Annotated in this window: 37 protein-coding genes; 19 read left to right on the top strand and 18 right to left on the bottom strand. The window is 69.6% G+C overall.

The features are described 5' to 3' along the window. Positions 1 to 117: 117 nt before the first annotated feature. Positions 118 to 1,569 carry a 4-hydroxyphenylacetate 3-monooxygenase, oxygenase component gene (gene hpaB / locus EJC77_RS15615; RefSeq protein WP_125614621.1) on the top strand — a complete coding sequence of 484 codons (1,452 nt, stop codon included), beginning with the start codon at positions 118 to 120 and terminating at the stop codon, positions 1,567 to 1,569. Positions 1,570 to 1,788: 219 nt separating this feature from the next. Further along, complete coding sequence (locus tag EJC77_RS15610; RefSeq protein WP_125614618.1) at positions 1,789 to 2,541, top strand: DUF2306 domain-containing protein; 753 nt, start codon at positions 1,789 to 1,791, stop codon at positions 2,539 to 2,541. Positions 2,542 to 2,558: 17 nt separating this feature from the next. Here EJC77_RS15610 and EJC77_RS15605 read toward each other — a convergent pair whose 3' ends face one another. Further along, positions 2,559 to 2,927, bottom strand: a complete 369-nt coding sequence (locus EJC77_RS15605; protein ID WP_125614615.1) for a VOC family protein — start codon at positions 2,925 to 2,927, stop codon at positions 2,559 to 2,561. 32 nt (positions 2,928 to 2,959) lie between these two features. Continuing rightward, positions 2,960 to 3,568: a TetR/AcrR family transcriptional regulator gene (locus tag EJC77_RS15600; RefSeq protein ID WP_125614612.1), complete on the bottom strand. Its 609-nt coding sequence runs from the start codon at positions 3,566 to 3,568 to the stop codon at positions 2,960 to 2,962. 150 nt (positions 3,569 to 3,718) lie between these two features. On the opposite strand from EJC77_RS15600, the gene EJC77_RS15595 reads away from it, so the two are divergent. Genes EJC77_RS15595 through EJC77_RS15560 form a run of 8 tightly spaced genes read left to right on the top strand, consistent with a single transcriptional unit; the run spans position 3,719 to position 11,713 of the window. Next, positions 3,719 to 5,455: an amidohydrolase gene (locus tag EJC77_RS15595; RefSeq protein WP_240630292.1), complete on the top strand. Its 1,737-nt coding sequence runs from the start codon at positions 3,719 to 3,721 to the stop codon at positions 5,453 to 5,455. Next, positions 5,452 to 6,435, top strand: a complete 984-nt coding sequence (locus tag EJC77_RS15590; protein ID WP_125614606.1) for an ABC transporter substrate-binding protein — start codon at positions 5,452 to 5,454, stop codon at positions 6,433 to 6,435. Before EJC77_RS15595 ends, EJC77_RS15590 begins: the two co-directional genes overlap by 4 nt. A gap of 58 nt (positions 6,436 to 6,493) precedes the next feature. Then, entirely contained in the window at positions 6,494 to 7,261 is a 768-nt protein-coding gene (locus tag EJC77_RS15585) for an ABC transporter permease (RefSeq protein WP_125614604.1), read from the top strand. Positions 7,262 to 7,263: 2 nt separating this feature from the next. Next, positions 7,264 to 8,037, top strand: coding sequence for an ABC transporter permease (locus EJC77_RS15580; protein WP_125614601.1), 774 nt, complete (start codon positions 7,264 to 7,266; stop codon positions 8,035 to 8,037). Between the two features lie 59 nt (positions 8,038 to 8,096). Further along, positions 8,097 to 8,897, top strand: coding sequence for an ABC transporter ATP-binding protein (locus EJC77_RS15575; protein WP_125614598.1), 801 nt, complete (start codon positions 8,097 to 8,099; stop codon positions 8,895 to 8,897). Continuing rightward, the gene (locus EJC77_RS15570; RefSeq protein ID WP_125614595.1) at positions 8,894 to 10,498 is read left to right on the top strand and encodes a sulfatase-like hydrolase/transferase; all 1,605 of its coding nucleotides are present in this window, start codon (positions 8,894 to 8,896) and stop codon (positions 10,496 to 10,498) included. Before EJC77_RS15575 ends, EJC77_RS15570 begins: the two co-directional genes overlap by 4 nt. Positions 10,499 to 10,551: 53 nt before the next feature. After that, complete coding sequence (locus EJC77_RS15565; protein WP_125614592.1) at positions 10,552 to 11,382, top strand: molybdenum cofactor biosynthesis F family protein; 831 nt, start codon at positions 10,552 to 10,554, stop codon at positions 11,380 to 11,382. Between the two features lie 22 nt (positions 11,383 to 11,404). Beyond that, positions 11,405 to 11,713: an amidohydrolase family protein gene (locus tag EJC77_RS15560; protein ID WP_125614589.1), complete on the top strand. Its 309-nt coding sequence runs from the start codon at positions 11,405 to 11,407 to the stop codon at positions 11,711 to 11,713. Positions 11,714 to 11,767: 54 nt separating this feature from the next. Here EJC77_RS15560 and EJC77_RS15555 read toward each other — a convergent pair whose 3' ends face one another. From EJC77_RS15555 to EJC77_RS15540, 4 genes are all read right to left on the bottom strand, one after another. Beyond that, complete coding sequence (locus EJC77_RS15555) at positions 11,768 to 12,466, bottom strand: ABC transporter ATP-binding protein (protein WP_125614586.1); 699 nt, start codon at positions 12,464 to 12,466, stop codon at positions 11,768 to 11,770. Continuing rightward, positions 12,463 to 14,217, bottom strand: coding sequence for a branched-chain amino acid ABC transporter ATP-binding protein/permease (locus tag EJC77_RS15550; protein ID WP_125614583.1), 1,755 nt, complete (start codon positions 14,215 to 14,217; stop codon positions 12,463 to 12,465). Before EJC77_RS15550 ends, EJC77_RS15555 begins: the two co-directional genes overlap by 4 nt. Then, a complete protein-coding gene (locus EJC77_RS15545; protein WP_125614580.1) occupies positions 14,204 to 15,064 on the bottom strand; it encodes a branched-chain amino acid ABC transporter permease in 861 nt (286 codons plus the stop codon). The genes EJC77_RS15550 and EJC77_RS15545 overlap by 14 nt, the downstream gene beginning before the upstream one ends. A 100-nt stretch (positions 15,065 to 15,164) precedes the next feature. Further along, positions 15,165 to 16,349: an ABC transporter substrate-binding protein gene (locus tag EJC77_RS15540; RefSeq protein ID WP_125614577.1), complete on the bottom strand. Its 1,185-nt coding sequence runs from the start codon at positions 16,347 to 16,349 to the stop codon at positions 15,165 to 15,167. Between the two features lie 226 nt (positions 16,350 to 16,575). On the opposite strand from EJC77_RS15540, the gene EJC77_RS15535 reads away from it, so the two are divergent. Next, positions 16,576 to 17,391: an SDR family NAD(P)-dependent oxidoreductase gene (locus tag EJC77_RS15535; protein ID WP_125614575.1), complete on the top strand. Its 816-nt coding sequence runs from the start codon at positions 16,576 to 16,578 to the stop codon at positions 17,389 to 17,391. A 91-nt stretch (positions 17,392 to 17,482) separates the two neighbouring features. Here the strand turns inward: EJC77_RS15535 and EJC77_RS15530 are convergent, their stop codons facing one another. The 3 genes from EJC77_RS15530 to EJC77_RS15520 form a co-directional block, all read right to left on the bottom strand. Beyond that, on the bottom strand, positions 17,483 to 19,006 hold the full coding sequence (locus EJC77_RS15530) for an APC family permease (RefSeq protein ID WP_125614572.1): 1,524 nt from the start codon (positions 19,004 to 19,006) through the stop codon (positions 17,483 to 17,485). Between the two features lie 148 nt (positions 19,007 to 19,154). Continuing rightward, on the bottom strand, positions 19,155 to 20,129 hold the full coding sequence (locus EJC77_RS15525; RefSeq protein WP_125614569.1) for an AraC-like ligand-binding domain-containing protein: 975 nt from the start codon (positions 20,127 to 20,129) through the stop codon (positions 19,155 to 19,157). A 136-nt stretch (positions 20,130 to 20,265) separates the two neighbouring features. After that, entirely contained in the window at positions 20,266 to 20,874 is a 609-nt protein-coding gene (locus EJC77_RS15520) for a TetR/AcrR family transcriptional regulator (protein WP_125614565.1), read from the bottom strand. Between the two features lie 147 nt (positions 20,875 to 21,021). On the opposite strand from EJC77_RS15520, the gene EJC77_RS15515 reads away from it, so the two are divergent. Next, complete coding sequence (locus EJC77_RS15515; RefSeq protein WP_125614562.1) at positions 21,022 to 22,956, top strand: primary-amine oxidase; 1,935 nt, start codon at positions 21,022 to 21,024, stop codon at positions 22,954 to 22,956. Positions 22,957 to 22,984: 28 nt separating this feature from the next. Further along, positions 22,985 to 23,383, top strand: coding sequence for a hypothetical protein (locus EJC77_RS15510; RefSeq protein ID WP_125614559.1), 399 nt, complete (start codon positions 22,985 to 22,987; stop codon positions 23,381 to 23,383). Between the two features lie 129 nt (positions 23,384 to 23,512). On the opposite strand, the gene EJC77_RS15505 is transcribed toward EJC77_RS15510, so the two are convergent. After that, positions 23,513 to 23,929: a phage holin family protein gene (locus EJC77_RS15505; protein ID WP_125614556.1), complete on the bottom strand. Its 417-nt coding sequence runs from the start codon at positions 23,927 to 23,929 to the stop codon at positions 23,513 to 23,515. Positions 23,930 to 24,059: 130 nt separating this feature from the next. Here EJC77_RS15505 and EJC77_RS15500 point away from each other — a divergent pair, with 130 nt between their 5' ends. The 4 genes from EJC77_RS15500 to EJC77_RS15485 all read left to right on the top strand — a co-directional run bounded on the left by EJC77_RS15500 (position 24,060) and on the right by EJC77_RS15485 (position 28,947). Further along, on the top strand, positions 24,060 to 25,181 hold the full coding sequence (locus EJC77_RS15500) for a histidinol-phosphate transaminase (protein WP_125614553.1): 1,122 nt from the start codon (positions 24,060 to 24,062) through the stop codon (positions 25,179 to 25,181). 160 nt (positions 25,182 to 25,341) lie between these two features. After that, a complete protein-coding gene (gene pdhA / locus EJC77_RS15495) occupies positions 25,342 to 26,553 on the top strand; it encodes a pyruvate dehydrogenase (acetyl-transferring) E1 component subunit alpha (RefSeq protein ID WP_240630291.1) in 1,212 nt (403 codons plus the stop codon). After that, a complete protein-coding gene (locus EJC77_RS15490) occupies positions 26,550 to 27,527 on the top strand; it encodes an alpha-ketoacid dehydrogenase subunit beta (RefSeq protein ID WP_125614550.1) in 978 nt (325 codons plus the stop codon). The genes pdhA and EJC77_RS15490 overlap by 4 nt, the downstream gene beginning before the upstream one ends. Before the next feature lie 13 nt (positions 27,528 to 27,540). Next, entirely contained in the window at positions 27,541 to 28,947 is a 1,407-nt protein-coding gene (locus EJC77_RS15485; RefSeq protein WP_125614547.1) for a dihydrolipoamide acetyltransferase family protein, read from the top strand. Positions 28,948 to 29,059: 112 nt separating this feature from the next. Here the strand turns inward: EJC77_RS15485 and EJC77_RS15480 are convergent, their stop codons facing one another. The 6 genes from EJC77_RS15480 to EJC77_RS15455 all read right to left on the bottom strand — a co-directional run bounded on the left by EJC77_RS15480 (position 29,060) and on the right by EJC77_RS15455 (position 36,017). Further along, positions 29,060 to 30,592, bottom strand: coding sequence for a carboxyl transferase domain-containing protein (locus EJC77_RS15480; protein WP_240630290.1), 1,533 nt, complete (start codon positions 30,590 to 30,592; stop codon positions 29,060 to 29,062). Further along, a complete protein-coding gene (locus tag EJC77_RS15475; protein ID WP_125614544.1) occupies positions 30,589 to 31,767 on the bottom strand; it encodes a CaiB/BaiF CoA transferase family protein in 1,179 nt (392 codons plus the stop codon). Before EJC77_RS15475 ends, EJC77_RS15480 begins: the two co-directional genes overlap by 4 nt. Further along, on the bottom strand, positions 31,764 to 33,221 hold the full coding sequence (locus EJC77_RS15470; protein WP_125614540.1) for an amidase: 1,458 nt from the start codon (positions 33,219 to 33,221) through the stop codon (positions 31,764 to 31,766). Before EJC77_RS15470 ends, EJC77_RS15475 begins: the two co-directional genes overlap by 4 nt. Next, entirely contained in the window at positions 33,218 to 34,681 is a 1,464-nt protein-coding gene (locus EJC77_RS15465) for a sodium:solute symporter family protein (protein ID WP_205787402.1), read from the bottom strand. The genes EJC77_RS15470 and EJC77_RS15465 overlap by 4 nt, the downstream gene beginning before the upstream one ends. Then, complete coding sequence (locus EJC77_RS15460) at positions 34,678 to 34,929, bottom strand: hypothetical protein (protein WP_125614537.1); 252 nt, start codon at positions 34,927 to 34,929, stop codon at positions 34,678 to 34,680. The genes EJC77_RS15465 and EJC77_RS15460 overlap by 4 nt, the downstream gene beginning before the upstream one ends. Positions 34,930 to 35,045: 116 nt before the next feature. Beyond that, positions 35,046 to 36,017 (bottom strand): Lrp/AsnC family transcriptional regulator, encoded by a 972-nt coding sequence (locus tag EJC77_RS15455; protein WP_125614534.1) that lies wholly within the window; start codon positions 36,015 to 36,017, stop codon positions 35,046 to 35,048. A gap of 304 nt (positions 36,018 to 36,321) precedes the next feature. On the opposite strand from EJC77_RS15455, the gene EJC77_RS15450 reads away from it, so the two are divergent. After that, entirely contained in the window at positions 36,322 to 37,134 is an 813-nt protein-coding gene (locus EJC77_RS15450) for an SGNH/GDSL hydrolase family protein (RefSeq protein ID WP_125614531.1), read from the top strand. A gap of 2 nt (positions 37,135 to 37,136) precedes the next feature. Here EJC77_RS15450 and EJC77_RS15445 read toward each other — a convergent pair whose 3' ends face one another. Together EJC77_RS15445 and ald are read right to left on the bottom strand one after the other, a co-directional pair. After that, entirely contained in the window at positions 37,137 to 38,363 is a 1,227-nt protein-coding gene (locus EJC77_RS15445) for an aminotransferase-like domain-containing protein (protein ID WP_125614623.1), read from the bottom strand. 207 nt (positions 38,364 to 38,570) lie between these two features. Then, the gene (gene ald, locus EJC77_RS15440) at positions 38,571 to 39,683 is read right to left on the bottom strand and encodes an alanine dehydrogenase (RefSeq protein ID WP_125614527.1); all 1,113 of its coding nucleotides are present in this window, start codon (positions 39,681 to 39,683) and stop codon (positions 38,571 to 38,573) included. Positions 39,684 to 39,911: 228 nt separating this feature from the next. Between ald and EJC77_RS15435 the strand changes: the two genes are divergently transcribed. Continuing rightward, the gene (locus tag EJC77_RS15435; RefSeq protein WP_125614524.1) at positions 39,912 to 41,129 is read left to right on the top strand and encodes a PucR family transcriptional regulator; all 1,218 of its coding nucleotides are present in this window, start codon (positions 39,912 to 39,914) and stop codon (positions 41,127 to 41,129) included. Positions 41,130 to 41,257: the final 128 nt, after the last annotated feature.

The following is a 41,257-nucleotide window of genomic DNA, read 5'->3' as shown; positions in this document are numbered from 1 at the left end:
CAAGGAGAAAACGACGTCACAGGCGCGCACCCCACCATTTTCACGCCGACACCGGCGCCGCACCAGCGACACCATGACTGACCACAAAATCCCACCCGGAAGACTGGAGCAACAACCATGGGTATCCGTACCGGAGCGCAGTTCCTCGACAAACTGAACTCGATGCGCCCGCACCTGGTCATCAACGGCGAGGTCGTCTCCGAGAACCTCACCGAGCACCCCGCGTTCACGGAGCTGGCCAAGACCTACGCGCAGCTGTTCGACATGCAGCACGACCCCCAGTACCAGGATGCGCTGACGTACACGTCCCCGACCACCGGGGACCCGGTCAACGCCTCGTTCCTGGTGCCCCGCTCGGTCGAGGACCTCAAGAAGCGCCGCGCGGCCATCTCCACGTGGGCCGAGTACTCCAACGGCTTCCTGGGCCGCACGGGCGACTACATGAACTCCGCGTTGACGGCGCTCTCCACGGCGAAGAAGTTCTTCGAAAAGGCCGATCCGATCTTCGGCGAGCGCATCGAGGCGTACTACGAGATGGCCCGCGAGAACGACCTGCTGGCCACGCACACGCTGATCCCGCCGCAGGCCAACCGCTCGGTCTCCGGCTCCGAGCAGCTCGGCGGGCAGCTCTCGGCGCGCGTCGTCGAGGAGCGTGAGGACGGCATCGTCATCCGAGGCGCCCGCATGCTGGCCACGATCGCCCCGATCGCCGACGAGCTGCTCGTGTTCCCGTCCACGGTGTTGCGCGGCACGCCGGAGGACGCCCCGTACTCGTACGCGTTCGCCGTCCCCAACGACGCCCCCGGCCTGCGCTACCTGTGCCGCACCGGCCTGCACAACGGCGGCAACAAGCACGACGAGCCGCTTGCCGGCCGCTACGACGAGATCGACGCCGTCGTCGTCTTCGACGACGTGTTCATCCCCAACGAGCGCATCTTCATGCTCGGCCGCCCGGACCTGTGCAACGCCTGGTACCAGGAGACCGGCGCGGGCGCGCTGATGACCCATCAGGTCGTCACCCGCACGGTCGCCAAGAGCGAGTTCTACCTGGGCCTGGCCTCGGAGATCGCCGGCGCCATCGGCATCGACGGCTTCGCGCACATCCAGGAGGACCTGGCCGAGCTGATCCGCAACGTCGAGATCGGCAAGGCGCTCATCATCGCCGCCGAGGCGCAGGGCGAGCTGAACGAGGAAGGCGTGTTCCTGCCGCACTGGGAGACGCTGAACGCGGCCCGCAACTGGTACCCGAAGGCCAGCCAGCGCTTCCCGGAGATCATCCGCAAGTTCTGCGCGTCCGGCCTGATGGCGCTGCCCGGCCAGGCCGACCTCGAGGTTGCCGGCGAGGACATCGAAAAGTACCTGCAGGGCAAGTCACTGACCGGCCCGGAGCGCATCCGGCTGTTCAAGCTCGCCTACGACGCCTCGATCACCGGATTCTCCGGCCGCCAGGCGCTGTACGAGTACTTCTTCTTCGGCGACCCGGTCCGCATGGCCGGAGCGCTCGTGAACAGCTACGACCGCGAGCCGGTCCGTGCCCGCGTCCGCGAGTTCCTCACCCGCGAGAAGTAGACGCAAAAGCCACGACGAACGACGGCGTGCTGTCGGCTGGGTGCCGGCGGCGCGCCGTCGCGCTTTGATTGAACGGCATTGCCATTGGGCCGCGGTGCGACAACCCGGGCGGATGCTGGGGACTTGCCGTGAATTGGTCCCGTTCCCCGCCGCCGGGCGCCGCGCGGTGTACCGTGTTGGCAGTAATCTCCGGCCGACGGCCCGGCACAGGGGAGCGCAATGGAATCTTCGGAGATCTCGAGTCCCGCCGCCGATCCCGTGAACCACCCGCTGGGACGGCGGTTGAGTTGGGCGTGGATCGTGTACTCGTCCCTGTCCATTGCCGGCTTCTTCGTTGGGCAGTACCTGACCGGGCCGTTGCAACGGCTTTCCGTGGAGAAGGTGGGTCTGGCACCGCACTATGCCAGCGCGCCGGCCGCCGTGCAGGTGGCGTTCTACTGCCACATCCTGTTCGCCGGCGCGGCTCTCGCGCTCGGACCGTGGCAGTTCTCGGCGCGCATTCGACGGCGGTTCCGGCGGTTCCATCGTGCCAACGGCCGCGTCTACCTGGTGTGCGTTGGGGTCGGCGGTGTGGCCGCATTCGTCATGTCATTCTTTAACTCGGCCGGCATGGTGGGGTTCTTCGGCTTCGGCACCCTCGCGGTCCTGTGGGAATGCGCGGCGTGGCGAGCCTACCGCGCCATCCGGGCCGGCGACGTTCGCAGTCACCAGGCATGGATGATGCGGACCTTTGCGCTCACCTACGCGGCGGTGACGTTGCGGCTCTGGCTTGGCGTGCTCATCTCGGTGCAGATCCCCTTCGCCACCCGGCCCTTTGAATTCCAGCCCGTTTTCAACAACGCCTACGCGGCCCTGCCGTTCCTCGCCTGGCTGCCAAACCTCGTCGTCGTCGAAGGGATGATCCGGCGCAGGGGCCTGCCGAGCCTGCGCATGGTCCCCGAACCGGTCGTGGGCGTCAAGCCGGGGCCGTAACTTTCAAGCGGTGTCCCTCACCCGGTGAGCTCGCGCAGGAGGCAGAACTCGTTGCCTTCCGGGTCGGCCATGACGATCCAGGAGACGTCGCCCTGGCCGATGTCCATGCGCGTCGCGCCGAGGCCCTCCAGCCGCTGCGCCTCGGCGGCCTGGTCGTCGGGGCGCAGGTCCAGGTGCAGCCGGTTCTTGACCCGTTTCTCCTCCGGCACGCGCAGGAACAGCAGGTCCGGGGACACGCCCTCCCCGGGGCTCCCCGCCGACGGCTCCAGGGCGACCTCGTCGGCCGATTCCTCCGTGATGCGCCACGCGAGCGCATCGCGCCAGAACCTGGCCAGCTCGGCGGGGTTGGCACAGTCGATGACCAGGCATTGGATGCGGATGCTCATGTGCCGAGTCTGCCGTGCCGGCGGTCCCTGCGCTAGTAGGCCAGCACCGCGGCGAGACTGCGCGCCAGCAGCGTGACAAGACCCCGTGAGCGCCCCGCATCGGGGTCGGCCAGGTGTTGCATGCTGATGCCGTCGATGCCCGCGATGAACATGCGCGTCACCTGCTCCAGGTTGGCCGGCACCGGCTCGCCTGCGGCCATGGCGGCGTCGGTGAAAAGGGCCATGGTCGAGTTGATCCAGCCGTCGTACATGGACTGGTTCATTGCGAGGGCCTGCGGCTGGCCGGCGTCGTCGACCCGGAAGCGGCGCAACAGCAGCTCAATGGTGGTGACCTGCTCGTGCGGGTTCTTGACCATGCGGTCCCAGATCCGCAGGGCGTGCGCTTCCATGACATGGGCCAGCCCGGCCGTCGAGGCCGGCACCGGCGGCAGGGCTGTTGCGTAGTCTCGGCTGAGGTAGTGGTACACCTCCTGCAGCAGCTCGTCCTTGTTCCGGAAGCAGTAGTGCAGCGACGCGAGCGGCGCATTGGCCTCCTCGGCGATGCGCCGCGTGGTGGCGGCCGCCACCCCTTGGGCGGCGATGACACGAGCTGCAGAGCGGACAAACTCGGCCCGTCGGTCCTCCGCGGAAATTCGCGCCATGGTGTTTTCTCCTGTCGTCGACGGGCAGTGCGCGCCCGTCCGAACGAGCGTATCCAAAAACTTTACGCCCAAACCTAGTCAAATGACCAAGTCATCTGACATACTCTTGCCATGTTAGCCGGATCACAAGGGCGTGGAGAGGTAGGGGCAGTGGATTCACCGCAGGCGAGCGCACCGGACTTGATCCTGTACGGGGGAACCGTGCTGGACGGTTCGCTGCCCGGACCGGACGTGTCCGCCGCTTCCGCGGCCACCGCCATCGCCCTTGCCGACGGCCGCATCCTCGCCATCGGCGACGACGGGTTGCGCGGGCTGGCCGGGCCGGGCACGCGGGTCGTGGACGTGGCCGGCGGCGCCATCCTGCCGGGCATCAACGACGCCCACCTGCACCTTGTCGGCACGGCCATGTGCTCGTTCGGCCACCTGCGCATCGGCCGGGACCGGGCCGCGACCTGGGACCAGGTGGCCCGCATCCTCGCCGAGGCGCCCGTCGGCGCGGACGGCTGGGTCCGGGCACACGGCTGGGACGAGGCCGTCCTCGGCCCGGGCGGCCCGGCGGCCGTCACCGCCGCCCGCACGGACGTCCCCGTGGTGGCCTACGACCAGACCGGGCACGGGCTCATCGCCAACGCGCCCGCATTGCGCCAAGCCGGCATCGACGCCGGGACGCCCGACCCGACCGGCGGTGTCATCGAACGGACCGCCGGCAGAGCGCCCACCGGACTGCTGCAGGATGGCGCCATGGCCCTGCTCAACGCCTGCCTGCCCCCCGTGCCGGGCGACCAACTCCGCGACGCCCTGCTGCAAACCCAGGCCGTGTTGCACGCGCAGGGCATCACCTCCCTCACCGAGCCGGGCCTGGGTCCGGGCAGCCCCGGACTGCTGGACGGCAGCGGGACCACCGCGGCGCTGGACCTGCTCGGTGACATGGCGGCCGCCGGTGAGCTGACGCTGCGCGTGAGCGTGCTCATGCTGTTCGCCGGCACCGGCGGCGTCAGCGCGGATGCCGTGGCCGGCGGCCTCGGCTCCGGCCTGGCCGGGGCCTACACCCGGCGCGGGATCGACCCCCGGCGGCTGCGCGTGGCCGGCGTCAAGATCTTCGCCGACGGCATCCCGCGCAGCGGGACGGCGTGGATGCATGAGCCGTACGGCGCGGCATGCACGCACGGCCATCTGGTCGTCGCCGGCGCCAACGACGACGAACGTGTCGCCGAATTCGAACGGATCCTCACCCTGGTGCATCAAGCCGGGCTGCAGGCCGGCATCCACGCGACCGGCGACGCCGCCACCGAGACGGCCGTCCGCATCCTGGCCGGGCTCCCCGACGGGGCCGGGCCGCGGCACTACATCATCCACGGGGCCTTCAGCGACAACGCGACGTTGTCCAGCATGGCCGCGCACGGCATCGGCTACAGCACCAACCCGTTGATCCGGGCCAGTGCCGGGGACCTCATGCGGGACGTTCTCGGCGCCGAACGCTTCGAAGCCCACCAGCCCCTCAACACCGCCCTGGCCGCCGGAGTTTCGTTGAACATCGCGTCCGATTCGCCCGTGACGTCCACGGACTGGCGGCAGACCGTCATCGCGGCCGTGCGCCGCGGAACACCCGCGCACCCCGGGACCGACGCCGATCCGGAACGCATCACCTCCCTGCAGGCGCTGGCCGCGATGACCTCGCTGCCGGCCTGGCAGGACCACGCGGAGTCATTCAAGGGCGCGCTGCGTCCCGGGATGGCCGCCGACCTCTGCGTCCTCGACGGCCCGTGGCCGGACGACGCCGCCATCGAGGACCTGGCCGGCCGCGACATCGTCCTCACCCTCGTGGCCGGCCATCCGGTCCACGACCGCCTCGCCAACCCCAGCCACCAAAACCAGGAGACATCATGAAAACACGCGCACCCCTCGCCCTGGCCGGACTCCTCGTCCTGGCCATCGCCGGCTGCAGCGGCAACACCACCGGATCCGGCGCCAACGCCAGCGGTGTCACCACCCTCAAGGTCGGCACCATCGGGCTCAGTTCCGACGCCGCGCTGAAAATCGGCATCGACAAGGGCTTCTTCAAGGACGAAAAACTCAACATCGAGGTCTCGACCATCGCCAACCCGCCCGCCGGCATCGCCGCCGCCCAGAGCGGGCAGCTGGACCTGGCCTACTCGCCGTCGATCCCGTTGCTGAACGCGCTCAACCAGCATGTGCCGTTGAAGATCGTCTCGGCGGCCGACGGCTACGAGGCCTCCGCGAAGCAGCCGGCCAACCTGGCGCAGGTCGACGACACCGGGTTGTTCGTCGCCAAGGGCAGCAGCATCACCAGTCCCAAGGACCTGGCCGGCAAGACCGTGGCCATCCCCGCCCGCAAGGCGCAGCTGGAGGTCACGATCTCCAAGGTCATCAAGGACGCCGGCGGCGACCCGTCCACCGTGAAGTGGATGGTGCTGGACTTCTCCTCCGCGCTCCAGTCGCTCAACTCCGGCCGTGTGGACGCCGCCGGCCTCGTCGCCCCGTTCACGGGGAAGGCCGAGGCGGCCGGGGACGTGCGGCTGTCCTCGCCCGGCGTCGCCTTCTTCAAGGAGGGTGCGGTGGGACTGTACGTCGCCGGCGCAAGCACGACGACGAAGGAGCCGGCCGCGCTGCAGGCCTTCCAACGCGGCATCTACAAGGCCAACGCCTATTGCAATACACACCTGGCCGAATGCCAGCAGGTCGGCGCCGACCTCACCAAGGTCCCGCTGTCAATCATCCAGAACGGCGCGCACACGTACTGGCCCACGTCCGTCGACATCGTGGACATCCAGCGGGTCAACACGCAACTGGTCCAGCTGGGGTACCTCAGTGCCCCGGTGAACCTCGACGGCGTCCTGTTCAAGTAGCCGGACCGAGTCCCCTGACCACGGCCCACCCGATAATGAAAGTGTCCAGGAAAACCCCATGAAGCCAGCCCAACTAACCAGGGGCGCGATCGGCGTCCTCGGTGCCCTCGTGCTCTGGCAGCTTGTCTCCAGCGCGCACCTGGCCGGCGACGCCTTCCCCTCGCCGGTCGCCACGCTGTCGGCGTTGGCCGCCGACGCCTCCGGCGCATCCTTCTGGTCCGCGGTGGGGGAGACCGTGGGCGTCGCCCTGCTGGGACTTCTCGGATCCGCGGCCGCCGGCATCCTGGCCGGCATCGTGATCGGCAGCTCCCCGGCCGTCCGGTACGCCACGCTGGCGCTGCTGGAATTCCTCAAGCCGATCCCGCCGATCGTCATCCTGCCGCTGCTGGTGCTCATCCTGGGCCCGACGGCCCGGATGTCCTGGCTCCTCGTCTTCATCGGCTGCCTGCTGCCGATCATCACGCAGACCATCGCGGGCGTCCACGACACCGACCCTGTCGCCCGGGACACGGCCCGCTCCTACGGAATGGGCCGGACCGAGATCCTGTTCCGCGTCGTCCTGCCCAGCGCGATGCCGTTCATCGGCACGGCCATGCGCGTGGCCGCCCCCGTGGCCTTGATCGTCACCGTCGTCGCCGGCCTGCTCGGCGGCGGCCCCGGACTGGGCCAGGGCCTGTACCTGGCCCAATCGTCCGGGAACTACCCGTCGCTGTACGGCCAGGTGCTGGTGTTGGGCATCCTGGGCCTGATCTTCATCGGCCTGGCCCGGGCGGGCGAACGGCGCCTGCTGCACTGGCATCCCTCCTACCGAGAGGCGGCGGTCTGACCATGCGCAAGACACTGTACGTGCTCCTTGGCGTCGGCACGCCGGTCGTGCTCCTCGCGGCCTGGTTCGTCGCCTCCGCCGGCTCGACCAACACGTTCTTCCCGCCGCTGTCCTACATCCTGGAACGGTTCCAGGAGCTGTGGTTGTTCGCCCACTTCAGCTCCGACATCCTGGTCAGCCTGCTGAACCTGGTGATCGGCTTCGCGCTGGCCGCCGTCATCGGCGTCGGGCTCGGCTTCGTGCTGGCCATGCTGCCCAAGGTGGGCGGCTACGTCGACCCGGTCATCCACTTCTTCCGCAGCATCCCGCCGGTCGCGCTCGTGCCCATCTTCGTGTCCCTGATCGGCTTCGGGATCGAGATGCGCATCGCCAGCATCACGCTGGCGGCCGTGTTCCCCACGCTGATCGCGACCGTTGACGGGCTCCGGGGCGTGGATTCCACACTCAAGGACGTCAGCGCGGTGTACCGCCTGAGCACGGGGGAGAAGATCATCCGGGTGTTCCTGCCCGCGGCCGGGCCGCACATCGCCTCCGGCCTGCAGGTCAGCCTGCAAACGGCGTTCGTGGTCATGATCGCCAGCGAGATGCTCGGCCCCTCGCAGGGCATCGGCGCCATGACCCTGCTCGCCCAACAAAGCTTCATGATCGCCGACATGTGGTCCGGCATCATCCTGCTGGGCGTCATCGGCTTCATCGCCAACATGCTCTTTGAACTCGGCCGGCGCAGGCTGCTGGCCTGGTACATCGGCTCCCGACGACTCGCAAGGGCCCAATAATGCAATCACCAACAGTACCCACCCGCCGCACCAAACCGTCATCCGACCGAGGAACCACCATGACCAATGAAGCAGTCGCCGGCAAGGCGGCCCCGTCGCGCCTGGACGTGAGGTCGCTGGCCAAGTCGTACGGCGCCGGCGCGAAGGCCAAGGTCATCATCGAGGACCTGACCTTCACGGTCGAGACCGGCGAGGTCGTCTGCATCGTCGGCCCGTCCGGCGTCGGCAAGACCACCCTGCTCAAGTGCCTGGCCGGGCTCCAGCCGGCCAGCAGCGGCACCGCCGCCATCGACGGGCGCGTCATCGACGGGCCGCCGCCGGAGATGGCGCTTGTCTTCCAGGACTACAACCGGTCCCTCATGCCGTGGCTGACGGTCCGCAAGAACCTCATGCTGCCGCTGCGGCACCTGAGGCTGCCGGCCGCCGAGACGCGGGAGCGCTGCAACGATGCGCTTGCCGCCGTCGGCCTTGAACACGCCGAGCACCAGTACCCGTGGCAGCTCTCCGGCGGCATGCAGCAGCGTGTGGCCATCGCCCGGGCGCTGGCCTACCGGCCGGAGATCCTCGTCATGGACGAGCCGTTCGCCTCGGTCGACGCGCAAACCCGCTTCGACCTGGAAGACCTGTGCCTGAAGATCCGCAAGGACTTCAACATGACGGTCCTGGTCGTCACGCACGACATCGACGAGGCCGTATACCTCTCCGACCGCGTCGTCGTGCTGGGGTCCAAGCCGGCCCGCGTGCTGACCACCATCGACGTCGACCTGCCGTCGCCGCGCGACCAGATCACCACGCGCTCGCTGCCCGAGTTCGCCGCGCTGCGCACCGACGTGCTGTCCTTGATCAAGAGGCCGGCGTGACCGTCGCAAACCCCTCCGGAAAACGGCCCAACGTCCTGGTCATCATCGCCGACCAGCTGCGTGCCGATCACCTGGGATTCGCCGGCAACGAGGTGGTGCGAACGCCCAACCTCGACGCGCTGGCCGCCCAAAGCGTCGTGTTCACGGAGGCCACCGTCACCAACCCGACGTGCATGCCGAACCGGGCCAGCCTGATGACCGGGCGCTGGCCCTCCGCGCATGGAACACGGTGCAACGGGATCACCATGGACCCGGATGCCTCCACCATGGTGCGCAACATGGCGCTGGGCGGCTACCGGACGGCCGCCGTCGGGAAGCTGCACCACCAGAACATGGGGTGGCCGTTCGAGGCCGACCAGCTGGCCGAAATCAACGCCAGCGACCCCCTGCTGCTGCGGGCCGGCCTGCGTGACGCCGTCACCCGCGAGCGGGAACCGGGCTGGGACAAGTGGGAAGACCGGGCAGGGCATGACGCCGGGTTCATCCACCTGCCCACGGACTACTACGGGTACCAGGAGGTGGACCTGGTCGTCGGTCACGGCGACAGCCCCGGCGGGCATTACCTGCACTGGGCGGTCGAACGCGGCCACGACCCGCGCCTGCTCGGCGGCGTGGAGAACGCCACCTCCGCCTACCCGGGATGGGAGCAGGTCTACGAGACCGCCATCCCGGCGCACGCGCACCCGAGCGCCTACATCGGCGACAAGGCGGTGGAGCGGATCAACGGGTTCGCCGCGGCCGACGAGCCGTTCTTCCTGTTCGTCTCCTTCCCCGACCCGCACCACCCGTTCTCCCCGCCGGCCGGATTCGCCGACCTGTACGATCCCGCGGACATCCCGCTGCCGGCCGGCTTCGACCAGGACCATGGCCGGTCGCCCAAACACATCCAGGCACTCATCGCCGAGCGCGGCGAACCGGGGACGGACCCCACCATGACGTGGGCCGTGACCGAAGACCAGTACCGGCACGCCGCGGCCGCCCAATACGGGCTGATCACGCTCATGGACGAGCAGATCGGGCGGGTCCTGGACGCCCTGGCGCGGCAGGGGCTCGATGAGGACACGATCGTGGTGTTCACGTCCGACCACGGCGACCTGCTCGGCGACCACGGGCTCATGCTCAAGCACTTCAGCCACTACCGGGCCCTCACCAACGTTCCCCTGACCGTGAAGCTGCCCGGGGCCGGGCACGGCACCACGGACGCCCTGGTCAGCACCGCGGACCTTGCGCCGACCCTGCTCGAACTGACCGGCACGGACCCGTACCGCGGCATCCAGGGCAGGTCACTCGTCTCCGTGCTTGAGGGCCGTCAAGGCCAGGTGCGGGAGGCCCTGGTCATCGAGGAGGACCAGCCGTTCGGCATGCCGGGGCTCCCGGCGCCCGTGCGCATGCGGTCCGTGGTGACCCGCACGGGCCGGCTGACCCGCTATTTCGGCACGGACATGGTCGAACTCTACGACCACACCGTGGACCCCCAAGAGCTCCACAACGTCGCCGGCGACCCCGCGTACCGCGACATGCAGCGCGACTTCACCGAGACCATGCTGGAGGAGATGATGCGGCTTACGGTCATGGGGACGGCGCCGACGGCGTCGGCCTGATGACCGGCCGCCGTTTCGCGGACACCACGCAACACAACCACAATGGAGTACCGATGACAGAGAATGACATGACCTTGTCCGACACCTCGACCTGGCTGCCGCTGGACGGGCTCGCGCCCGGGTTCGACGCCAACAAGGCGCCACACTCGACGGACCTGTCCGGCCGCACTGTCACGGTGACGAACTCGAACGGTTCCGTGATCGAGCACGTCTTCACCGACGATCGTGTGCGGTGGGATTATGACGCCGCCGAAGGGGACCCGCACGGGGACGAGCGCGGGGATGACGCCTATGAGGCGTTTGTCGTCGACGATGGCCTCTACCTGGTGCAGTTCCACACACAGGCGCGTCCCCTGGACGCTGTCAGCCTGGTGCTTGACCTCCGGACCGGCCGGGCGCTGTCGGTGGTCACGGCGATCGGCGAACCGGATGCGCACGGCACGCGCGTCAAGCAGCACTTCGAGGCGGGCGTCATCGCGGGCAGTGAGCCGACCGGCAGCGCCCCGGCGCCGACGCGCGCGCTCATCGGCCGCCGGGTCATGTGGGTGTACAGCCCGCAGCACGCGTACGAGCACATCTACCTGAGCCCCCAGTGGTACACGTGGCAGTGCCTGGCCGGCCCCGAGAAGGGACTGGCCGACACCGACGAGAACTCCGTCTACGAGATCCGTCCCGGCATCTACGTGTTCGCCTGGCGGGAGAAGGTCATCCCGTGCGCGTCGGTGACCATCGCCGACCACCGCGACGTGCGGAGCATCCGCTCGCACGGCTCCCTGTTCGGGCTCGACGAGACCGGCACCGTGCCCACGTTCTTCACGTTCGGCGCGTACGGCCGGCTGATCTCCACGACCGTGCACCCCGAGGGGTACGATCCGGCGCTGTAGCCGGACCCTGCAAGGAGCAACCATGACCGCTACCGCCGAACTGATCATCCGCAACGCCCGCATCTACACCGTCGATCCGGCCGTGCCGTGGGCCAGCGCGCTCGCCGCCTCAGCAGGCCGCCTGCTCGCCGTCGGGAACGACGACGTGGCCGGCTTCCGCGGTCCGGCGATGGTGGAGCGCGACGCGGGCGGGTCCCTCACGCCCGGGAAATCGGCCGACTTCGTGATCCTGGACAGCGACCCGTTCGCACGCGACGAAAACACGCTGGCCCGCACCCGGGTGCTCGAGACCTGGTTCGCCGGGTCCCGCGTGTTCCTGCGCGACGCCTGACGCCGCGCCGGTTACCTCGATGCCCGGCTGCCTGGAGGCCCGGCTACCTGGAGGCTACGGCGCGCCGCCGAGATAGGCGCGGTGCAGGAGTTCCGGTGAGTTCTTCAACGTTGCGGCGTCGCCCTGGTACGTCACCCTGCCGCTGGCCGCCACGACGGCGGTATCGGCCACGCCGAGGGCGAGGTGGGTGAATTGTTCGACCAGCAGCACGCCGACGCCGTCCTTGCTGATCTGTTCGATCATCGGCAGCAACCGCATGAAGACCACGGGGGCCAGTCCGAGGGACATCTCGTCGATGAGCAGGAACCGCGGGCGGGACGCGAACGCCCGCGCCAGCACGACCATCTGCTGCTCGCCGCCGGAGAGCAGGCCCGAGGCGTTGCCCCGTCGTTTCGCCAGCTCCGGAAACCGGTCGAACGCCTCATCCACCCCGGCCTGGGTGCGTGCCGTCAACCGGATGTTCTCCTCGACCGTCAGCGACGGGAACACGGCCCGGCCCTGTTCGATGTGCACCAGCCCCCGCCTCGCGCGTTTGACCCGGGACAGCTTGCCCAGCGGCTCGTCGTCGAGCCTGATGTCTCCGGAACTGGGGTCGATGACCCCGGAGATCGATTCCAGCAGGCTCGTCTTCCCGGCGCCGTTGGGCCCCACCAGCGCCGTGATGCTGCCGGAATCCACGCGCAGGCTGACGTCGCGGATCACCGGGCCGGCACCGCGGCTGACGGTGACGTTGTCAAGTTTGAGGGTGCTCACAGCATCTCCGTTTCGCCCATGTAGGCCTTGATGACGGCGGGGTTGGCCAGGACCTCGTCCTGCGGACCCTGGTCAAGGACCTCGCCGAAGTCCAGCACCGTCAGGGTCGAGCAAACGCTGCGCACCATGTCGAGGTCGTGCTCGATCAGGAGCACCGAGACGCCGTAGCGCTCCGGGACCTGCAGCAGGCGCCGGCCGAGGTCGACGTGTTCCTCGTGCGAGAGGCCGGCGGCCGGCTCGTCGAGCAGTAGGACCCGCGGTTTGGAGAGGATGTTCGCCGCGACCTCCACGAGGCGGCGCGTGCCGACGTCGACGGCGGCCAGCCGGCTCGAGGACGGCGGGCAGCCCATGAATTGCAGCAGGTCCTCGACCTCGGACGGCGTGGTCCGTCGCCGGGCGACGAAGCGCATGTAGGCCCCGATGGTCAGGCCCGGGGGGACCCGGTCCTGCTGGAAGGTGCGGCGCAGCCCGAGACGGGCGCGGCGCGTCGGGGACAGTCCGTGGAGGGGTTTTCCGCCGAGGCTGATGGCGCCCGTGTGTTGGGGCAGGAACCCGCTGATGGCGTCGACGAGCGTGGACTTGCCCGCACCGTTCGGCCCGATCAGGCCCATGATCGAGTGTTCCGGGACGGTCAGGCTGACGTTCTTCAATGCCTTGATGTTGCCGAACGCCACCGAGAGATCCTCCACGACCAGGACGGGAGCGCCCGTCGAGACGGGGGCGGGCGGCTGCGGTGCGGCGGCCCCGGCCGCCTCCACGCCCTCGCCCAGGGTGTTCACGGTCCGGCCCGCACGCTGGAGCTGGCGCTTCCACCACACGTTGCGGATGCCCGTGCCGAGGTTGCTGCCGCTGGTCAGGGCCTGGACGCCCAGGGCGCCGAAGATCACGAATGCCCAGTCCTGCGGCACCCCCCACCGCTTGAGCAATTCGGGGACCACCACCCAGAGGATGCCGCCGAAGATGGCCATGTCAACCAGGTGTGCGCCGGACATGATGGACAGGACATAGAGGGCCAGCGACTGGATCGGGGAGAAGCTGGATGGGAAGGCCAGCCCGACCTGGCCGACCACCAAGCCGCCGCTGACCCCGCCCAACGCGGCGCTGATGGCGAAGGCGGTGAGCTTGGAGCTGCTGACGCTGGCGCCCACCGAGGCTGTACCGCGTTCTGAGAAGGCCACGGATTTCCAGCTGCTGCCCAACCGGCTGTGCTGCACGAAGTGGATGATGACGGCGCAGATGGCCATTGCGAGGACGGCGAGCAGGAAATACGACCTGTCGTCGCTGAACAGGTCCGGGCGCAGCACCGACACGCCCGCCGTCGCACCGGGAAACTGGATCTGGACAAGCGTCACGTCCGCCGCGGCGGCGAAACCCAGCGTCACGACGGCCAGGTTCACCCCGCGCAACCGCAGCGCCGGCAGCCCGACCAGGATGCCGACGACGCCCGCGGCCAGCGCGCCGAGGACCAGCCACAGGATGAAACCGCCGGGGGCGTCAATCGTGTTCAGCCAGGCGACGACCCAGGCGCCGATGGCGGCGAAGGTCAACTGGCACAACGAGATCATTCCCGCGCTCCCCGTCACCACGCCCAGGCCGAGAATGGCGATGGCGGCCACGATGGCTGTGGTGCCGAGGAAGACAAGGTAGTCGGACAGGACCACGCTGAGCCCGTAGCCGACGGCAACGGCCACGATGGCCACGATCAGCGGGACGCCGGCCGCCCGGAGGGCGGTATTCCTAGCGCGAAGCATCCCACACCTCCTTGCGTTGGAGCCAGAGCAGGAACCCGACAATGAACAGGAACGGCACGAAATTGCGGACGAAGGAGATCTGGTCGATCTGGGCGACCAGGCCCTGCAGGATTCCGAGGGCGAGGCCTCCGACGACGGCCAGGTCCAGTCGGCGGAACCCGCCCAGCAGGGCCGCCGCCGCCGCGGGGACGATCAGCATGGCCAGCGAGGTCGCGTCGTTGGATTGGGACGGGGCGACGATCGAGACGACGAGGGCGCTGATCATCCCGGTCACGGTCCAGACCCCGACACTGAGCAGCTTGGCGGGGATGCCCAGCAGTTCGGCCGTGGTCGGTCGTTCGGAAAGTGCCCGCAATTGTGTTCCGGCCGACGTCTTGGCGAGGATGATCCGGCACCCGACGGCGACCACGATGGCCAATACCACCGTCACCACGGTCACCTGGCTCACGACCACCCCGCCGACGCTGAAGGCGGGTCCGGCCAGGATCGGCCGGAACGGTTGGGGCTTGTTGCCGAACAGGATGAACGACAGCGAGATCAGCAGCAGCAGCGGCCCGACGGTGACGGCGGAACGGGTACTGGTGTCGGCCTCCGCGAGCCAGGTCGCGATGATCCAGCCGATGATCGCGCTGAGGGCGCCGCCGATGAGGATGCCGATGACGGTCGCCAACCACACCGGCATCCCGGCGTTGCTGACGAGCCACACGGCGACGAAGCCGCCGAACATGCCGGTGGCGGCTTGGGAGAAATTGACCACCCGCACGAGGCGGGCCATGAGTGTCAGGCAGACGGCGAGCACTGCGTACAGCCCTCCTGCCGCCAGCCCCGCTAGCGCACCTTGCAGCACGGTCCTGCCGCCTTTCGAGCATCCATGGCGAACGTCCTTCCTGGTGGGCGGCGGGCCGGGCGTCCTGCCGCCCGGCCCGCCGCCGTCGTATCCTGGCGGGCTACTTGGTGGGGATCCGCAGCCAGTCCGTGGCGGCGAGTTCCCACTTGTTGGTACCGCTGAGCAGCTTGACCGGCCAGCCGGCGATGTTGTCCGAGTGCGTCTTGGCGGTGCCGAAGACGTACGGGGTGCCGACCATCGGATTGGAGATGGGCGCCATGTCCTGCAGCGCCTTCGTGACGGACTCCCGCGTGATGTCACCCTTGATGCCCTTGAGGACCTGCACGAAGTAGGTGGCCGCGAGGTAGCCGCCCTGGCTGAAGGACGTCAGCGCGATCTTGTTTTTCGTCATCAGGTCCCGCCAATCCTTGGTCTGCGGGCTGGAGGCGTCGGTGAACGGGTAGAACTCCGCCGGCACGTATACGCCGGCGCCCGCGGCGCTGACCGCCTTGGCGTAGTTGTCGCTGTACACGCTCGTCAGGTTCAACCAGGTCACATCGTTCCACCCTTGCGCCTGCGCGGCCTTCATCTGGCCGATCGAGTCAGGCTCGATCGGGTTGATGGCGATCGCCTTGCACCCGGCCTGGTGGGCCTTGACGATGTACGAGGTGTAGTCGGACGCGCCCGGCGGCAGGGTGCTATCGGTGTAAATGACGTTCTTGCCGGTGATGTCCGACCATTGCTTGACGGCCGCCTGGTAGGCGGGCAGGGTGTTGCCGGCCACCTCCAACAGCACGCAGATGTTGGTCAGGTGCAGCACCTCCGACCCGTATAGCAGGGACAACGTCAGGTCGTGGAAGGGACCCACGTTCACGGGGGCGATGTTGGGGCTGTTGAAGCATGTCGCGTCGACGCCGATGCCCTCCATGGAGAGGATCTTCTGCTGCTCGTAGTACTTCTCGTTGATCTGGCAGTTGATCAGGCTCGCGCTGCCCACCAGGGCGACGGCCTTGTCGCTGCCGACGACTTCGCGCGCGGCCGCCGCCGCGGTGGCGGGGTCACCCTTGTCATCGAGGATCTTGTAGTCGATCTTGTGGCCGTTGATGCCGCCGTTGGCATTGACCTGGTCGAAGACGGCCTTCGCCGCCTGGGATGACTCCGGGAACGTCCCGGCGCCGCTGAGCGCGTTGACCGAGCCGACGACGATCGGCGAATTGGCCCCGCCGGAGCCCGACGAACTGCAGCCGCTGAGGACCATGACGCCCGCGGCGGCGGCCGCCACGACCGGCAACAGGTACTTTTTCATGCTTTTCCCGTCTTTCGGTGGCGCTGCGACCAGCCTGCGGCGCCCATTGCTCCGTTCCAGCGGAACGGGCGAATCGGTGACTCGTATCACATATTCTAAGTTGCGGACCCGGGGTGCGCTTGTCTACGAGGGCAGCGAAGTTGTCGATCAGTGAAGGCGTCGGCGGCCCCGGTTTCCGACCACGGCCACCCGGCCGGTCGTCGTTCCCAGCGTAAGGAAGGCAGCCATGTCATCACTTGGAGGATCATCACTGACGGGCAAGGTCGCGCTCGTATCGGGCGGCGGCACCGGCATCGGCGCCGCCATCGCGGAGAGATTCGCCGCGGAAGGCGCCCGGGTCGCGGTGGTCGGACGCCGGCCGCAACCACTGCAGGAAGTCGCCGCCCGGTGCGGTGCCAAAGCCGTTGTCGCGGACCTGACGGATTCGAGCCAGGCGGCCGCGGCCGTTGCGGAAACAGTGGCCGAGTTCGGCGGCCTGGACATCGTCGTCGCCAACGCCGGCGGGCACGGATTCGCCTCGGTGGCCGACACCGACGACGCCGCCTGGCAGGCCAGCCTCAACGTGAACCTCACGACGGCGTTCACCACCGTCCGGGCGGCACTCGGGCAGCTGGTCGAACGGCGGGGGTCCGTGGTGGTCATCTCGTCCCTGGCGGGCGTGTTCGCCGGGCCGAACGTGGCCGGCTACACCGTCGGCAAGCACGCCCTCATCGGCCTGACGAAGTCGCTGGCCCGTGACTACGGTGTGCACGGCGTCCGGGTCAACACGCTGTGCCCGGGATGGGTGCGCACACCCATGGCGGACGAGGAAATGGATGAATATGCCCGGCACGCGTCCGTTTCAAGCCGGGAAGAGGCCTACGCGCGGGTGACCGCGAACGTGCCACTGCGCCGGGCCGCCGAGCCGGCCGAGATGGCCGCCATCGTCCGCTTTCTCGCCTCCGACGAGGCGTCCTACATCACGGGGGCGACGATCATCGCCGACGGCGGCGCCCATATCGTCGACCTGCCCACCATCGCCTTTGACGCCATGGCACCTTAACGACAGTGCCGAACGACGACGACGGTGACCCACCCGCCAAGGTGAGCCACCGTCGTCGTACCTTCAGTCGTTACTTCACACGGGCGGAGGGTCAGACCGCGTCGGGGACCGGTTCCGCGGAGACGGCCTCCACGTCCGCATCCTCGCCGCCGAAGCCGATGCCGCGGTATACGTCCGGGCGGGACGAGCGCAGCCGCAGGCCCCACAGCACGCCGGCGATGCCCGGCACGATCACGACGGCCGGCAGGATGACCGACAGCGGCGAGAAGCCGGTGGAGCCGATCAGCACGTTGAAGTTGACGACGATCAGCACGAACGTGATGCCCAGCGTCACGGCCGCCAGCGCCGGGGCGATGAGCCGCGTCCAGGCCGAGTACTCCCCGGTGTGCTTGCGGAAGTAGCCGATCACGGCCACGGAGATGAGCACCAGCAGCAGCACCAGGCCGAACGCGCCCGTGTTCGTCAGCCACGTGAAGAACGTCAGCACCGGGTACAGCGCGCCCATGGGGGAGCCGATGCCGGCGATGGCGAACACGGCCAGCATGACCAAGGCCACCGCGGACTGGGCCAGCGAACCGGCCACGGGGGCGTGCCGGCGGTTGACGCGGGCCAGCCCGCGCGGCAGCACGCCCTCGCGGCCCAGCGAGAACGCGTACCGGGCCACGGCGTTGTGGAAGGCGATGAGCGCGGCCAGCAGACTGGTGATGAACAGCAACTGGGCGATGTCGGAGACGATGACGGCCCCGTGCGCCGACAACAGGTTGAACACCAGATCCGGGCCCTGCTGCTGCGACTCCCCGATGACCTTGGACGGGCCGGTGCCGACGACCATGGCCCAGGCGGAGATGGCGTAGAACAGCGAGATGATGGCGACGGCGATGTACGTGGCGCGGGCGATCGAGCGCTTCGGGTCCTTCGCCTCCTCGCTGTAGATGGCGGCGGACTCGAAGCCCATGAACGCGGCCATGCTGAAGGCGAGCGCCGCGCCGACGCCGGCCGTGAACAGGTCGGTCGGGGCCAGCCCGGCGCTGCTGACGCCCTCCGGGCTGACGGCGAACGAGATCACGTCGTAGATGATGACGACCAGGAATTCGAGCGCCACCAGCACGCCGATCACCTTGGCCGACAGGTCCACCTTGTTCACACCGAGCCAGCCGACGATGACGAAGCCGACCAGCGCCGTCGCCCACCAGGGCACGTCCAGGCCCAGTTTGCCGGACACGAACGACGACGCCGCGAACCCGAACATGCCGTAGATGCCGACCTGCATGGCGTTGTAGGACACCAGCGCCACCCACGAGGCGCCGACGCCGGCCGCCCGGCCCAGGCCCTGGGCGATGTACGCGTAGAAGGCGCCGGCGTTGCGGATGTGTGAGCTCATGGCGGCGTAGCCGACGGCGAACAGGGCCAGGAACACGCCGAGCACGATGAACGACAGCGGGATGCCGAGGTTTGCCGTGACGGCGAAGTTGCTCGTCACGCCGCCGGCGACGACGGTCAGCGGGGCGGAGGCGGCGATGATCATGAACACCAGGGCGGGAACGCCCAGGGTGCGTTTGCTCAGGCCATTGCCTGCGGCTCCGGCGGGCGCCTGCCGGGTGTTTTCGAGTGACATTAAAACCTCCAACGGGAGAATAAAGACAATGCCAGTGTGGCAGGTGTCACAATGGCGGACTTGTTGTTTACGGCAGGGCGCTTGTCTATCGGCGCACGCTTCCCTTGCACGCTTCCCTTGCGCGCGTTGGTTGCGGCCCCGGTGCTTGTCAGGGCGTGCAGCGGCGGTAGGTGCTGGGCGGTTCGCCGAAGGCGGCCCGGAAGATGCGGCTGAAGTGTGCCGCGTCGACGAAGCCCCAGCGGGCCGCGATGGCGCTCACGGACCGCGCGCCGAGCAGCGGGTCGCGCAGGTCGCGGCGGCAGTTCTCGAGCCGGCGGGCGCGGATCCAGCTGGCCACGGTGGTGCCGGCGTCGTGGAACACATTGTGCAGGTGACGGGTCGAGATGAAGTGCGCGGCGGCGACCCGGGCCGGGGTGAGGTCGGGATCGGCCAGGTTCGTTTCGATGTAGCCGCGGATGCTGGCCAGCAGGTCGGCATGCGGGTTCTCGGCGCCCAGCCGGTCCAGTTCGGCGGCGAACATGGTGCCCAGCAGGTCCACGGCGTTGTGGGCCAGCCGGTGACCGCTGGGGCCCGAGAGCACGTCGATGTTGTTCGCCAGCTGGGTCATGAACGGGCTGATCATCAGGCCCAGGCCGGCGTCGCCGGCCATGCGGACGGCCGTGAGCCGGGCCACCGACTCGGCCGACAGGTCCAGCACGTCGTGCGGGAACATGAGCACCAGGATGCGCACATCCGACTCGAAGGCCAGCGTGTAGGGGCGGTTCGTGTCGTAGATGGCCAGGTCGCCAGGGCGCAGCACGGCCTCGCGATCGTCCTGGACGAGCAAGCCGGTGCCGGAGAGTTGCAGGTTGAGCTTGAAGTATCGGCGGTCCGTGTCCGCGATCAGCGCCGGGGTCCGGTGCACGCTATGGCCGTTGGCCGTCACCTCGACGATCGAGAGCTCATCGAGCACGCGGGACCGCAGCCGGCCGCTGAAGTGCTCGGGGTTGTGCGTGCGAACGCGCAGCGGCACGAACGACTTGGACACGAGCGCGTGCCATTCGGGGAAGGAACGGGCGATGGCCGTGTGGACCGCATCGGGGCGCTGCTGGTCGGCAACATGTTCGACTGCGGTGACTGTCATCGATGACCCCTCATGACTTGCCGGGCCGCCAGGCGGCCCGGTCGGGACGGCGGTATCACCACACCATAGCGCCCCTGTGTGCCCCCTGTCACTTATTTTCGACATCCGTTGAATAACGATCGGACCGTTCCCGCGCCTACACGGGCTCCGGCGGAGCCGGCTGCAGAAGCGCCAGGAAGGCGTCCAGTTGCGCCTCCAGGCCGGTCTCGAAATGGTCGGCCGGCATGGTGGCCGCCACGACCTGGGCGCCCAGCAGCATGCACATCAGGTTGCCGACGAGGTGCTCGTCGGGGACGGCGGTGGACACTTCGCCGCGGGCGCGCGCCTGGCCCAGGTAGCCGAACAACAGCGACCGCCACTGGTTCATCGACGTCTCGTGCATGCGGGCCTTGGCCGGATCCGTCAGCGCCTTCTGCCAGAACGGGATCACGATGCGCGCCTCGTTGAGCCGGTCCTCGTCCAGCGGCAGGACCTCCTGGCAAAACGCGCGCAGCGCGGCCAGCCCCACCTTGCCCGTGGTGTTTTTCGCAATGCGCTGGTTGGTCCGGTTGAACACGTGCCCGAACGCGAACTCGATCAGATGGCCCTTTGTGGGGAAGTACGGCTTCAGGGCGCCGTTGGCGAACCCGGCCTCGGCCGCGATCTCGCGCATGGTGGCACTCTCGATGCCGTGGCGGGCGATGATGCGCCAGGTGGCGTCGACGAGCTCCAGGCGGCGCTGGTCGTGGTTGACGATTTTCGGCATGGTGACTTCCCGGTGGCGGCATGGGCGTGGACGAAGATGGTTCCACCCCTTGTGAGGCATCTTACAAACCTGTATTCTCTACAATCATAGAATAAAAATGTCGTGGCCACCGTGGTCCACGATCCGCTCCGACGGGAAGATTGAGTCATGACCGCCACCACAGAAGAGAACGCGTCCGCCTACTCGATGACCTCGGCCGCCGAGATCACCGCCGTGCGGGATGCGCTGCACGGCGCCGGACTGCTCGGCGACACCGTGCGCATCGCCTACCTGGGCCTGCTCGACCCTCCCCGCAACGCCGGGACAAACAGCACGACCGAAACGAACCGGCGCTACCGCGTCTTCCTGCACGACGTGTCCGGCGCGGCGCCGAAGGACGTCGTCGTCTCGGCCACGCGCGGCGAGCTCGAGTCCGCCGTCGAGCTCGACACCGCCGTCACCGGCGAACTGCCCGTCCTGGAGGAGGAGTTCGGCGCCGTCGAGGAGATCCTGTCCACCAACGAGGACTGGCTCAAGGCGTTGGCCGCCCGCAACCTGGACCTGGCCAAGGTGCGCGTGGCGCCCCTGTCCGCCGGCGTCTTCGAATACCCGGAGGAGTCGGGGCGGCGCATCCTGCGCGGGCTGGCCTTCTACCAGGACTTCCCCGAGGACAGCCCGTGGGCGCACCCCATCGACGGCCTGGTCGCCTACGTCGACGTCGTCAACCAGTCCGTGGACCAGGTGCTGGACTTCGGTGCCGTCCCCGTCCCGGCGGAGCACGGCAACTACACCGACCCGGAGCTGACCGGGCCGGTCCGTGAAACCCAGAAGCCCATCAGCATCACCCAGCCGGAGGGCCCCAGCTTCACCGTCACCGGCGGCAACCACGTCGAGTGGGAAAAATGGAGCCTGGACGTCGGCTTCGACGTGCGCGAGGGCCTGGTACTGCACAACATCGCCTTCCAGGACGGGGCCCGCAAGCGCTCCATCATCAACCGCGCCTCGATCGCCGAGATGGTGGTCCCCTACGGCGACCCGTCGCCCGTGCGGTCGTGGCAGAACTACTTCGACACCGGCGAATACCTGGTCGGCGCCTACGCCAACTCGCTGGAGCTCGGCTGCGACTGCCTCGGCGAGATCACGTACCTGAGCCCGGTGGTCAGCGACGCCTTCGGCAACCCGCGCGAGATCCGCAACGGCGTGTGCATGCACGAGGAGGATTGGTCGATCCTGGCCAAGCACTCGGACCTGTGGACCGGCATCGACTACACGCGCCGCAACCGCCGCCTGGTCATCTCGTTCTTCACCACGATCGGCAACTACGACTACGGCTTCTACTGGTACCTGTACCTGGACGGCACCATCGAGTTCGAGGCCAAGGCCACCGGCGTCGTGTTCACCAGCGCCCACCCGGGCAAGGGCTACGAGTACGCCTCCGAACTGGCCCCGGGCCTGGGTGCCCCGTACCACCAGCACCTGTTCGGCGCCCGCCTGGACATGGCCCTGGACGGGTTCACGAACCGGGTCGAGGAGGAGGACGCCGTGCGCGTGCCGATGGGACCGGGCAACCCGCGCGGCAACGCGTTCGGCCGCAAGCGCACGGTGCTGGCAACGGAGAAGCAGGCCGTGCGCGAGGCCGACATGAAGGTGGGCCGCACCTGGATCGTCTCCAACCCGAACTCGCTCAACCGGCTCGGTGAGCCGGTGGGCTACAAGCTGCACCCGCAGGGCCAGCCCACGCTGCTCGCCGATCCGAACTCGTCCGTCGCCAAGCGCGCCGCGTTCGCCACGAAGGACCTGTGGGTCACCCGCTTCGCCGAGGACGAGCGCTACCCGACCGGCGACTTCGTCAACCAGAACCCCGGCGGCGCCGGGCTGCCGGCGTACATCGCCGCCGACCGTGACATCGACACCGAGGACATCGTGCTCTGGCACACGTTCGGGCTGACCCACTACCCGCGGGTGGAGGACTGGCCGATCATGCCCGTCGACACGGTCGGCTTCAAGCTGCGCCCCGAGGGTTTCTTCGACCGCAGCCCCGTGCTGGACGTCCCCGAGAGCAAGCCCGCGGGTCATGGCGACGGCGATAGCTGCCACTGCTAGGCGCGGCGGTGCCGGCGCGCATCCCCGGATGTGCGCCGGCATCGCGTTCGCGTCCATCGCCGTGCACCTGTGGATGGCGTGGGCACACCGGGGCATGCCGTTCGAGGCGGCCCTGATGGTCCTCATGGCCGCCGCGTGCCTGCCCTGCGCGCTCTCCGTCTGGCGCGGCGCGCACGGCCGGGCCGTCCACCTGCTCATGGCGATGGCGCTGGCCATGGCCGCCGTGCATGCGGTGTTGCTGCTGGGCCCGGGGCTGGCGGGGCACACGCACGCCGGCATGGCCATGGGCGGTATCTCCCCAACAGGGGCCGCCACCGGCGGCGCCGGCATGCTCGGCGTCATCGCACTGGAGTTGGTCGTCGGTGCGAGCGCGGCGGCACTGTTGCGCCGTCGTCGTGCCTACAGTCGCCGTACCTGCCGCTCCTGACGCCGTCGANGAGACCCCGGATTTCGGCAAGCTCAATCACCGGTGGTCGAGCTCGTCGAGACCCCGGATTTCGGCAGGCTCAATCACCGGTGGCAGGCTCAATCACCGGCGGCAGGCTCAATCACCGGGTCAGCGCCGGGCGCGGTCGCGGGAGGTCATGCCGTTCGTGAGCATCGAGACGACGCTGATGATCAGTGCGGCCCAGATCGCCGTCCACCAGAACCGGTCGATCGTGAAGTGGATGGGTGTCAGCGAACTCAGCCACGCCGTGAGCCACAGCATGGCCGCATTGACGACGACGGCGAACAGTCCCAGCGTCAGTATCGTCACCGGCAGGGCCAGGATGTGCGCGATTGGTTTCACGAGCGCGTTCACCACACCGAAGATCAGCCCGACGAACGCGAACGACAGCACCGTGTTCAGCGTGCCATTGCCGGCCACGGGGATGTTGGGATTGGTCGCCACCAGGGACACGCCGGGCAGCAGCCACGTCACGAGCCATAGCGCCAGCGCATTGACGAGCACGCGGAGAATGAAGTTGCCCATGCGGCCATGGTCTCACGGAACGGACAGGTCCCGTCAGGGATCCGGAGCCGATTCACAGGCACGTCCCAGCCGGAGTTTCCGGGCCATCCGGGAAACGGGATGGCCCGGAAACTCCCGCTACGCTTAGTCCATGACCGCAGAGCATGCCCTCCCCGCCGCCGGAATCGTCCCCCGCCCCGTGGTGGGCCGCCTGCCCAAATACGCGGCCGGGAAGGCGCCGGTGCCGATTCCCGGGCTGGAGAGCTTCAAGCTGGCGTCCAACGAGAACCCTCTCGGCCCGGTTCCGGCCGTGCGGGCGGCCATCGCCGCGCAGGACGACATCCACCGCTACCCGGACACCCTGTGCACGCTGCTGCGTGGCGCCCTGGGCGAGTTCCTCGACGTCCCGGCCGACGACATCGTCACCGGCGCCGGCAGCCTCGGGGCGTTGACGCAGATCCTGGCCGCGTTCGCCGGCGCGAATGACGACGGCAGCCAGGACGAGGTGCTGTACGCGTGGCGGTCGTTCGAGGCCTACCCGATCTGCGTGGGCCTGGCCGGGGCGCGCAGCGTCCAGGTGCCGCTGCTCGCGGACGGCACCCACGACCTGGCCGCCATGGCCGCGGCCGTCACGGGCCGGACCCGGGTGATCCTGCTGTGCACGCCGAACAACCCGACCGGTCCGGCCCTCACCGCCGCGGACACCGAGGCATTCATCCAGTCCGTCCCCGGGCATGTGGTCGTCGTCATCGACGAGGCCTACCAGGAGTTCGTGCGGGCGGCCGACGCCGTGAACGGCATCGACATGTACCGCAAGTACCCGAACGTCGTGGTGCTGCGCACGTTCTCCAAGGCGCACGGTCTGGCCGGATTGCGCGTCGGCTATTCCGTCTCCCACCCGGAGGTGACCGCCTATCTGCGCGCCGCCGCCACCCCGTTCGCCGTGTCCTCGGTGGCCGAGCACGCGGCCGTCGCGTCCCTGGCCAATTACGACCAGGTTGTGGAAAGGGTACAAAGCCTCGTCGACGAACGCGACCGCGTGACGGCCGGGCTGCGCGCGCTGGGCTGGGACGTCCCGGACGCCCAGGGCAACTTCGTGTGGCTGGCGCTGGGCGAGGACACGTCCGGGTTCTCCGCGCTGGCGGGCGAACACGCCCTCTCCGTGCGGGCCTTCGGCAACGAGGGCGTGCGGGTCAGCATCGGCGAGGTCGAGGCAAACACCCGCTTCCTGGAAATCTGTGCCTCCTATACAAAAGCGCCGCGCCGTTCCTAGCGGGTTCAAAGCGTCGATTCCGATCCCGGACCGATAGGGTTGGAAATCGAAATTGGAATATATGCACGCGACGGAATGCATTCCGTTTGAGGCATATACAAACCAGGCGTGTCATCGACCCGGGGCTGGCCCCGGCGCACATGGCAGACGAGGAGACGGCATGGGCGTAGCACGGCAACCGGCAACCGGGCCCGACATTGTGGACCTGGCCGACACGGCCGGCGTGGCACGGCCCGGCAGCATCGGCCCCACCGACATGGTCCAGCTACTCGACGCGCAGGGCCGGCGTGTCAGCGATGACGCGTTCGGCCCGTATGCCGACGCGCTCGACCCGCAGACGCTGCGCGGCTTTTACAAGGACATGGCCGTGGTGCGCCGCTTCGACGCGGAGGCCACGGCCCTGCAGCGGCAGGGGGAGCTGGCGCTGTGGGTGCCGGTGATCGGCCAGGAGGCGGCGCAGATCGGCTCCGGCCGCGCCCTGGCCGCCGCCGACTACGTGTTCCCCACGTACCGCGAGCACGGCGTCGCGCTGACCCGCGGCCTGGACCTGGCGGACCTGTTCAAGCTGTTCCGCGGCATCTCCAACGGCGGCTGGGACCCGCGCGAGACGAACTTCCACCTGTACACGCTCGTCCTGGCCGCCCAGACATTGCACGCCGTCGGCTACGCCATGGGCATCAAGCGCGAACTGGACGCCGGGCTCGCCACCGAACCGGCCGCCGTCGTCGCCTACTTCGGCGACGGCTCCAGCAGCGAGGGCGACGTGCACGAATCGATGGTGTTCGCCACCTCCTTCAACGCCCCGGTGGTGTTCTTCTGCCAGAACAACGAATGGGCCATCTCGGTGCCGTTCTCCGTGCAGTCGAAGGTCCCGCTCGCCAACCGCGCCGCCGGCTACGGCATGCCCGGCATCCGCGTCGACGGCAACGACGTGCTGGCCGTGCACGCCGTCACGCAGTGGGCGCTGGAGCACGCCCGGGCCGGCAAGGGCCCCGTGCTGATCGAGGCGGCGACGTACCGGCTCGGCGCGCACACCACCGCCGACGACCCCACGAAGTACCGGCCCTCCGCCGAGGAGGCGGCGTGGCGCGCCCGCGACCCGCTGCTGCGGCTGGAGACATACCTGCGCACCGAGGGACTGGCCGATGACGCGTTCTTCCGGCAGGTCAAGGACGACGGCGACGCGCTGGCCGCGCATGTCCGTTCCGCCGCGCTGGCCCTCACCGGCGAGGGGTTCGAGCGCCGATTCGCCACCGTGTACGCCGAGGCGCACCCGCTCGTCGCCGAGGAGGCGGCGTGGTTCGCGCAGTATGCGGCCTCGTTCGAGGACGCGGACCCATCCGACTCAACCCGTGAAGGCGGCGTCGCATGAGCACGACCATGACCATGGCCAAGGCCATCAACGCCGGGTTGCGCGCCACCCTGGCCGGCGACGACAAGACGCTGCTCATGGGCGAGGACATCGGCCCGCTCGGCGGCGTGTACCGCGTCACCGAGGGCCTGGCCCGCGAGTTCGGCACCGACCGCGTCGTCGACACTCCGCTGGGCGAGTCCGGGATCGTCGGCACGGCGATCGGCCTGGCGCTGCGCGGCTTCCGGCCGATCTGCGAGATCCAGTTCGACGGATTCGTGTTCCCCGGCTTCAACCAGATCACGACCCAGCTGGCCAAGATCCACACCCGCTCCGACGGCATGTTGAGCGTCCCGGTGGTCATCCGCATCCCGTACGGGGGCGGCATCGGCTCGATCGAGCACCACTCCGAATCGCCGGAGGCGCTGTTCGCGCACACCGCCGGGCTGCGCATCATCACCCCGTCCAACCCGCACGACGCCTACTGGATGATCCAGCAGGCCGCCGCCTGCGCCGACCCCGTCATCGTGTTCGAGCCCAAGCGCCGCTACTGGCTCAAGGGCGAGGTCGACACGGCCGCGCCGGCGCGGGACCCGTTCAGCGCCCAGGTGGTGCGCGAGGGCACGGACGCGACGGTCGTCGCGTACGGGCCCCTGGTGCCGGTCGCGCTGGCCGCCGCCAACGCCGCCGCCCAGGACGGGCACAGCCTGGAGGTCATCGACCTGCGCTCGATCTCGCCGATCGACTTCGACACGATCGCCGCGTCGGTGGAGAAGACCGGCCGGCTGATCGTCACGCACGAGGCGCCCACGTTCGGCGGCATCGGCGGGGAGATCGCCGCCCGCATCTCCGAACGCTGCTTTTACGCGCTTGAGGCGCCGGCCATGCGCGTGGGCGGATTCCACATGCCGTACCCGGTGGCGCGCGTCGAGGAACACTACCTGCCGGACATCGACCGCATCCTCGAGGCGTTCGACCGCGCGCTTGCTTACTAGGAAAGGTAGATCCATGTCGACCTTGCACACCTTTAACCTGCCGGACGTGGGGGAGGGCCTGACCGAGGCGGAAATCGTCTCGTGGCGGGTCAGGCTCGGCGACGTCGTGGCCGTCAACGACGTCCTCGTCGAGATCGAGACCGCGAAGTCGCTCGTGGAACTGCCCTCGCCGTACGCCGGACTCGTCGCGCAACTGCTCGTGGCCGAGGGTGACACGGTCGCGGTCGGCACGCCGATCATCGCCATCGGCGCCGAGACGCCGGCGCCTGTCTTGGCCGAGGGCATCGCGCCCGCGCACCCCGACACGCCCGGCCTGGCCGCACAGAAGATGGGCATCCAGGTGCGCCCCAGCGCCGACGCCGACACGGACACCGGGGAGCCGGCCGCGAAGCCGCTGGTCGGGTCCGGCCCGAAGGCCGACGCCGTCACGCGCCGGGCGCGCCGCGGCGCACCCACCGCAGCCGCGGCACCCGCGCCCGTGCCGCCGTCGTCCGCTTCCGTGGCGTCCGTTTCCACAGCGCCGGCGGCTGCGGACCTGCGGGGCCGCGCCCTGGCGAAGCCGCCGGTGCGCAAGAAGGCGAAGGACCTGGGCATCGACCTGGCCGACGTCTCGGCGACCGGGCTGCGTGGCGAGGTGACGGCCCGCGACCTGCTCAGCTACCAGGAGCAGCGCGCCGCCGAACAGGACGGCGCCGGCACGTTCTGGGCGCCGGCCACCGTGGCCGGCGACGCGCGGGTGGAGCGGATCAAGGTCAAGGGCGTGCGCAAGGCCACGGCGAAGGCCATGGTGGAGAGCGCGTTCTCGGCCCCGCACGTGTCCATCTTCGTGGACGTCGACGCGTCGCGGACCATGGAGTTCGTGAAACGGCTGAAGGCGTCCCGCGACTTCGAGGGCATCAAGGTCTCCCCGCTGCTGATCCTGGCGAAGGCGGTGATCTGGGCGGCGGCGCGCAACCCGTCGGTCAACGCGACGTGGACCGGCGAGGAGATCATCGTCAAGCACTACATGAACCTGGGGATAGCGGCCGCCACCCCGCGCGGGCTCATGGTGCCCAACATCAAGGACGCCCAGGACCTGTCGCTGAAGGAACTGGCGATCGCGCTGAATTCGCTGGCGACGACGGCCCGCGCCGGCAAGACGCAACCGGCGGACATGGCCGGCGGGTCGCTGACGATCACGAACATCGGCGCGCTCGGCATCGACACGGGCACGCCGATCATCAACCCGGGCGAGGTGGCCATCGTGGCGTTCGGCACCATCAAGCAGAAGCCGTGGGTGCTGGACGGGGAGGTCATCCCGCGCTGGATCACGACGCTGGGCGGCTCGTTCGACCACCGCGTGGTGGACGGCGACCTGTCGGCCCGGTTCATGGCCGACGTGGCCGCCATCCTCGAGGAACCGGCGCTGCTGCTGGACTGATCCCCACGCCCTCCCACCGCTCGCAATCCCCAGCCGCTCCCACCGCTCGCAATCCCCAGCCGCTCCCTCCCGGCAGTGGCCCCCCGCGGCGGGGCCCTCGGGCGCGTGGGCCCTAGCCCAGGTGCCGGTACCGGTCGCGGCGCCGGTCGAGTAGCTCCGGGACGCCGATCGCGGCGATCTCGGCCAGTGTCGCCTCGATGGCGGCGCCCATCCGCCGGCAGAACGGCACCGGCTCGCCGGCGGCGTCGGGCCGTTCCGCGATGATGCGGTCGACGATGCCGTCCTCGAACAGGGCGGCCGCGTTGACGCGCTGGCGGCGGGCCAGCTCCGGGGCATGGTCCGTGTCGCGGTGGATGATCGCGCTGGCGCCCTCCGGCGGCAGCGGCGACAGCCAACCGTGTTCGGCGGCGAGCACCCGGTCACAGGGCACCAGGGCCAGCGCGCCGCCGCCGGACCCCTGCCCGAGCAGCACCGACACCGTGGGCGTCGTGAGGTCCAGCAGCGTGCTCAAGCACCGGGCGATCTCCCCGGCCAGACCGCCCTCCTCCGCCTCCTTGGACAGCGCCGCACCGGCGGTGTCCACGACCGTGACGAGCGGCAGCTCCAACTCCTGCGCCAGCCGCATGCCGCGCCGGGCCTGGCGCAGTGCGCCGGGACCCAGCGGCGCCTCCAGCCGCTGGGCGTGCCGGTCCAGTCCGAGCACGACGGCGCCGTGGTCGCCGAAACGGGCCAGCGCCAGCAGCAGGGAGCGGTCGCTCTCGCCCTGCCCGGTGCCGTTGAGCGGCACATGGTCGGCCGCCGCGATCCGCAGCAGCGACCGGACCCCCGGACGGTCGGGGCGCCGGGACAGTTCGATCGACGTCCACGCGTCCACCGGTTGTCTTGCGCCCGGCTCCGGCTCGGGTTGGGTCATGGTCGCCGGTGCCGGTTCCGGCGGGGCCGCCGGCTTGGCGGACATGATGGCCAGTGTCCGGGCGGCCATGCCGGCCAGGTGGCGCTCGTCCAGGACGGCGTCCAACAGGCCCTTCGCGTACAGGTTCTCGGCGCGCTGGACCCCCTCCGGGAACGGTTCGCCGTACAGCGACTCGTACACGCGCGGGCCGAGGAAACCGATGAGCGCGCCGGGCTGGCCCACGGTGATGTGCCCGGTGGACCCCCAGGACGCGAACACGCCGCCGGTGGTGGGGTGGCGCAGGTACACCAGATAGGGCAGCCCGGCGCGCTTGTGCCGGTTCACGGCGGCGGTGATCTTGGCCATCTGCAAGAACGCGACCGTTCCCTCCTGCATGCGGGTACCGCCGGAGACGGGCGCGGCGAGTATGGGCAGGCCCGCCGCCGTCGCCCGTTCAATGCCGCGCACCAGCCGCTCCGCGGCGCTGACGCCGATCGAGCCGCCGAGGAAACCGAACTCGCCGACCAGCACGGCGACGGCCACCCCGCGCACCGTCCCGGCGCCCGTCACGACCGACTCGTCGACGCCGGTCCTGGCTCGCGCGGCTTCCAGCTCCGGCCGGTACCCGGCCTCGATGGGCAGGGGTGCCGGCGGCGCGTCCCACGGCTCGAAGCTGCCGTGGTCGAGGACCAGGTCAATGAGCGCGGCGGACCCGATGCGCGACGGCGTGGCCACCGTGACCTCCGCGCTCACCGCTGCCGCCCCAGCCACGCGCGCACGGCGTCGTTGTCGGCGCCCAGCTCCGGGGGAGCGGTGTGCGCGGATGCCGTCGTCTCCGTGCCGTCCCCGTCGAAGAAGCGCAGCGGCGGGCCGGGCAGCCGGATCGGGCCCAGGCTCGGGTGGTCGACGGTCATGACGAGGCCCTGCGACAGGGTCTGGTCCCAGTCGTAGACCTCGTCGATGCCGCGCACCTTGCCGCACGGGATGCCGAGCTCATTGAGGTCCGCCAGCAGCCCGGCGGCGTCGCGATCGGCGAACAGTGATTCGACGGCGGCGACCAACTCCGTGCGGTGCGCCACCCGGGAAGCGTTCGTGGCGAACATGGCGTCCTCCAGCGGGCCGCCGAACGCCTGCCGGAACCGCTCCCACAGGGCCTCGGAGCCGACCGAGATCTGCACGCCGGAATCCCTGCAGGCGAACAGCCCGTACGGGGCGATCGAGGGGTGGTGGTTGCCCTGCGCCCGGCCCACCTGCCCGGCGACGGTCCACCGGGTGCCTTCGAACGCGTGGACGCCGACGACGGAGGCCAGCAGCGACGTGCGCACGACCTTGCCGGCGCCGGTCGCCTCCCGCTCGTACAGGGCGGCCAGCACGCCGACGACGCCGTGGATGCCGGCGAGCAGGTCCGCGATCGGCACGCCCACACGTTGCGGGTCGTCCGGGCCGGAGCCGGTCAGCGACATCAGCCCGGCCTCGCCCTGGGCGATCTGGTCATAGCCGGGGCGGCTGCCTTCCGGCCCGTCGTGGCCGAACCCGCTGATGGACAGCACGACCAGGCGCGGGTTCAGCTCCAGCAGCCGGTTCGCCCCCAACCCGAGCCGGTCCATGGTGCCGGGCCGGAAGTTCTCGATCAGGACGTCGGCGCGCGTGATCGCCTCGCCCAGGACGGCGAGGTCGTCCGGGTCCTTGAAATCGAGGGTGACGGACCCCTTGTTCCGGTTGCAGGACAGGAAGTACGTGGAGATGTCGCCGTTCGGGGTGGGCATGAACGGCGGCCCCCAGCGGCGGGAGTCGTCGCCGCCGCGCGGGTTCTCGACCTTGATGACGCGGGCGCCGAGGTCGCCGAGCATCATGCCGGCCTGTGGGCCGGCCAGCGCCCGGCTGAGGTCCAGGACCGTGATCCCGTCCAGCGGCTGGCGTGCGGTCACGGGCGTGCCTCCCGCCGACCGGCGGCCGCCGGCTCCGCCAGTGCCGGGCGCCGGTCCCCGGCCGGGTTCAGCCGCTCGAACGCGGCGGCGATGCCGAGCAACCGCGCGTCGTCCTGCTGCCGGGCGACGAGCTGGACCCCGACGGGCAGGCCGTCCGCGGTGAACCCGGCCGGCATGGAGATGGCGGGACAGCCGGTGGAGCTGATGAAATACACCGACCGCATCCAGTCAAGGTAGAAATGCGTCGGCTCGCCGTCGACGGCCGCCGGGTACTCCAGGTCCGCGTTGAACGGCGCCACCTGGCTGACCGGTAGGAGCAGCACGTCGTACCGGTCGAAGAACGCATGCGCCCGGTCGTACAGGGCCGCCTGCGTGGCCATGGCGGCGGCGACGTCGTGGCCGGACAGGGCCCGTCCGTCACGGATGTTGCGCGCCAGCGACGCCTTGAACTGGTCGGGGTGCGCATCGAGCAACGCGCCGAGACCGCCGTCGAACATGTTCGCGCGCAGGACCCGGAAGGACTCCTCCGCGCCGGTCAGGTCCGGGTGGGCGTCCTCGACGACGGCGCCGGCGCCGGCCAGCAGGGAGCGCTGGGCGCGCAGCACGGCCCGCACGTCGGGGTCGACCGGGAACGCGCCGCCGAGATCCTCCGAGTAGGCTACGCGCAACCCTGCCAGCGGGACGGGCGGCGGCTGCCGGAACGAGGTGCCCGGATCGCCCAACACCAGCGGGGTGCGGCTGGTCGGCCCGGCCATGACGGACAGCAGCAGGGCCAGGTCGTCGACGGTGCGGGCCATGGGGCCGGCGACGGCGATGGTCTGCAGCGGCATCGGCGTCGGCCAGATGGGGACGCGGCCCGGCGTGGGCCGGAACCCGACCACGTTGCAGAACGACGCCGGGTTGCGCAGGGAGCCGCCCATGTCCGAGCCGTCCGCCAGCATGACCATGCCGCTGGCCAGCGCCGCGGCCGCACCGCCGCTGGACCCGCCGGCCGAGCGGGACAGGTCGTACGGGTTGCGCGTGGTGCCGAACACGGGGTTGAACGTGTGCGAGCCGGCCGCCCATTCGGGCACGTTGGTCTTCGCCATGGTGAGCGCCCCGGCGGCGAGGATCCGCTCGACGAGCAGCTCGTCCTGGGCGCCGATGTGCTCGGCCATCAGCGGGGAGCCGTGCGTGGTGCGCCAGCCCTTGACCTCATGCGTGTCCTTGAACGCGAACGGCAGCCCGTGCAGGCGCCCCACGTCCGCACCGCGGGCCAGGGCGTCGTCGGCGGCCAGCGCCGCCTCGCCGGCGCGGTCGAAGTCGACGCTGACCAGCGCGTTGACGGCCGGGTTGACGCGTTCGACCTGCTCGCGGTGCAGCTCGAGGACCTCCCGGGCGGAGATCGTCTTCTCGCGCAGCGCGGCGAGCGTCTCACGGGCCGTGCTGAAGCAGGTGATGGTGGGGTTGCTCATGCTTGCACCTCGGCTTGTATCTCGGCTGGTTCGATGGGGGCGACGGCGGCCGTGCCGCCGCGCGCGACGCCGCGGATGACGGACTCGACGGCGGCAAGGACGACGACGTTGGCGACTAGGCCGATGATACCGCTGTCGATGTGGAACAGGTCCAGGTTCGCGAACGCGAACACGGCCACGACCGCGACGCCGGCGACGATGCCCGCCAGCACCGCGTACTTGCTGGCCAGCGGCTTGCGCCAGAGGGCGCACGTGATGCCCGGGGCCAGCTGCGACAGCCCGCCGAACGTGAGCAGCAGCAGGTTGGCCAGCAGGTCGGGGCGGCTGATGCCCAACACCAGCGACAGCCCCGCGGCCGCGACGACGATCAGGTGGTTGACGCGCAGCTTGAGCCGGACGTTGTCCGTCTTGAGCAGGTTGTTGGAGACCAGTGTGGAGATGCCGATGCAGATGGCGCCGGCCGGCACCATGGCCGCAGAGGCCGCCGCCACGGCGATCAGGCCCATCACCCAGCCCGGCAGCGCGCCGTCGGCCAGGGTCAGCAGCACGCCGTTGCTGGGGGTGCCCTTGGAGAGCACCAGCAGGCCGGTGAAGCCGATCAGCACGGGGAAGATGATGACCACCTGGTAGAGCGACAGATAGACGTTGTTGGAGCGGATGACGCGGGCGCTCTTGGAGGCCAGGATCGGCGGCCACAGATGCGGCAGGGTCAGGAAGCCGCTGCCGATGGCGGAAATCAGCATGCTGGTCAGCCACCAGGTGGTGTCGAACTTGCCGGGGTTGACTGTCAGCAGGGACTGGTCCATGGCCGCGACCTTCGTGAACACGCTGCCCAGCCCGCCCGCGTAGTGGACCGGGATGGCGATGACCAGCACGGCCATGGCGCCGATCATGAGCGCGTCCTTGACGTAGGCGACCCTGGCGATGCCGCGGATGCCGGCCCACACCACGAAGATGACGGTCAGCACGGTGGCGATCACCATGCTGGCCACACCGGAGGACGCGTTGCCGGTGACGAGGCGCACGATCAGGCCCAGCCCGGTGATCTGCAGCTGCAGGTAGGGGAGCAGGAACACGACGCCGCACAGGGCCACGATCTTGCCCAGCAGCGGGCTGCGGTACCGGTCGGCGAAGAAGTCCGCCTGCGTGATGTAGTTGCGCTTCTTCGCGTACTGCCAGATGACCGGGCCGATGAAGAACAGGCCCACGTAGCCGAGCGGGATGTACGGGATGGCGTAGCTGGACGCGGCGCCGGAGGCGAACGCGATGCCGGCCACACCCAGGAACGTGAAGGTGGTGAACCCGTCGCCGGCCTGCAGGAACCACATGGTCAGGGTGCCGAAGTTGCGGTCGCCCACGGTCCATTCGGCCAGGTCGGTGGGCGCTTTCTTGCGGCCGCGCAGGGCGATGATGGCGATGGCCAGCATGCCGACCACGGCGACGACGAAGGTGACGTTCACTGCTCGTCCCCTTCGAAGGGGCGGACGAGGAAGTACTCGACGACGGCCAGCGCCGGGGTGAGCATCAGCACCCAGACGGAGCACCAGACGATCAACGGGGGCAGCCCGAACCACAGCGAGGGGCTGTTGACCCAGGGGATGTATACGGCCGTCAGCAGGGCCACGACGGGGACGACGGGGGCCAGCAGCCACCAACGCCGGTTGCCGCCGATCCGCATCGCTTCGGCGATGGCATTCTTCTCACTCATGGCAGTCCTTCCGGGAGAGTTTCCTAGACTGTCCCGGGTGCGGGGACCCTGCCGCAAGGGGTCCGGCGAAGACGACGGATTCCGTCAATATCCGGACGGATTCCGTCAAATGTGGCCTAGACCACCCACGAATTTGCGCCCTTCGCTCGCCCGCTGCGCTTGCCGGCGAACAACACCATGTCCACCTCGAGGGCCTGGACATGTTCCGCCCAGGGCGCCGTGGTCAGGGTCCGGTACAGCGCCGCCTCGTTCGGTGCGGTGAGGTTGGCGACCAGCTGGTACTCACCCGTGGTGGTGGCGACGTACCGGACCAGGGGGGAGGCCAGGATGCCGTCGAGCAGCTGCGGCAACTGCGCCGGGCGGGCCTTGATCCACAGCATCGCCTCGGTGGGCAGCCCCAACAGGCCCGGTTCGACCACCAGGCGCAGCTGGATGCGCCGGGTCGAGCGCAGCATGGCCAGCCGGCGCCGGGCCGTGGGCTCGGAGATGCCGGCCGTGCGGGCCAGGCTGGCCGAGCTGACGCGGCCGTCGGCGATCAGTTCACGCACAATCGTCTGATCGGCCCCGTCCAGCGGCCGGGACATGGCCCGGTCCAGGTCCGGGTGCGGGGCGTCGGGCTCGCCCACGGCCGCGCGCTCCTCCTCGGTCAGGATGCCGGGATGCCACTCGTTGACCGTCCTCGGGTAGCTCAGCACGGGGTCGGCCGAGAACCGCACCAGCCCGACCGTGCCGGGCAGTTCGTCGAGGATGAGTTGCGGCAGCGCGTCCGGGCTGACGACGAGTTCGGCCACGCAGTCGGCCGAGCCGGTGAGCGCATACGCGAAGATGCAGTCGCGGCGTTGCGCCAGCGCGTTGGTGGTCACCCGCACGGTGCCGGGAGCGCATTGGACCCTGACCAGCACGGCCGAATCCGGCACAGCCAGGGCGGTCACGGCGATGCGACCCGATTCCAGCAGGGCGGTGCCGTAGCGGATGACGTTGCGTTCGGGTTCGTGCAGCGCGTCCGCGATCCGCTTCCAGCTGGCCCGCCCGTCCACCTGCAAGGCGGCCACGATGCGCTGTTCCAACGGGTTCAAGGTTCCGTTCATCATCCCTCCGGTGCCGGCCGCACAGTGCATGCCAAATGTACGTCATCCGGGGACGCGCCGGCCGCCTCCGGGCCGGGGATGCCCCGGTCGCTGTGGCGGTCGTCATGGCAGTGACGAGGGGCCCTTGGTAAGGTTGTGGTGCCGCTCGGGCGCCGGTGCCTTCCCGGTGCGGGGAAGCCCGGCCATAGCCAATCCCCAGCCCGTACCGGTGAACGCCGCAGGTCGCGGCGTCAGGCTGGAATCATGAGGAGACCATCGGCTCCGGTCACAGGAGCACTCGGTTGAGCGGCCCGGAAAGAAAAATATGACGAAACCAAGCGGCCGCACCAGGGCCGCCGCACCGACCAAACGCAACAAACGCCGGGGGTTCATGCTTGCGGCCGCCATTGCCGCCGTGTCCCTGGTGGGCGCCGTCGCGGCCGGCGCGGCCGTCGCCGTGCCCGCCCCACCTGCCCCCCAGCCGGTGAGGACCATCCAGGTGGACGTCATCGGAGACTCGCTGAGCACCGGATTCAAGACCCCGGGGAACACGTGGGTGGGCCAGGCCCAGCAGCTCGTGGCCGGCATGGGGTTGAAGGCGCAGATCACCAACGCCTCCGAGAACGGGGCCGGCTATGTCCAGACGGGGGAGAACGGCAACGTGTTCCTCAACCTGGTCAACCGCATCGTCAACGACAAGTCGCAGGTGGTGCTGGTCTTCGGCTCCGACAACGACGCCGGCCAGCCGGGCGTGGCCGCGGCCGTGCAAAAAACGCTGGACCGGATCAGGGTCCTGTCCCCACACGCGACACTGATCGTCGTGGGGCCCACCTCGGAATCCAATGACACAAACGGGCAATTGTCGGGGATCCGTGCCGCCCTGGCACAGGCGGCCGGCGCGCACGGCGCCAGGTACGTGGACCCGATCACGCTCAAGTGGTTCCAGGGTGACGAGAGCAAATACCTCGCTGACGACCTGGAACACCCCAACACGGCCGGCGAGCAATATCTGGCCAACCACATGACCGCGATCCTGGCGCCCGTCATCAAGGCCGAGGCGCTGCAGCAGGTGAAGCCGCCCACCTGGTCGGGATGGCGCCGCACGGCGGCCATCCTGCGGGTGGTGCACCTGCGCTGAGGCTACCGGTCGATGGCCGCCGCCAGCACCGGCGCCAGCCGACGCACCCCCTCACGCAGGTTCTCCGGCGTCGCCGAACTGAACGCCAGGCGCAGCTTGTTGCTCGGCCCCGGTGTTGCCGTGAACGCGGCCCCCGGAACGAACACGACGCCCGCGTCAATGCCCTCGTGCAGCAGCGGGTAGGTGTCCACCCCCTCCGGCAAGGTGAGCCAAACGAAGAAGCCGCCCGCCGGCGTCGTCCATGTGACGCCCGCCGGCATGAACTCCGCCAGGGCGTCGAGCAGGGCGGTGCAGCGCTCGCGGTACAGGGCCCGGTAGGTGCGTATCTGCCCCATCCAGTCGTAGCCGCGCAGGTATTCGGTGATGAGCATCTGGTTGAACGTCGGCGGGCACAGCGTCACGGCCTCGCTGGCCAGGTAGTAGCGCTGTTTGAGATGCGCGGGCACGAGCGCCCAGCCGATGCGCAGGCCGGGGGCGAAGATCTTGGAGAACGAGCCCAGGTACAGCACGTCGTCCGGGTTGCCGGCGCGCAGCGGGGCGGCCAGGTCGGCGTCGAACTTCAGCAGCCCGTAGGGGTTGTCCTCGAGCACCAGGATGTTGGCGGCCTTGCAGATGTCGACGATCTCCTGGCGGCGTGCCGGGGCGAGCGTGACGCCGGACGGGTTGTTGAAGTTCGGGATCGTGTAGAGCAGCTTGATGCGTTTGCCGGCGGCCGTGAGCTCGGCGATGCGGGTGCGCAGCGCGTCGGGGACCAGCCCGTCGGCGTCGACGGCGACCGGCTGCACCTCGACCTGGAACGCCTCGAACGCGTTCAGCGCCCCCACATAGGTGGGGTCCTCGATGAGGATGACGTCGCCCGGATCACAGAACACCTTCGCCGCGACGTCCTGGGCGGACTGCGACCCGGCCGTGACCACAACATTGTCGGGGTCGGCGTCGGTGATACCCTCGGCGGCCATGACGGCGCAGATCTGCTCGCGCAGCTCCCGGGTGCCTTGGCCGCCGCCGTACTGGAGCGCCTGCAGCCCATGCTCGGCGATGATGCGCCGGGCCGTCTCGCCCAGCCGTTCCAGCGGCAGGGACTGCAGGTACGGGTTCCCGCCGGCGAGCGACACCAGGCCGGGCCGCATGGAAATCTCGAACACGTCGCGCACGGCCGACTGCTTGATGTTCGCGGCGCGGGCGGACAGCAGCGTTTCGTGCGCGGGGCGGGGGCCGGCGTCGTCCATGTGGGCCTGCGCGCGGGACAGGGCGTCGACGGTTTCCTCGGACAGCTCGGTCGCGGCGTCGAGGGCGGCTGGGGCATGCGATGTAGGGTTCGTCACACAGCCAGCATAACGCCAATGTTTCCAAATAGGCACCAAAAGTTTTTGTGGAAGCGTTTTTCGGTGCCGGATCCACTCACGACGGCGGATCCGGCACCCTCATGACCGAGGCTAGACGAGCTGCAGCCAGTCGGTGGCCAGCGGCAGGTCGTGCGCGGACGAGACGGACCGGTGGGTGACCTGGCCGGCGGCCACGTTCAGCCCGGCGGCCAGCGCCGGATCGGCCGACAGCGCGTCCTTGACGCCCTTGTTCGCCAGCGCCACCGCGTACGGCAGGGTGACGTTGGTCAGCGCGTACGTGGACGTGTTCGGCACGGCGCCGGGCATGTTGGCCACGCAGTAGAATACCGAGTTGTGGACGTGGAACGTCGGGTCCTGGTGGGTGGTCGGGTGCGTATCCTCGAAGCAGCCGCCCTGGTCCACGGCGATGTCCACCAGCACGGAACCCGGCTTCATGCGCGCCACGAGGTCGTTCGTGACCAGCTTCGGCGCCTTCGCGCCCGGGATCAGCACCGACCCGATGACCAGGTCCGCGTCCAACAAGGCCCGCTCGATCTCCAGGGCGTTCGAGGCGATCGTCTTCAAGCGGCCGTGGTACATGTCGTCCAGCTCGTGCAGCCGGGCGATGTTGATGTCCAGGATCGTCACGTCCGCCCCGGCGCCCACGGCCATCGCGGCCGCATTCGTACCGGACACGCCGGCGCCGAGCACCACCACGTTCGCCGGGCGCACCCCCGGCACCCCGCCGAGCAGGATGCCCTTGCCGCCGGCCGGGGCGGTCAGGCACTGGGCGCCGACCTGCACCGAGAGCCGGCCGGCCACCTCGGACATGGGCGCCAGCAGCGGCAGGGCGCGGCCGGACTGGACGGTCTCGTACGCGATGGCCGTGACGCCGGAATCGATGAGCGCGTGGGTCAGCTCCGGCTCCGCGGCCAGGTGCAGGTACGTGAACAGGACCAGGTCCTTGCGGAAGTAGGCGTATTCGGTCGCAATGGGCTCCTTGACCTTCACGACCATGGCCGACCGGCCCCACACCTCGGCCGCGTCCGTGACCAGCTCGGCGCCCGCGCCGGCGTACTCCTCGTCGGTGATGCCGGAGCCGACGCCGGCCCCGCGCTCCACCAGGATGGTGTGTCCGTGCCGGGTGAGTTCGTGGACACCGGAGGCCGTCATGGCCACCCGGAATTCGTTGTTCTTGATTTCCTTGGGAACGCCGATGATCATGGCCGTCTTCCTTCGCGTGGGCGCCGTGGCGCGGGGTGGCCCGGCACCGGCCGGGCGTGGTTGCAAGAAAACAATACGGCCGGATTGTGAGGCACCTCATAGGCCGCGAACGGGGCGGGAGCGGACACCCCCGGAATTCCGCGGCGGACGGGCCGGAGGGCTCGACATTTGTCGCACAGCACCGGGTCAAGTGTCGCCTGCTGTCTGGATTGCCCCTACGCTTGAGCCATGCAAAACCGCGAGATCGAGGTCCTGGTCGAGGATCTGGCGCTCCGGCTGGGCCGCGGCCTGTCGCTGGAAGACCTCGACGGCGTGCTGCTTGCCTACAGCGCCAACCAGTCGCACGCCGACCGCGTCCGGGTGAACTTCCTGCTCAGCAAGCGCGTGCCCGCCGATGTCGCCGCGTGGCAGCTCTCGCACGGCATCGAGACCGCGGTGCGCCCCGTCGTCGTGCCGGCCAACCCGGGCCTGGGCATGCTGGGGCGCGTGTGCGTGCCGCTCATGGTGCGCGGCTTCCGCGTCGGCTACCTGTGGGTGCAGCAGGAGGAGGGTGAGGAAAGCGCGACGGCGATCCTCGCCCAGTTGCCGGCGGTGCGGGACGCGCTGGGGCTGCTGGGGGACCTGCTGCTCGAGTCGAACACGGCCGAGTCCGCGCACCGCCGCCAGCGCGAGGAACGGTTCCTGGCCGCCTGCGCCGGGGACGGGCACGCCGCCGCCGAGGTCGCGGACTGGGCCGAGGTGCACGGGCGCGGCCCGTGGCAGGTGGTCGCCGTGCACGCCGAGGCGGCCGGCGCCGGCGGTGACCTGACGACGGCCGACCCGCAGGCCGCCGTGCTGGCGATCCGGAATGCCGGGCTGCAGGCGACCATCGGCATCGACGAGGCGCTGTTCAGCGCGGGCGCGCAGACGCACGCGGTCATGCTGTTCCGGGCCACGTCGGGGCGGCTCCGGCACGAAACGGTGCTGGCCCGCTACCGGGGCGAGCTGGCCAAGCGGACCGGTGTGCCGCCGTCGTCCGCGGTCATGGGCGTGAGCGAGCCGTTCGGTCACGCCCGGGCGTTGCCGGAGGCATACCGGCAATCGTGCATCGCGGTCCAGGCGGCGGCCGTCGACGGCGACCTCGGCGACCTCGTCGACTACCGTGGCGCCGGCGTGTACGGGCTGCTGGCCGGGACGCGGGTGGAGCCGGAATCCGGCGTGTTGTACGGGCTGGTCCGTGGCGCCGACCGGGCCGGTGAACTGCTGCCCGTGCTGGAGCTCCTGTACGACAACGACGGGGCCATGGCGGCCGTGGCGGAGCGTCTGCACCTGCACCGGTCCACCGTGTACAACCGGCTGGCCCGGGTGCGGTCGATCATCGGCGCCGACCCGCTGGCCGGCCGCGTGCGCCTTGAACTGCATCTGGCGCTCAAGGCCGCACGCTGGGCCGGCCGCCCCCGGCTGTGATCGGCGGGGTCTCGCTCCCGCTGGTCGAGCCTGTCGAGACCCGACTAAACCGAAGTTACGTGGGCTTTCTGCCCGGTTTCGTTGAGTTTCCGGGTGGAAAGCCTTCTTTCGGCCTAAATATGTAGTCA

Source organism: Specibacter cremeus (genome assembly GCF_003946885.1).
Lineage (GTDB): Bacteria > Actinomycetota > Actinomycetes > Actinomycetales > Micrococcaceae > Specibacter > Specibacter cremeus.
Note: the sequence above shows the minus strand (reverse complement) of the source record. Positions and strands in the feature narration are given on the sequence as shown.

Excerpts from the sequence above, each read along its gene's own strand:
- EJC77_RS15550 (WP_125614583.1), bottom strand. The coding sequence starts at position 14,217 with ATGCTTCGCGCTAGGAATACCGCCCTCCGGGCGGCCGGCGTCCCGCTG.
- EJC77_RS15565 (WP_125614592.1), top strand. The coding sequence starts at position 10,552 with ATGACAGAGAATGACATGACCTTGTCCGACACCTCGACCTGGCTGCCG.
- EJC77_RS15500 (WP_125614553.1), top strand. The coding sequence starts at position 24,060 with ATGACCGCAGAGCATGCCCTCCCCGCCGCCGGAATCGTCCCCCGCCCC.
- EJC77_RS15515 (WP_125614562.1), top strand. The coding sequence starts at position 21,022 with ATGACCGCCACCACAGAAGAGAACGCGTCCGCCTACTCGATGACCTCG.
- EJC77_RS15525 (WP_125614569.1), bottom strand. The coding sequence starts at position 20,129 with ATGACAGTCACCGCAGTCGAACATGTTGCCGACCAGCAGCGCCCCGAT.
- EJC77_RS15470 (WP_125614540.1), bottom strand. The coding sequence starts at position 33,221 with ATGAGCAACCCCACCATCACCTGCTTCAGCACGGCCCGTGAGACGCTC.
- EJC77_RS15450 (WP_125614531.1), top strand. The coding sequence starts at position 36,322 with ATGACGAAACCAAGCGGCCGCACCAGGGCCGCCGCACCGACCAAACGC.
- EJC77_RS15580 (WP_125614601.1), top strand. The coding sequence starts at position 7,264 with ATGCGCAAGACACTGTACGTGCTCCTTGGCGTCGGCACGCCGGTCGTG.
- EJC77_RS15585 (WP_125614604.1), top strand. The coding sequence starts at position 6,494 with ATGAAGCCAGCCCAACTAACCAGGGGCGCGATCGGCGTCCTCGGTGCC.
- EJC77_RS15530 (WP_125614572.1), bottom strand. The coding sequence starts at position 19,006 with ATGTCACTCGAAAACACCCGGCAGGCGCCCGCCGGAGCCGCAGGCAAT.
- EJC77_RS15490 (WP_125614550.1), top strand. The coding sequence starts at position 26,550 with ATGAGCACGACCATGACCATGGCCAAGGCCATCAACGCCGGGTTGCGC.
- EJC77_RS15505 (WP_125614556.1), bottom strand. The coding sequence starts at position 23,929 with ATGGGCAACTTCATTCTCCGCGTGCTCGTCAATGCGCTGGCGCTATGG.
- EJC77_RS15600 (WP_125614612.1), bottom strand. The coding sequence starts at position 3,568 with ATGGCGCGAATTTCCGCGGAGGACCGACGGGCCGAGTTTGTCCGCTCT.
- EJC77_RS15485 (WP_125614547.1), top strand. The coding sequence starts at position 27,541 with ATGTCGACCTTGCACACCTTTAACCTGCCGGACGTGGGGGAGGGCCTG.
- EJC77_RS15445 (WP_125614623.1), bottom strand. The coding sequence starts at position 38,363 with ATGGACGACGCCGGCCCCCGCCCCGCGCACGAAACGCTGCTGTCCGCC.
- EJC77_RS15510 (WP_125614559.1), top strand. The coding sequence starts at position 22,985 with ATGTGCGCCGGCATCGCGTTCGCGTCCATCGCCGTGCACCTGTGGATG.
- EJC77_RS15605 (WP_125614615.1), bottom strand. The coding sequence starts at position 2,927 with ATGAGCATCCGCATCCAATGCCTGGTCATCGACTGTGCCAACCCCGCC.
- EJC77_RS15455 (WP_125614534.1), bottom strand. The coding sequence starts at position 36,017 with ATGAACGGAACCTTGAACCCGTTGGAACAGCGCATCGTGGCCGCCTTG.
- EJC77_RS15540 (WP_125614577.1), bottom strand. The coding sequence starts at position 16,349 with ATGAAAAAGTACCTGTTGCCGGTCGTGGCGGCCGCCGCCGCGGGCGTC.
- EJC77_RS15535 (WP_125614575.1), top strand. The coding sequence starts at position 16,576 with ATGTCATCACTTGGAGGATCATCACTGACGGGCAAGGTCGCGCTCGTA.
- EJC77_RS15590 (WP_125614606.1), top strand. The coding sequence starts at position 5,452 with ATGAAAACACGCGCACCCCTCGCCCTGGCCGGACTCCTCGTCCTGGCC.
- EJC77_RS15575 (WP_125614598.1), top strand. The coding sequence starts at position 8,097 with ATGACCAATGAAGCAGTCGCCGGCAAGGCGGCCCCGTCGCGCCTGGAC.
- EJC77_RS15435 (WP_125614524.1), top strand. The coding sequence starts at position 39,912 with ATGCAAAACCGCGAGATCGAGGTCCTGGTCGAGGATCTGGCGCTCCGG.
- hpaB (WP_125614621.1), top strand. The coding sequence starts at position 118 with ATGGGTATCCGTACCGGAGCGCAGTTCCTCGACAAACTGAACTCGATG.
- EJC77_RS15560 (WP_125614589.1), top strand. The coding sequence starts at position 11,405 with ATGACCGCTACCGCCGAACTGATCATCCGCAACGCCCGCATCTACACC.
- EJC77_RS15460 (WP_125614537.1), bottom strand. The coding sequence starts at position 34,929 with ATGAGTGAGAAGAATGCCATCGCCGAAGCGATGCGGATCGGCGGCAAC.
- EJC77_RS15610 (WP_125614618.1), top strand. The coding sequence starts at position 1,789 with ATGGAATCTTCGGAGATCTCGAGTCCCGCCGCCGATCCCGTGAACCAC.
- pdhA (WP_240630291.1), top strand. The coding sequence starts at position 25,342 with ATGGGCGTAGCACGGCAACCGGCAACCGGGCCCGACATTGTGGACCTG.
- ald (WP_125614527.1), bottom strand. The coding sequence starts at position 39,683 with ATGATCATCGGCGTTCCCAAGGAAATCAAGAACAACGAATTCCGGGTG.
- EJC77_RS15520 (WP_125614565.1), bottom strand. The coding sequence starts at position 20,874 with ATGCCGAAAATCGTCAACCACGACCAGCGCCGCCTGGAGCTCGTCGAC.